Source organism: Marinomonas balearica (genome assembly GCF_004362145.1).
GTDB classification, from domain to species: domain Bacteria; phylum Pseudomonadota; class Gammaproteobacteria; order Pseudomonadales; family Marinomonadaceae; genus Marinomonas; species Marinomonas balearica.
In genome coordinates, this window is sequence record NZ_SNXC01000014.1 from 115,344 (window position 1) to 173,014 (window position 57,671).

Here is a 57,671-nt window from a genome sequence, read left to right on the forward strand (position 1 = left end):
AAATACGCAACCAGTCTCTTGATGAAATCGCTGTAATAACAACACAGAATTTGATAAGAACCTTACCTAATTGGTAGAAGGTAAGAACACTTGAGTAGTTTGGATAATATGGTAATTAATAAGCCAATTAGAATTTTGCTGCTGGGCTCTGATACAGAGTTAGGCGAAGCGATTCGTGATTATAAGCAAGTTGAAAATGAGTTTCAGTGGTTTGAGTGCGCTACTAAAGATGTGGTTCGTTTGTTAGCGAATGATGATCTAGAGAGTAACGTTGATTTTGTGGTAGATGCATACAGTCTGCGCCATGCTCCAGAGAATACATATGAAGAATTTACGCAGCTTGTTCAGGATAAGTTAGTAAATTTAAATGTTCCAATCTTTATGATGAGCAGTGTTCGTGTTTTTTCTGGTGAGCAGAATGCTGCATATACTGAAAATGACATTCCTGATTCTGATTCGCATTATGAAAATGCGCTGATGTCTATGGAAAACATATTGCTGAATAATGAGCGAAATGTCGTTCTACGAACAGGTTGGTTATTCAGTGGTATGCATGATGATTTTGTGTCGAGTACGATAGGGTTGGTGCAAAGTGGCGTAAACCTTGCTTACCAAGATAATGTGATAGGCTGCCCTACGCCCGTAACCGACGTTGCTCGAGTTACCCATTCGATGATTAAGCAAAGCTACAATGGTGCTGAAAATTGGGGAGTATATCATTACTGCTGTGCTGAAGAGGTCAGTTGGCTGGGCCTTGTTGAGGCTATTTTGGCAACGGCAAGTCAGTTTGATCCAAAGGCTCAAAGCGAAATGGACAGCATTAATGATTCTTTGGCAAATGAAGAAGGTGGGCTCTCTATTCAGCGCCAGTCACTCTCATGTCGGAAAATATTTAATCATTATGGTATAAAGCAAAGGTCTTGGCGACCAACATTACGGAAGCTTATCAAAGACCTGTATCAAAGGTAGACTACTTTAGTTTGTCAGAAAAGGGACGGAAGCGTCAGCATGCAAAAAATTAATCATAAAGCTGTATTTTTAATTTTTATTTTGGAAATGGTGTTTGGTTTTCTTTGGTATTCTGCCGCACCTGCCTCTCTGTTAAATGCTACACATTCGTCTCTTGCCTTATCGGATATGGGATACTTTTTATTAGTAAGTTTCACATTGGCGTGTTTACTTCTCACTTACTTTTCAGCTTGGTTGCTAAACAAGTTTTCGGTTGCCAGTTGGTCTGATCGTTTTCTTGCTCTTGTTGGTATTTGGATGTTTTGTGTCCTACCAAACTTTATATTTATCAGTGTTTATTTTGATATTGAAAAAGTAAATATTGTTTATATGTTGGCATTCGGATTTTTCTGTACGTCGTTAAATGCATTGATTCTGCCGCTATGGCGCTCTTCTCGTTCGATTTTTAAGAGTTGAGGAATTTGATATTCAAAAAAAGCAGCCATTAAATGGCTGCTTTTTTGTTTGCGTTCTTGGACTGAACTCTTATCTTAACCGCCTTGTTTGTACTTAAAAAGTATCGTTACTTTTTGGGTGCAAGGCTAGGTTGATAATGATTAGTACAAAGAGCTTTCCGGCCATACTTGCCACAGACACACCCCTGCGACAACGCCTGCACAAATCACGTTCGGTAGAGCCCCGATAATCAATGATTTAATGCTGCTGTCTTGCTCGCAAATGCGCGAACCTATTAGAGACGCTATCGGTGTAAGCCCCAATGCAACAATGACCCAAAGAGGCAGATCTGCTAATACGTGAGACTGAGTTAACAGCCCTCCGAGAACAAATAGTGATGGAATCACCCCTTTAGAGCTATCTGTTTTTGTGAAAAAGCAAATGGCTAAATAGCCAAAGCCTGCAGCAGCAACAGCACCGAGAAGTTGGCCAATTAATAGGCTTCCCCCAATGGACATCACAGGTGAAGATGCAGCGGATGCTATTACGATAGAAAGCATAGGCAAGTGATTGGTTTTGCCGTAATTCTTATGCGTAATCAGCGTGCAAATAACAACGGTTGCGAAGCCAGACAAGATTGCCCATGCAATGCTGGTTGTTGTTCCTTGATGCTTTAATACAGGGTTTAGAAGTAAGTAATAACTTACTATCAATAAAGCAAATGTCGCTATTATTTTAAGTTTATCGGTTTCTAATTTATAGGCCGCTACAATAGCAACGAGTCCTAATAACGCCGATATAACAAGAAAATCCATTGCTCTTTCAGGCGGGAAGTGCAATCCAGTATGGATTACGATTAACCCTGCTAAGAAACCGACAACAAAACCAAGCGGTGTCACGCAAGGTTTCCACTTTGTGGTTAACCAGGTAGCCACTAAAGCAGCGAGGATGGGGTAAACTGCAGTGTGTAGCAGCATAATTAAATTTGCATTGCCGGTTTCTTCGTACATATCTTTGCCTTACTTACGGATGCCTTCGATGAACACTTCTAGGTCGGTTTCGTCAGTAACACCTGGAATAAAGTAAGTTACACCAAAGTCACTGCGTTTGATGGTTGTTTTAGCTTCGAATCCTGCACGGTAACCGCCCCATGGATCTTTACCTTCACCCACTTTTTCAACATCAAATTCAACGGTTTTTGTTACACCGTGAAGTGTGATTTCACCCTTAAGTTCCTCGCCATCAAAGCTTGTGCTTTTAAATGTAATGGTTGGGAATTGTTTTACGTCTAGGAAATCTGGGCTGCGTAAATGCTTATCGCGCGCTTCGTGGTTTGTATCAACGCTCGCTGCTTGAATTGTAAGTTCAGCAGAACCAGAGTTGTCGTCGTTATATGTGAAGTTACCCGCAATATCATTAAAACGACCAGCCGTTTTACTTACACCAAGGTGGCCAATTTCAAAGGTTACAAAAGAATGGCCTGGATCGATTTTGTACTCAGCAGCATTTGCTGCGCCTGCAGCTAGAACAAGAGAGGCAATTACAAGGTGTTTCATAGGGTGTCTCCGATTATGTGAATAAGTTGTGCTCATAGTATAGATTTATTATTATTTATTCATAATCCTTTAATTTACAATTCAATATTTCATTATATGAAATAAAAATAATGAAACTTTTTGCAATAAGTGAGAATGAACAGTGGATAAATTTCAGGCGATGAAGGTGTTTTGTCGCGTATATGAAGCAGAGAGTTTTAAGAGCGCCAGTGAGACATTAGGGATATCGAGACCTATGGTGACTCGATATATTAATACGCTGGAAGAAGCGTTGGGGGTAAAGTTACTTCAGCGCAATACGCGTAATATCAGTATTACACATGCGGGAACTTTATACTATAAACACGGCATAGCAATTTTAGAAGCGTTAGAAGAAGCGGAAAACGAGTTAAATGACTTATCTAACTCTCCAAAAGGGCGCCTTAAGGTAAGTGTCCCAATGGATTTTGGCTTGTCTTATATGGTTCCAATATTTAATGAATTTCAAAAGCTTTACCCTGATATCAAAATTGATGTGGATTTTAATGACAGGCGGGTGGATCTAACGGAATCGGGTGTCGATATAGCGGTACGAGGCGGTGCTTTAGGTGGAGATCAGTTTGTTGCCCGTCCGTTAACGGAATTTAAAGGTTATGTGTGCGCCTCACCAGAATATTTAAGTACATTTGGTGAGCCTAAAACACCACATGATCTTATAGATCACAATTGTTTACGGTATAGTTTGGCGCCTTCTCCAAATCAATGGTCTTTTATGGATGGAAAGCATGGGGAAATGAATGTACCAGTATCCGGTTCTTTTGAAGCAAATAACGGCGGAGCTCTGACAAGAATGGCTGTTGAAGGCGTTGGAATTATCTATCAACCAGGTTTTTTAGTTGATCGATATGTGCAATCAGGACAGTTGGTTCCGATTTTGACCAACTTTTGCGGGTATGTTGGGAAGTTTCATGCGGTTTACACGCAAAGGCGATTGCTGCCTAAACCAACGAGATTATTGCTGGAATTTATGATTGAAAAGTTGAGAGCGGTGTAGGCTCTCAACTTTTCAAAAAGAGTGTTTTGATGGCGAGTTCGTTAGAAATGTTTAAGACAGGTCGCCATATTCGCTTTCAACATTGAGATCCACTTCCATTTTGTAACCGGGTAAACGGATGTGAGAATCACTTATTTCAAGTTGATCGCCTCCTAATACATCGAGACCAAATCGATAAATAGGTTTGGTCTCCCCTCTAATCGCGGATTGGTTGTACTCTTCCGCTACGTTTTTGTTCTTTTCCAATTGCTTAGTATAGCGCTCAAGTACTTCATTACCGTAGCGATTCTTAAGCAATGCGTATGCTTTGTGGGGCGAGATCAATACTGCAGTCGAGTTATTACCTCCAAACCCTTTCGAATTCAAAAGCGCTGCTTCGAAATGCTCTACACCGTAATGTTGATGCTCTAACTGAAAATGCAAGCCTTTGGTATACACATCATCTGCAATGGCTTCAGATGTGGTTATTCCGGGTAAAATACCGTCTTTCCAGACGCCTAAAGAAAGATGCAACTGATCTCCACCTGCAGTACCTTGTGAATGTCCAAGGAATGCTTTCATGGCAGTTACTGGGATGCCAGAAGCGCCAAAGCTGGTTGCAGCTTCGCTTAATACATGGCTTTCAGTTACGCGGTTTTGAGGTGTACTGGTGCCGTGGGCTTGTATAAATGTTTTGTTTTTCAGTGATTCTTCACCAAGCAAGGATCTTAAGTAGGCCATTGCTTTGTTCATGGTTAAGTAATTACCAATGCCTGGAGCGGAAATCGATTTTTTGTGTCCATCAGCATAGGAAAATACCGCAGGAAGAGCGCCGTGGATTTCTGCCCCAAGTTCGATGGCCAACTCGTCATCCATTATGAGCGTCCATTGACTGGATTCGCCAATAGTAAAACCACAGTTTTGAGCAAAAGGTCTACATGTGCGAGTGTGATCCGGCTCTTTTTGATTTGCTAACTGATCCAGTGCCAAGAGAGCAGAGTCTTCTGCCAGTGCGCCCATCGTACGGAAGCCTTCTATAATCTCGGGTGTTATTGGTGCATCACTGCCGCCAACCATCGCTACACGAAATTTTCCAGATTTGATGCCATCAACCGCTTTTTCTAAATTGAAAAAGTAAGTTGCGCAGGCGCCGATGGAAGTACCAACGGTTCCGGTTGAACCCATTATATAAGCGTTAACAAAGTCTGCTGGCATTTGAGCATAGCCAAGAGGTAGATGCTTAGACGTGGTTCTTTTACCCAGCAATGCAGACTTTAACATGCCTCCAAAACCGAGGTCGTCCATTTGGCCAATAGAGTTCGCAGCAAAGACAGCCACTTGATCAGGGCGCACACTATCACGAATGGTTTCCCAATCGATTCCGGTGCTGCGAATAGCGTCGGACGCGCCATAAACGGTCATTTGTAAACCACGGGGATGGTTGCGACTTTGATAGAGTTTTGATGGATCAAAGCCAGTAGGGAGCTGACCCGCAGCTTTAACTGAAAGTTCTTTTGTGTCCTTAAAAAACGTGTCTAATCCGCCGTCAACCGTTACCTTTACTAGGTTGGAATCGATTTCCTGAATTTGCCAGTTTGCGGGCGTATTGTTAGGCAATGATTTTGCTTTTATGGAAAAACTGAGTTTCTCGTTTTTGTCTGCAGAGTCTAGAGAAGTCGCTTTATGGACGGTTACGTTGTCAACATCAAAAAGGTTCGGGTGTATTCTTCTGATAAGTGTTTTTGCTAGCAGTTCTTCGCCGATGGATTCGATCAGCGTATTGGCATCCAATTGTTCGCCATCTTGCGTAAGCCACATACCATTTTTGTGTTCTGCCATATTGGTCAGTGTAGCGAGATCTAATAGTACTTCCTGCTGGGTGTCACTTGGTAATAAGTCGAAAACAATACGACGGTAAGCGTGATGAAATGATGTACGTCCAGCTGAATTGATTCCGCCAAAGCCAACGATAACAGGTAAACGGGTCAATGGAACCTTCCTCGTTTTGTCAAAATAAATAAATTCGCGTCATTGTAAATGATGAGGTTGCATGACTGCCACCCCGAAGATAAGGAAATCCTGAGCAAGTTGTCAAAACTGCTGCTTTTATTAGTGTGATATAACAATATTGAGCTTATAGATTCTGAATGTTGTCTCTAGTGATATATCAGTTGTTTGACGCAGTACTTACGTAGCCGTCAATTTCTCTGTTGAAGCGCCATAGGCGATTGTATTGAATTAAACCTTCTATCTCGTCAACATAGGCTTGTCCTCGTTGAGAGTAGCGTATTAGTCCAGCGGCGAGCGTTTTTCCGGATATATTTTGATGGGTCGATCTTAAATTTGCTCGAATAGCTCTTAATTCTTTATAAGCGGCATTTGAATTCAAGTTATCGATATAAGCGAAAACAGACTGACGAGCATCCGTGAATTTTCGAACTTCATGCGCTGCGTCATCAGCTCTTGAGCTGGGTACAAGACCGCATCCTTTTCTAAAGCACCATTGTCCGAAGTAGTTGTTTCCTTTTAGCGCGAATCTTGATGTGCCCCATGCAGATTCGTTGGCGGCTTGAGCCAAAACAAGGGATGCTGGAATAATATCGAGCTTAATTAAAAGCGTCTCAATATGATGCTTTTCAAGTTTGTCAGTGGAAACAAGCCTGTGTAATTTTCGTTGTTTGTTGATCCAACTAATATCTGTAGATGATAGGTTGTTTAAGTCGTCAAGTAAGTGCTTTAAATGGCTTCGGTCCGCTAGCAATAAAGTATTCTTTTCTCTAATGAAGGGAGTAAGGTAATCGAAAAACGCTTCTTTGCGCGTTTTTACGTCGCTTATTGCCGCAAAGTCAGGCTTATCTTGATTAATTGGGTGAGTATCAAAGTAGGCTTTTTCGTCGTCACTGCTTCCAGGAAGAGGCGCGTCACTTAGTTCGCCTGCATTTGGTTTTGATGTATTTTTGCTATCGTCTTTTTTTGATATAACGGTGTCCTTCGTTTCTGAAGGTGTATTGGTTACTTCTCCGGTGGATTTTTCTGCCAAGGTTTTTGTTTGCACGTTTTCTGCACGCGGTTCGTTTTTTCGAGCTTCAGTGTCAGAAGGTTGAGGTGCATTTTCAGACAAAGTTTTTGTCTTTGAGGATTCTGTGGCTGACGGATCGATTTTTACCCAAAGTACGAAAATAAGGGCAAAGGAGATGATCCAAAGAATTTTTCTTTCCATAAGGACTGCAAAGTATAATATCGTTAAAAATGATGGCAGAGAAGTGCTTAGTCTGCACAGAACGTTTTTTGATTATCTCAAAAAAAAATGTATTTTTACAGTTTTTGCGTAATTGGAAAAGCCATCCAGCTAAATAACGAGTATAAGCTTGCTCTTTAGTAATTGATTTTAATAGAGAATGTGTAAAAGCATTCTCTATTAAAAGTAGAGGTTTATAATTGTTGAAAATAGCAGTTTGGTGTTAATAATTATAAATAAACGCCTTTAAATAGCTGAGTAGGGCCTAAAGGGACAACTCTGCTTGGGTTAATCATATCGTGGCTATAATAATAATGGCGCTTAATGTGAGACAGGTTTACAGTGCCGCTTATTCCATTTATATCATAAAGGCGTTGTAGATAATTATTGATATTTGGATAGTCGATGATTCGTTTTAGATTGCATTTAAAATGTCCGTGGTAAACCGCGTCGAATCGAATCAATGTCGTGAACAGACGCCAGTCAGCTTCTGTTAAAGAGTCATTTACTAAATATTTTTGCTGGCTTAATAATGTTTCGATACCTTCTAAGGCGTCGAACAAAGGCATTACAGCCTCTTCATAAGCTTCTTGAGTTGTTGCAAACCCGGATTTATAAACACCATTGTTAACCGTATGGTAAATCTTCTCATTTATTTGATCTATATCGGTTTGCAGTGCTTCGGGATAAAAATCAAGGGTGTTGCCTGTCAGTGTGTTAAAGGCGCCATTCAGCATGCGTATAATTTCGGATGATTCGTTTGATACGATTGTTTGTGCCTTTTTATCCCATAGAATGGGAACCGTTACTCGACCACTGTATTGAGAATCCGCTCTGGTGTAGATTTCATATGCAAATTTGGATTGATAAAGAGGGTCTCCTGCTTCCACCTCGCTGTCTAAGAAATGTGAATCTTTTTTGAACTCCCATCCATTTGATAGCATATCTGGGTGAACGCACGATACACTAATAACGTCTTCAAGAGATTTTAATTTGCGAAAAATTAGCGTCCTATGCGCCCATGGACATGCCAGCGAAACATACAGATGGTAGCGATCGGCTTCTGCGGGAAAATACTTAGGGTTGTTTTTGTCATATAATGAATTTGGTACAATCCAATTGCGAAACTGAGCTTCACTTCGAACAAATTTGCCCTTGTTTGCTTTTGTGTCATACCACTGATCGTGCCATTTTCCGTCGATGAGTAAACCCATAGTGACCTCTGAACTAATTTGAATAGCGATAATGTTAATGAAATTTAAATGTTTTGGGGGCAATATATTGGCTGTATATCATCGAAGTTCTCGATCTATTGAATAAATATCTTGGATAATCATGCCCGACGTGATCAAAGTATTACTCCTTCCTTTTGTGTTTCTTCTCATCGGCGTGTTGGCGAGCGCGCAAATGAATATCATTCCTCCTGTTTGGCAGCAAACCTTGCCAGTTGTATTGCTGTCTACTTTTTTAGTTCTATTTGGATTGGCGTGGCGCTTTAATAAAGGACGACTGATCCTCGTTGTATTTGCGTTATGTTATCCGTTGCTTATGGTAAAACAGTTCCCTAATCACAGTATTTCTGATTTTGTGACTGTCTCACTTATTGCTCTGTTTATTGCTGGATTAGTAAGTGAAAAAGGGTTCGCCAACCGCTTTTCATTTAACCGTTTGTTATTTATTGGCATGCTCGTGTTGTGGAATATGGCTGAAATTCGGGAATGGGTTTCGTTTGATAAATTGGATCAAATGGATGTGCCTATTGTTGAAAAATCAATTCGATCAAGCCTGCTAATGGTTATTGAGGTTGTTGTACTAGGAGTCATATGCACACGGGCGATACTGCAAAATGATCGATTTTCAGCAAGCGTTCTAGTCAGTGCTGTTGCATTGATTGTTATGCATTACCTACCTCTCGATGTAAATCAAATACAGCTTATCCTTGTGACTCAGGGCGCTCTTTGGTGTTGGTTTTTACTTGTTGAAAGTCATCGAATGGCGTATCGCGATGAGCTTACTGGGCTTCCATCTCGTAGATCGTTAAATGAAGACTTTATGGCGCTGCCGAAATCTTACGCAATAGCGATGGTGGATGTAGATCATTTTAAAAAGTTCAACGATACCTACGGTCATGATATGGGCGATGAAGTGTTAAGACGCGTCTCCAGTATTTTGGCTGATGAATGTCATTACGGATCTGTTTACCGATACGGTGGTGAAGAATTTACTGTGTTATATCGAGGAAAAAAGGTAGAAAAAGCCGAAGAAGAGTTAGATCACATTCGAAGCTGGATTGAAGATGAGCAAATTGAAGTTGTTCATCGTGATAGTAAGAAGCGTGTTTCTGTTACGGCAAGCTTTGGACTTGCCTTGGGAGGCGGTCAAGATGAAGGGTATGAAACTTTAAAGAAAGCAGATGAGTCGCTTTATCAGGCAAAAAAGAAAGGAAGAAACCGTCTGGTTGTATACGGAAAACGTGGAAAAAGCGCAACAAAAGAAAAAACCTGAACGATCGGTCAGAAAAATGTTGCGTTCAAACATTGATCGTTATAGTCTTTATTGTGCCAATGTGGTGCAGCGGTTTGTAATTTAGCGATTGCCTACGCTAAATTTACTGCTGTGAGGGGAATGGGGGAGCAAAAAGCTCCCCTTTTTTTATTTTGGCGTTAAAATACCTACCTTACTAGTAGAGTGATTCTGAATGAAACCTATCGAATCATCATCTATCCTTGCAGGATGCTTCTTCCCATTAATAAAATAACTTAGTGAGTGGCTATTTTGTCTGAAGAAAAACGTGCGAAAGATCAGCTTAAAGCTCATATTAGAGCTCAAAATGAAAAACTAATTTTAGAGGCTGCTGAACGAGTATTTGCTCGTCAGGGACTGACAAAAACAACAACGCAAATGATTGCAGATGAAGCAGGCTTACCGAAAGCAAATATTCATTATTACTTCCGATCAAAGAAAGACCTTTTAGAAGCCGTTTTAGGGCGGATTCTTGCGCTTTGGCTCAATTCTGTAAGTCAGTTTAAATACGAAGATGGCCCTAAGGCATGTCTGACTCGTTATATTAGCGAAAAAATCGAACAATCACAGAATCACGTCAATGCTTCGAAAGTCTTTGCAATGGCATTGATTGGCGAAGAGCCTTATGTTCTTGAATACTTGCGAGAATATTTTGTCGGAGAGCTTAAAAAAGAAAGTGAGACGATAGAGCGTTGGGTTGAAGATGGTTTAATGAAGCCGGTACCTGTCGAACATTTGTTTATTAGTCTTTGGGCTATGACGCAGACGTATGCAGATTTTGATGCTCAGGTGAAAATTCTTTTACGTACTCCAGAGCTTGACGATGAAATGTACGATGATGCAAAAAGTTTCATTAAACGAATGGTTTTTGCCGTCTGTGGAATCGACGATTAAGCAATAGAAAAAACTTGGAGTAAGAATGACCCTTGAAAGCGCCATTACCTTTAGCATCGCGGTATTTATCTTTAGCATAACGCCAGGGCCTGGTGTGTTTGCTATTATTGCGCGAAGCATGATGTCTGGCGCTAAAAGTGCTTTGCCTCTGTCAGCAGGTATGGCGCTGGGTGACATCGTTTATTTGGTTATGGCATGCTTTGGTTTGGCAACCATAGCAACGCGTTGGGAAGAAGTGTTTTTAGCCATTCGTTTTATCGGTGCCGCTTATCTGGTCTATCTCGGCTGGAAAATGTGGGTGTCGCCACTTCAAGTCGTCGATGATGAGGCTGGTGCTTCTGCACCCCGCGAGTCTGCACTAAAAGGGCTTCTCCAAGGTTTTGCTATTTCCTCATCTAATCCGAAAGTTGTTCTTTTTTATATTGCGTTTTTACCGACGTTCTTAGATGTGACTTTATTAAACTCGCAAGACATCGTTATAACGTCATTGCTGGCTTATGTGGCTTTGATGCTTGGCTTGTCTTTGATTGCATACAGTGCATCACAAGCTCGCCGTGTCATGAAAACACAAAGGGCACAACGTCGCCTGAATCAGGGAGCGGGTTCTGTCATGATTGGTGCGGGAGCATTTTTAGCGCTGAAAAATTGAAGCGAGTGCTTTTGTCGTTGAGACGATTAAAGTTAAAGGGACGATTAAAGTTAAAGGGACGATAGATGTTTTAATATCGCCACTTTAACTTTGCAAGCTATCCTAAATAATAATGCGCTCTGGTTATTGTGTACCGTAGATTCGGTCTCCCGCATCTCCTACGCCAGGGCGAATATAGGCTTTTTCGTCTAATTCTCTGTCGATAGAGCCTACGTATATTGGCACATCTTTATGCGCTGTTTTAAATGCTTCAATTCCTTCTGGTGCGGCAAATAAGCAAATAAAACGTATGTCTTTTGCTCCCATGGCCTTCATTTTATCAATCGCAGCGATAGCAGAATTTCCTGTGGCGAGCATAGGGTCGACCACTATGATAGTGCGCTCTTCGACCGAGTGAGGCATTTTCAAATAGTATTCTACTGGGCGTTTTGTTTCTGGGTCGCGGTACATTCCAACATGCCCTACACGAGCCGAGGGAGAAAGCTTTAAAACACCTTCCGCTAGGCCATTACCTGCGCGCATTATGGTTACAATACAGAGTTTTTTCCCTTTTAAAACAGGGCTCAGAGCTGTTTCTAGTGGTGTTTCGACTTCAATATCGATGGTCTCTAAATCACGAGTTGCTTCATAACCTATGAGCGTACCCAGTTCTTCTACAAGCATCCGAAACTCGCGAGTGCTGGTGTTTTTATCTCGTAAACTGGTCAGTTTATGTTTAACAAATGGGTGTTCAACAAGGTAAACATCAGTGTAACTTGTTAGAATTTCGTCTCGTGTCATGATTTTTCCCTCTATAACTATGAGCTAATCATATCATAGGCTTTTCAAGCAGATGCAATTTTCCTGTCTGCTAAGTCAGTTTTGAGAAATGTTTGCAGAAGGTTGTAATTTCTGTCTTCGACACTACATATTTTCCATCGATTAATATTTTGCTACTTAAAACGTTTTTTAGTCTCGTTTCTAATAAGTGGCGTTTTTGTATAAGGCGAAAAGTGAATGAGTGATGACAATGTATATGAGCAACCAGAGAGTGAAATCATTGACTCAGATGCAGATGAGGTTGTGATTAGCGACCCTAAAGCGCTTGCTTTGCCTGACGATGTGTTACCTGAAACCTTGTTTATCTTGCCTGTATCGAGTCGACCATTTTTTCCTGCTCAAGTACAGCCTGTTATGGTTGATGCCGCACCTTGGGAAGATACGCTGGAGCGGATCGCGGAGTTTCCGCAAGCCGCAGTCGGGCTGATTTATGCTGAAAAAACGTCAAGTGGCGCGCCAAACGTTGAAAATTTTAAACAAATCGGGTGTGTAGCAAGAGTTCATAAGGCAGAAAAGCAAGACGAAAAAATTACTTTTTTAGCGCAAGGGCTAAAGCGTATTGAAATAGTTGAATGGTTAGATAAAGAAGCGCCGTATTTAGCAAGAGTGCGCTACATTAATGATTCGACCGTGGCCGATGAAGAGGCCAAAGCTTATTCGATTGCAATACTTGATGCTATTAAAGAGCTTATCCGCATAAATCCGTTGTTTAGTGAAGATTTGCGTCAATATTTGGGACGTTTTTCTTTCAACGAGCCTGGATTGCTAGCGGACTTTGCTGCGTCAATTACTTCAGCAGAGCCAAATGAGCTGTATGGTGCGCTGAGTACGCTACCTGTAATAGATAGAATGAAGCAGTCCTTACTTTTACTTAAAAAGGAGTTGGAAATTGCCCACCTGCAGAAAGAAATTTCTGCTGAAGTAAATGACAAAATTAGTAAGCATCAGCGAGAGTTCTTTCTTAAAGAACAGCTTAAAGTGATCCAAAAAGAGTTGGGTATTTCTAAAGATGATCGAACTTCTGATGTGGATACCTTTCAAGAGAGATTGGATGGAAAGGAAGTGCCCGATGCGGTGTCTGAGAAAATTCAGGAAGAATTGAACAAGCTCAGCATTCTTGAAACAGGATCTCCGGAATATGGCGTTACTCGCAATTATTTAGATTGGGCTACTTCATTGCCTTGGGGTGTTCATTCAAATGACAATTTAGATATATCCAAAGCACGAGATGTTTTGAATGCACATCATTCAGGCCTAGATGATGTTAAAGATCGAATCATCGAATTTTTGGCATTAGGGGCTCATCGTAAAGAAATGGGTGGATCCATCATGTTGCTGGTCGGTCCACCTGGTGTCGGTAAAACGTCGATTGGTAAATCCGTCGCTGCGGCATTGGATAGAAAGTTCTTCCGTTTTAGTTTAGGGGGGATGCGCGATGAATCTGAAATTAAAGGACACCGCCGAACTTATGTTGGCTCGTTACCGGGTAAGTTTGTTCAAGCTCTTAAAGATGTTCAGGTTGAGAACCCAGTCATTATGCTCGATGAAATCGATAAAATCGGTTCTTCTTTTCAAGGCGACCCTGCCTCTGCGCTATTAGAGGCACTTGATCCAGAACAAAATAGTGAGTTTTTGGATCATTACTTGGATATGCGCATTAATTTATCTAAGACGTTGTTTGTTTGTACCGCGAACCAATTAGACACGATTCCTGCTCCTTTGTTAGATCGGATGGATGTTATTCGTCTATCCGGTTATATTGGTGAAGAAAAGCTGGCAATTGCCAAGCAGCATTTATGGCCAAAACTGCTCAAAAAAAATAAATTGCTGAAGAAACAACTGAACATAACAGATGCAGCGCTAAAGCATGTGATTGAGTTTTATGCTCGCGAGGCGGGTGTACGTGGGCTAGACAAGCTCTTGCAAAAGATCTTAAGAAAATCTGTAGTGCAACTGCTGACAACTGAAACGGACAGCATTAACGTCGGGGTAAAAGACATCGAAGAGCTATTAGGCATGCCATATTTTCGCCCTGATAAAACATTGAAAGGCGTTGGGGTTGTAACAGGCTTAGCCTGGACTTCGATGGGAGGTGCAACGTTGCCTGTTGAAGCGAACAAAGTTCATGAACTCACACGAGGTCTGAAATTGACGGGTAAATTGGGCGATGTTATGAAAGAGTCTGCTGAGATCGCTTACTCGTATGTTTTGTCGCATACGAAAAGTTATCAAAGTACTCCAGAGTTTTTTGACAAATGTTTGATTCATTTGCATGTTCCAGAAGGTGCAACGCCAAAGGATGGACCTAGCGCTGGTGTCACGATTGCAACGGCATTAATGTCTTTGGCAAAAGGTCAAACGGTAAACCGCCCATTAGCGATGACAGGGGAATTAACTCTGACAGGTCAAGTTTTGGCTGTTGGCGGAATACGAGAAAAGATCATTGCAGCGAAGCGAAGTAAGATAAATGAAGTCATTCTTCCAGAAGCAAATCGTCGAGACTTTGAAGAATTGCCGGAGTCAGTAAAAGAGGGGATTTCAGTCCATTTTGCAGAGAGGTTCACAGATGTTGAAAAAATCGTTTTCGGCAAACAGAGTAATGATGTGCACTAATTGATCAAAAAATATTTAAAAAGTGATTAAAAATATGAAAAGCCGAGCGATATGTTCGGCTTTTTTGTTTGGTCTTAGGTAGAATGTCGCGAATTGTTTTTACTCAGCATAACCGCAAGATTCAGAGGCTCTGGCATGCCTAAACAGGCAACTTTTACGCAAGGTTCAACGTTAAAACACATTGTTACTATGTCGTTCACTGGGGCATTGGGGCTGATGATTATGTTCCTAGTTGACCTTGTCGATATGCTATTCCTTTCTATGCTGGATGAAAAGGAAGCCGTTGCTGCGGTCGGTTTCGCCAGCACCATTATGTTTTTTACCATTTCTATATGCATTGCGGTTTCCATAGCTGCTGCTGCAATGGTGTCACGCGCGATAGGCAGTGGCGACATCGAGCTTGCAAAAAGGCGCGCGGTGAATGTACTGGCCTATGGTATTGTTTTTTCGACCGTGCTGGTTTACTTGGTGTGGCCAAAAATCCCTCATATTCTGCTTTATATCGGCGCTTACGGAAGAACGCTTGATCTGGCGACAGATTATTTACAGATTGTGATGTTGGGGTTGCCCGCGGTCATGATCGGTATGATTGGTTCAGGCATTATGCGCGCGCTTGGTGATGCACGACGTGCTATGTACGCCACTTTGGTAGGAGGGATTGTTAATGCGGTATTGGACCCAATTTTAATCTTTCTATTCCGCCTTGACGTTCAAGGAGCGGCACTTGCATCTCTGATTGCTCGCTTTTCTATGGTTGCGGTGAGTTATTATGGTGTTGTGCAGATCCACAAAATGCTGGGCGAGTTTGACCTAATGGATTTTATAAAAGACATTCGCCCTATTTCCTTTATCGCATTGCCAGCGATGTTAACCAATATTTGTTCTCCTTTAGCAAACGTGATTGTAATGGAATATGCTTCTAGCTACGGTGATGATGTGGTTGCGGCGGTTGCCATTGTAGGGCGCGTCATTCCGGTTGTATTTGGTGGTTTGTTTGCTTTGACTGGTGCTGTTGGGCCGATTTTAGGTCAAAATTATGGTGCACGGCGCTTCGATCGAATGCATAACACGATATCGAGTGCGGTGACTTATTCTTTTTCATATACTGCGATTGTGTGTTTATGCTTATTTTGGTCGAAAGAGTGGCTAATTTCGGCGTTTAGTGCTTCGAATGAAACTGCTGAAATGATTCGCTTTTTTGCGACATATGTTTCATTTAGTTTTTTATTCCAAAGTCTTATGTTTATTGCTATTGCTGCTTTTAATAGTTTAGGTAGACCCTTTAGCGGAACTGCTTTGAACTTTTGTCGTGCTACATTGGGAACTTGGCCACTGATTTCTTTTTTTACTTTGTTTATGGATGAAAAAGGTGTGTGGATGGGACAGGCAGTAGGTTCGGTTATCTTCGGCTGTATTGCTTTAGTTATGGTGCGCCGCTATATCAATGAACTAGAATCTAACGCAGCAAACGAAATCGCACTTAAAGAATCGCTTCCATATGAGGATGTCGCTTAACTATCGTTAGATGTCGTGTTTTTTATTTGGTCTTAGTCTTTTAGCATGGCGATCATCAGGTATTCTTGATTACCGTCACCGCCTTTTATTACGCTTTTTTCGTATGCAAGAATATCAAAGCCTAGATGTTGAGCAAATAAGGTCATTTCTTCTTTTAAGAGATGAACGCGTTTTTGATTTTTCACAATACCTCCTTTACTTACAAACTCTTGCCCGACTTCAAATTGAGGTTTAACAAGCGTAATCAATTTTCCCGACCGAGACAAAAGAGAAGGAAGCTGAGGAAGGATTTTTGTTTGTGAAATAAAGGAAACGTCCATAACAATGGCATCAAACCCTTCTTTTGGGCAGTGAGGTGCAAGATCTTCTTTAACTAGAGTACGCGCATTCATACCCTCAAAACAGATTACCTTGTGATTACTTCGCAAGGAGGAATCCAGTTGATCATGTCCTACCTCTACGCCTACTACTTTTTGAGCGCCATGCTGTAATGAACAGTCTGTAAACCCTCCGGTTGATTGACCGACATCTAGGATCGTTAAGTTACTAAAGTCAATTTTATGCTGCGTTAAGGCGCCTTCTAATTTCAATGCTCCACGGGATACATACTTGTCTGATTCATCCTTCTTAATGTCTAGTGGCGTGTCATCATCCAGTTTAAGGCTTGGCTTATTGACGGGCTGCCATGACCCATTAATCAGTGCGAATACTTTTTTTTGATTAATAAAAGATTGCGCTTGTGAGCGGGATTTTGCTAGACCGGATTCCGTGAGAAGGATGTCAATTCGTTTCATGAATACGCTAAAAGAGTGGAATTTAGAGAGCGAATCATAGCAAAAACATCGAAAGCTAAGTAGTCTGTCTATAAAATTCTTTTGCGCTAATTGAATATCGAGGATGTGGGATATGACAATAAAAACACTAATATCGGTGGATGAGCTGGCTTCAATGCAAGGACAGAGGCATTTGGTCGTACTGGATTGTAGGTTTTATCTAACAGATTTGGAAAAAGGTGCTCGTGTTTACAATGAATCCCATATACCGGATGCAATTTTTGTTGATCTGCATAGTCAATTGGCTGGAGAGGAGTCAGAGCTGACAGGCAGGCACCCATTGCCTTCTGCGGCGCGGTTCAGTGAGCAAATATCAAACTGGGGCATTGATCTAAACAGTGAAGTGGTAGTTTACGACGATATGGGTGGCGCATTTGCTGCGCGTGCGTGGTGGATGCTGGCCCAGCAAGGTATCTCGGTGCGGGTTTTAAATGGGGGTTTTCCAGAGTGGCTTCGATCTGGAAATAAAGTAACTCAAAACCTACCTGAAAATATTGTAACGCGTGTACCTATTGAGGTCTCATTTCCATGGCTCATTCACGAAGAACAAATAGTGACGAGCTTTGAATCCAATCAGTATATTTTGCTTGATGCGCGTATGAAGGACAGGTTTAACGGTGAAAACGAAAACATGGATCCGGTTGCTGGCCATATTCCAGGCGCACTAAATCGACCTTTTTTTGATAATTTAGATGAAAAGCAGACTTTTAAAGCTGCAAATCTAATTAATACAGAGTTTAGCGCGCTTCTCGGAGGAGGGGGTAGCGACTTAAAAATGAAAACTACAAATCTTCCAGTTGTTCATTACTGCGGATCGGGTGTGACGGCTTGTCATAATATATTAGCAATGAATTATGCAGGCTTTGAAGCCAAATACGTATATGTTGGTTCTTGGAGTCAATGGGCGAAGCGAATGGTGAGAATGCTGAGACTGTAGCATTTGATATTTAGCGCTCACCATTTTCGCTGTCGCGCTAGAGGGGTTTTAGTGAGGGCGTTCACCGGCAATCATCATTTGTACTTCTTCGTGCTTTGTGCCCCAGATGTGTTCTTTGATTGTTGCAAGGAATCGGTTCGCTTCGTTTAGAGTGACAATACCATCGACTAGTTCGACGCCGATTCCTTCCCCCGTAAAGTAAAAATGCCAGACATGGTTATCAATCGACACTTTGCCTATGCCGTTATCGAAGTCCATTTGCTTAAAATCATAGTGGTTTGGAACAAAGGCGGACATCTCTGAGCCTCCTGTACCGTACGTTAACTCTGGAATATAGCCCTGACGATCAACGAGTTCAAACTTCATATAGTTGTCCTATTTTTTGTTTTAGTAGCTATAGTTTTAGAAAAACAGTTTTAACGTAAGTGTAGTAGACGTCCCGTAAGCTAGGAAGTTAAATATATCCATTGTTAAAGGTAGGCACTATGAAGATAGCAGTAGTCGGAACCGGGTATGTCGGGCTTTCTAACGCGTTGTTGTTAGCGAAAAATAACGAAGTTATTGCGTTAGATATACTTCCTGAAAAGGTTGAAATGCTTAATAACGGAGAGTCGCCAATTGTAGATGATGATATTGAGCGCTATCTAATGGAAGAAAAATTAAATTTTAAGGCGACATTGGTTCATGAGGAAGCACTTTTTGGCGCCGATTACATCATTATTGCAACACCAACAGATTATGATCCAGAGACGAATTACTTTAATACTAAGAATGTAGAAAGTGTTATTCAACTTGCTGTTGAGATTAATCCAGATGCTGTTATGGTGATAAAATCTACTATTCCCGTAGGTTTTACAAAGCAAGCTAAGGCTCACTTTAATACTGAGAACCTCATTTTTTCACCCGAATTTTTAAGAGAGGGTAAAGCACTCTATGATAACCTGAACCCTTCACGCATCATCGTTGGGGAGCGATCTGAAAGAGCAGCTGCATTTGCTAATCTCTTAGAACAAGGGGCAGATAAAACCGACATCGATGTGCTGTTGACGGACTCCAGTGAGGCTGAAGCGATAAAACTATTTGCGAACACTTATTTGGCGATGCGTGTTGCGTATTTCAATGAGTTAGATTCTTACGCCGAAACATTAGGTTTGGATACACGACAAATTATCGAAGGCGTAGGGTTAGACCCTCGAATTGGATCACACTACAATAACCCTTCTTTTGGATATGGTGGTTATTGTCTACCGAAAGACACAAAGCAACTTTTAGCGAACTACGATGCGGTCCCAAACAATTTGATCAGAGCAATTGTCGATGCAAATGTCACTCGTAAAGACTTTATAGCTAGTGAAATATTGAAACAAAAACCCAGGGTTGTCGGCATTTATCGTCTAGTGATGAAGGCCCAATCTGATAATTTTCGGTCTTCTGCAATACAAGGAATAATGAAGCGAATAAAAGCGAAAGGAGTTGAGGTTGTTGTCTATGAGCCTGCGTTAGATCAAGAAAGCTTCTTTAATTCCAAAGTGACTAATGATCTAGCGACATTCAAAGAGGTGGCAGATGTGATTGTAGCAAACCGCGTTACGGATGATATTCGCGATACGATAGAAAAAGTGTATACCCGTGATTTATTTGGGGGTGATTTGTAGAGGACGAGAAGGCACTTCTGCTGTTAAAATGTCTTTAAAATTTTAGTTAGGCTTTTTAATGAAAATTAGTGCTTTTACCTTTATCAAGAATGGCGTGTTACTCGGTTATCCGTTTGTTCAGAGCATTCAATCTGTATTGTCTCTTGTTGACGAGTTTGTGATCGCGGTTGGTGAGTCCGAGGACAATACTCTTGACGTACTTAGAAGTATAGAGAGCGATAAGATACGAATTATCGAAACCGTGTGGAATGATAAAATGCAAGCGCGCGGTTATGTTTATGGGCAGCAAAAAATGATCGCCCAATTCAGTTGTACCGGCGACTGGGCATTCTATATCGAAGCGGACGAAGTTGTACATGAGACGGATCTTCCCAAAATTCGACAAGTATGTGAACAGTATTTAGAAGATGATGAAGTTGAAGCAATTGCATTTGATTATTATCACTTTTATGGAAATCAAAATACCTATATTGATTCATCTCATTGGTATCGTTCTGAAGCTCGAATCATAAAAAACTCAATACGGACATATGCTCCTGATGGCTTATATTGGATTGTTTTAGATGGTCGGAAAACCCGACGTTATCCTAAAGCAGTGCGACCTGGAGTGAAGATGTATCACTATGGATGGACTAGAACAACGGCTCAGTTACAGGCGAAAGATGATCGTGTTAGTGTCTATTGGGGGCGCAATGCGGACAAGGTTTCTTATGATGAAATTGATCCTGATATTATGCGTAAATTTATTGGAACCCATCCTTCGGTTATGCTTAATTCCTTCGAAAATACCGATTCAGAGGTGTTCGTACCACGACCTAAAAATGGAATACCAAAGCAATATAAGAAATATCGGTTGAAAGATAAATTGGAATCTTTATTTGGTGTGGATCTTAGTAAGAAACATTATCTCCTCGTAACAAGGTAGCGTATAACTATGTCAACGGTCGGGGCTCTGCTCATCGTTAAAAATGAAGAAAGTAAGCTAGAGGCGTGTCTAGACTCTTTGTGTCAATGGGTTGATCAGATAGTTATTGTTGACTCTGGGAGTTCTGATAGTACATTAGATATCGCGAAGAAGTATACGAATGATGTCTATTCTCATTGTGATTGGAAAGGCTTTGGAAAACAGCGGCAGATCGCCCAAAATTACCTTAAAACTGATTGGGTATTTGCAATTGATGCAGATGAGGTCGTTACTGAGAAGTTGCAAGAAAGTATATTAAAAGCAATTGATACTAGTGAACCTGCTTTATTTAAATGTAATCGATTAAGTAGCGCATTTGGAAAACAAATTCATTATTCCGGTTGGAACCCCGATTGGATTGTGCGTTTGTTTCCGAGAGATATAGCATCTTATAATGATGCATTAGTACATGAAAAAGTTATTTCCTCTAAGGATATTCCTCAACGAAAATTATCCGGCTATTTGCTCCATGATACTTATGAAAGCCTTCACCATTATTCGCTAAAAACGACTTCGTATTTGAAAGCATGGGCAGATGATAGAGAAGGCAAGTCTTCTTCTTTATCAAAGGCTTTATTACATGCGTTTGCATGTTTCTTCAAAATGTACATTATCAAAAGAGGCTTCTTAGATGGCGCTCATGGTTTTATTCTAGCTTGGCTTGCTGCACATTCAACGTTCTATAAATATATAGATCTTTGGCTTAGAGGAAAAAAATAGAAATGAAAGTTTCTTTAATTGTCACGACATATAATTGGAAGGATGCTCTTTCTGTTACTCTAAATAGTATACTTTCTCAGAAAATAATGCCTTTTGAGGTCATCGTAGCGGATGATGGTTCTCGTGAAGATACTAAAGAAGTGGTTGATTCTTTTATCTTAAAATTTACCATTCCTTTAATTCACTCATGGCAAGAAGACTGTGGCTTTCGACTTGCTGCGAGCCGAAATAAAGCAATTGCAAAAGCGTCAGGAGACTATATCGTCATTGTAGATGGCGATATGTATTTACCCCCCAAATTCATAGAATCTCATATAAAAAATGCTAAGAAAGGTCATTTTGTTCAAGGAGGGAGAGTTCTACTCGGCGAAGAAGTGAGTGAGAACCTTTTATTAAAAGGTGTTCGTCCTTGTATTTTTTCAAAGGGAATTAGAAATCGACATAATATGATTGATTCTCTCATTTTAAGTCGCATATTTACGACAATTAGAAACAATGATAGGTCCACAAGAGGCTGTAATTTTGCTCTTTGGAGAGAAGATGCGATACGTGTAAATGGATACAATGAAGCTTTTGAAGGTTGGGGAAGGGAGGACAGTGAAATGGTTGTGAGACTTCTAAATGCAGGGTTGTCTCGGCTTTATCTAAAATTTAAAGCTGTGGGATATCATATTTACCATAGTGAAAATAGCAGGGCTCAGCTTCAAATAAATAATGATATTTATTTGAAGACAGTTTCAGAGAATCTTTCTTTTTGTAAGAAGGGGGTATCTGAATATTTATGAGCGATACTATTATTTTCTCAAATGATTTTGACGTATCTAAGTATGTTTTATCAGACTTAGATGATGTTAATCATAAAGTTATCTGTGAGAGTGATTTAAAATATATAAAAGGAAAAGGAACCTTTGCTAAAATAACTTCTTTGCTTTCACGCACTCAGTATAAGAAATTTGATAAAATTGTGGTTTCATTTTCTATTGAAAATATTGTCACACTTGATTATATAGGAGTGAATTTTGGTAAGCCTATAGTGTGGCTATGGAACCCTTTGTCTTCTATGACTGTTAAGAATAAATTTTTTTTTCTTCAGTATATTAAGAAACGGAATATCGAAGTATGGACGTTTGATAGGCATGATGCAGTTAAATATAGGTTTAAATTTCATAATCAAATTCATAGCGAAAAGCTAATATCTAAAGAACTAGGTGGAAAAGGTGCTTTTTTTTCGGGTGTAGATAAAAATCGCCTACCTATTTTAATGAAAATTATGTCAGATTTATCGTGCAATAACGTGGAAACGAACTTTCATATAGTAAGGGATCGCCGTAAAAAATATAGCCCAGAATTTTTAGATTTAACGACTGATAAATATATTGATTTTAAGGAGTATCTAAAGCGAGCTAACGATTGTGAGGTTCTAGTAGATGTAGTTCAAGGGAGTCAAGGTGGCTTTACTTTGAGGGTGATTGAGGCTTTATTTTTAAATAAAAAACTAATTACAACAGACTTTAGAATCAAGGAATATGATTTTTATCATAGAAACAATGTATATGTATATGGTCAAGAAGATAGGGCTTTGTCTGATTTTTTAGAAGCTCCGTATCAAGAAGTTTTATCATCACTTAAAGAACGCTATACATTAACTCATTTTATGAATTCGGTAAAACCGACTTTTTATACTTAATTAAATGATTGCTTTATAATAGCGGTTTTTTATTTAACAATTGCTCTTATATGAACGGAAAAAAACAGCCAGTTAATAAATGCTATCAGTCGGCTGCTTTTGTTCTAATTAAGTAAAGTGATGTGTTGACTCACTTCACTAGGAGGAAGTTGATTCTGACAATTGGTATGCCCTAATGGACATTGCCTTTTAAAACATGGTGAGCACTCAAGGTGTAAATTATGGATCACCTTGTTGTCTGTTAGAGGAGGTGTAAACAGTTCGCTGGTGGAGCCGTATATCCCGTGAACTTTGGTGCCTACTGCCGCAGCCACATGCATCAGTCCTGAATCATTACTGACGGCAAGTTCTGCTGAACCGAGTAAATCGATCGCGTCAACGAGTTTGGTTTTGCCACATAGATTTTTTGCGTCATCTCCAAGACCTTCAATTATTCTGTCCCCATCCTCCGAATCTTTTGGTCCTCCAAGTGTCCAAACTTGATAGCCTTTTTGAAGTGAGGCTTTAGCAACTTCTCTGAAATGGGATATTGGCCATTGTTTAGAAGGTCCAAATTCCGCACCGGCCATTAGGGCAATCGCAGGTTTACTCGAAAGGTCCAGTGTTTTGTAGAGGTTTGACTGATTCTCGGAATCTACGAGTAATTTAGGCTCTGGCAATACGCTAGGAGGGTAAGCATTGTGTTGCTCTTCTCCAAGTGAGACAAAGCGCTTTACTGTTTGATTTAAGATGCTTTTATCAAGTTTACGGCGCTCGTTCAAAAGAACGTAGCGCTGCTCGCCATGAAATCCAATTCTATGCGGTATAGAAGCAAAAAACGGCACAAGTGCAGATTTCCACGATCTTGGAAGCGTTATCGATTTGTCGTACTTCTCGCTTTTAAGCGATTTTCCTAAATTGCGTCGAGTGGATATGCCCCATTCACCGTGCCCTGTTGGCAAACTTATCGCGTTTCGAACTTCTGGCATACGGGCTAAAATGGGAACAGACCAATTTGGTCCAATGACATCGATGATGCAGTTGGGCTCAAGCTCTTTCAAGCGAATAAATAGGCTTTGAGCCATTACCATATCGCCCACCCAAGAAGGGCCAACAATTAAATACTTAATCACGAGAATCTAACCAAATCATATAATCTTTCACGCCTTGAGCAAGGCTTCTAAAGTGCCCTGTGTATCCAGCGTCTCTTAGTTTTCCTATGTCTGCTTGTGTAAAGCTCTGATAGGCGCCTTTCAAATGTTCGGGAAATGGAATGTATTCGATTTCGCCTTTCTTATAGTGCTCTATTACCGTTTCAGCAATGGTTCTGAAAGGTTCTGCATTACCTGTTCCGAGGTTGAAAATACCCGATTTATCGCGGTTTTCAAGGAACCAGAGCTTGGTTTTTACTAAGTCTTCTACGTAGATGAAATCGCGACTTTGACCGCCCGCTTCATAGCCGTCGTATGCTCCAAACAGTTTAGGGTTTTCACCTGCAAGGACTTGATTACGCAAATGAAAGGCTACGCTTGCCATTGAGCCTTTGTGATTTTCACGCGGACCATACACATTGAAGTAACGAAAACCAACAATTTGTGACTTTGCTTCAGGTAGTATATTTCGAACGTATTGATCAAACTGAAATTTAGAGAACGCATACATATTCAGCGGCTTTTCGTGTTCTCGTGTTTCTTTAAATATCGGTCCTGCACCGTAAACGGAAGCAGAAGATGCATAAGAGAACGCCACTTTGTTTTTTAGACACCAGTGTAAAACTGCTTTTGAATATTGGTAGTTAACGTCCATTACGTATTTTCCATTCCATTCGGTCGTCGCCGAACAGGCTCCTTCATGGAAGATGGCATCTACTTTCATATTCAAAGCGTTGGCTTTAATTAGCTCCAGAAAGTCGTACATGTCCATATAATCAGCAATATTTAGATCGGACAAATTAAGGCACTTCTTCCCGTCCGTCAGGTCATCAACTAAAAGTATATTCGTAATCCCTTGCTCATTAAGCGCTTTAATGATGTTGCTGCCGATAAATCCGGCTCCGCCGGTTACTATGTACATGATGCGAAATCCTATTTGGTAAATTCAGTTTGTGACCAGTTTATCACTTCGTGTAGACCTAAGAAAATGTGGTAGGTAGTCGTGCCGGGCAGAGGAAAGTCTTTTGGTATATCTCGTTTATCTAAATACTCATTCCATCTACCGTCGTTGGTAAAGTAGTGGTTTTTTAAAAACGCTAAGGCTTTTTCGAAACGCTTCACTTTTTCATCGTTCTTTAACTCAATGACGCATAGTGCTTTTAAATATTCTGTTATCGGCCAGATACGTTTTTCGGCATCCAGTATTTCATAAGTTTCTGCATGAATTTGATTAAACACGCCACTAGAATCTGATACGCCATATTTCGATGCGACTGACCACAGCGATTTTGAAATGTTCAGGTTCATAGGATTAGGTGAGACTTTATTGGCTTCGTGAAGTAGCCATATCCATTCAAAGTGGTGACCCGGTTCAATAAGATGACCGTCTGAAGGGTGGATGCTCCAATCACTCTGGAAAAATTCTCTTAGGGTCGAGGTTTCTGGATCGAAAAAAGTGTCGCGCGCAAGCTCTAAAAGTGTATCTATTTGATCTTTATATTCTGGTTCCTCAGTTGCTTTGTAGGCTGCTAGGTAGCCTTCTAACAAATGCATATGAGGATTTTGGCGTCGTACTAACTGTCTATCTAAAGGGTAGCATTCATCAAAGCCACCGAACTCAGAGCGCATGTGATTTTGTAAAAAATCGTGAGTAGCTTTGATGTACTGTGTTGCTCGCTTGTCCTCTGTCGCCAGATAGTAGTGGCTAAACGATAGAAGAACAAACGCCATTGCATAGGCGTCGGTTTTTGTATCTAAAACATCAAGGTCATCGTTTAATGAGAATATCCATCGTTGATCTTGCCAGTAATGACAAATTATAAATTCGAATAGCGGCGCTAAGAGTGAAGTATTGACGGTATCTTGATGACATAACGAAGCATGACTTAATGTGTACAATTGGCGGCATTGGGTCAACAAGCGAACACGACCAACTTCATTTCTTTCCCAGTTGTGTTTCATACTTTCGAAGCTAAATCCTTTTGCCGGATCGAAAGCGTGTACCTGCCAATTTCCTAAAATGTCATTGAAAAACGCATTTTGGCAAGAATTAAGAAGATTTTGAAACATATTTTTGCAAGCTCAGATTTAGATGATTTCAGTGAGTCCAACTTAGGGCGCGTCTATGATAAGATGTCGGCCTTTAAAAATCGATGATTAAAGCATTTATGAACTCTTCTTACTTAAATTTTAAAGATAAAAACATACTTGTTGTTGGCGATGTCATGCTGGATCGCTATTGGCATGGCGGAACTTCCCGGATCTCTCCTGAAGCGCCCGTTCAAGTTGTTAAAGTCTCTAACATTGAAGATCGTCCTGGTGGAGCAGCGAACGTAGCCTTAGGCTTAGCTAAACTCGGGGTTTCCGTCACTCTGATCGGTGTCGTAGGTGAAGATGAGAATGCAGACATCCTTAAACGGTCGCTGGAAGAAGAAGGGGTAAACTGCCATTTTGTATATTCTCCATCGCTTCCGACCATTACCAAGCTTCGTGTGATTAGTCGCCATCAGCAGCTAATTCGTCTTGACTTTGAAGAGCGTGACGACACGCTAGAACAAAACGAACAAGTTTTAGCCGCGGTGACAGAGTGTTTGCCGAATGCGAACGCCGTTATTTTTTCCGATTATGCCAAAGGGTGTCTTGCCGACGTCCCTCGATTGATTGACCAAGCTAATAAGCAAGGCGTTCCTAGCTTTGTTGATCCTAAAGGCAATGATTTCTCCATATACAAGGGAGCAACTCTGGTCAAACCGAATCTCAGTGAATTTGAAGCAATTGTAGGTAAGTGCAGTGGTTCACAGGAAATCGTCGAAAAAGGTAATCAGCTTCGTTCACAAAATGGTTGGGATGCGCTACTTGTTACCCGCGGTGAAGATGGATTGATTTTACTGCAGGATAATCATAACCCGTTTTCATTGGCGACGGCGGCAAAAGAAGTGTTTGATGTGACTGGCGCGGGGGATACTGTAATTGCAGCTTTAACCGCGATATATGTAACCAGTCAGCGTTTTGTTGATGCAGTGGAGTATGCGAACCAAGCGGCTGGTTTTGTGGTAGGAAAGTTAGGTACCGCCTCGATTACTGCTGAACAATTAGAAGCAATTATGTTTGCGCGTTCTCGCTCCACAAATTTTGGCGTGTTGTCTCCTGAGCTCGTTTCGGAGCAAATTAAGCTTGCTCAACTCAACGGTGAGAAAGTTGTGTTTACCAATGGCTGTTTTGACATTTTACACCCTGGGCATGTCGCTTATATGAGGCAAGCAAAAGCCCTAGGGGATCGATTAATCGTCGCCGTGAATACGGATGCATCGGTAAAACGTTTAAAAGGCGATAAACGCCCGATTAATGATTTAACGCACAGAATGGCGGTATTGGAAGGCATTGGGGCGATTGATTGGGTCACTTGGTTTGATGAAGACACACCAAAGGAGTTGATAGAAGCACTGTCGCCTGATGTTCTTGTTAAAGGTGGTGATTATACTGTTGACAGTATTGTCGGCGCAGATCATGTCATAAGTAGCGGTGGAGAAGTTAAAGTGCTTACTTTTGTTGATGGTTACTCCACAACGTCCATTATCGAAAAGGCGAATGGGTAAATGCAAACCGAAGCTCAAGTCTCTTCGAAAGACGCTCAAAACGAAGTAAACGCAGATTCCGGATTTAATATTTATTTACGACTATTGGGTTACGTGCGTGCCTCTTGGTTTTATTTTACATTAAGCATTATTGGCTTTATTTTGTATTCGGCGATGGAGCCTGCTCAAGCGTGGATTCTAAAACACATTGTTGACGTCGTTTCTAATAACGAAATTGCCGAAAATAGGTTGCTAATTCCGATGGCGATTCTGGGAATCTTTGTAATTCGAGGGCTTGGGACGTTTTTAGGCAGCTATTTTATGGCGTTGATTGCCAATAAAGTGGTGTACGATCTTCGAACAAGCATGTTTGATAAAATGCTTTTGTTACCGTCTAACTATTTTCACAGTATGCCAACAGGGCGTTTGCTTTCGAAAATCACTTACGATACGGAGCAGGTGACTGGGTCTGTAACGTCTGCGATAAAAGTCATTCTTCGCGAAGGGTTTACAGTCGTTGGTTTGTTCTCTTATATGGTGTATATCAACTGGAAGCTGTCGCTATTGTTTCTCGTTGTTCTTCCCGTTATTGGGCTTGTTGTATCGTATGCTTCTAAACGTTTTAGGAAACTCAGTAAACGTATACAGGGTGCTATGGGTGGCGTCACTGATGTCGCATCGGAAGCCATTAAAGGTCAAGAAGTCGTCAAAATTTTTGGCGGTATCGATTACGAAACCACGCGTTTTCGAGATGCTGCTTATGAGAACCGTCGCTCGCAATTAAAGATGGAGCTGACAAAAGCGTTAAACACGCCCATTGTTCAATTTTTAGTTGCGATCTCTCTTTCCGCTTTAATTTGGTTAGCGCTTGACCCTACTTTTAGTGACAACATGTCATCTGGAGATTTCGTGTCTTTCATCACGGCAGCGGGGATGTTGAGTAAACCGATGCGACAGTTAACGGAAGTGAATAGTATTCTTCAAAAAGGTATCGCTGCGGCTCAAAGTATTTTTGAGTTCATCGATATGGATGTGGAAGTCGATCAAGGCAAGCGAAAAGTTCAGTCGCTGAAAGGTGAAATCCGTTGGGATAATGTGAGTTTTCAATATCCTACAGCGGACAAACTTGCACTTGATGGTGTCAGCTTGAGCCTAGAAGCAGGTAAAACATTGGCGTTGGTTGGACGTTCGGGTGGTGGTAAGTCCACCATTGCTAGTTTGATACCGCGCTTCTACGATATTACAGGGGGAGACCTCTTAATAGATGGCCACGCCATTCAAGACTACGTTTTAACCGAGCTTCGTGATCAAATCGCACTCGTTAACCAAAACGTCGTGTTATTTAATGGAACCATTCACGAAAATATCGCTTACGGCAGATTACGAAACGCACCCGAGGAAGATGTGATTGCCGCTGCGAAAGCCGCAAATGCGTTAGGTTTCATAGAAGAGTTAGAGAATGGGTTCGATACCGTCGTGGGTGAAGACGGCGTGTTGCTTTCGGGCGGTCAACGCCAACGTATCGCCATTGCTCGTGCCATTTTAAAAAATGCGCCTATTCTTATTTTGGACGAAGCCACATCTGCATTAGACAGTGAGTCAGAGCGATCAATACAGCAGGCTTTGGATACGCTTATGGAAGATAGAACAACCATAGCAATTGCCCATCGTCTGTCGACAATTGAAAAAGCAGACATGATTGCAGTGATTGATCACGGTGAAATTGTCGAAGTAGGGAGTCACAGCGAACTTCTTGAAAAAGACGGGGCTTACGCATTACTTCATAAACAGCAGTTCGCAGAGTAAGTAAGGTCAGACGTTCTTTATGTGGTTGTATCAATTGTTACTAACCTGCTTAAAGCCTTTGTTAATGAAAAAGGTTCGGCGCTATCAAAAAAATTATGTGAACTATCGAATTGATGAAGCGCTTGGGCATTGGCCAGAAACCCATGTTGGCTTTTGGTTGCATTGTGCGTCGGTCGGCGAAGTTTTGGCGGCGAAGGCGTTGCTGAAAAGTTGGATTGTCACTCACCCCGAGCAAAAAATATTGGTGACGACGGTGACGCCTACGGGTGCTGAACAGGTCGTGAAACAATTCGGTGATGCCGTAATCCATCGATATTTACCGATGGATTACCCTGCATACGTAAACAAGGCGCTGGATAAGTTAAGCTGTTCGAAGATGGCAATTATTGAAACGGAATTGTGGCCTAATTTATTAAAGCGGTTAAAAGAAGAGAATATCCCGACGTGTGTTATTAATGCGCGAATGAGTGAGAAATCTGCGAATAATTACAAACGATTTTCGTCATTTTCAAATCAACTTTTTTCATTACCGGATTTATTTCTCGCTCATCATCCAAGTGATGCGGCTCGGTTTAAAGAGCTTGGCGCTAGCAATGTAGAAGTATCGGGCAATATAAAATTTGATATCACGCCAACAAACGATGTCCTCGAATGTCATTGGCGCAAAACAATTGGCAAAGAACGCTTTGTGTGGGTTGGTGCGAGTACACATGAAGGGGAAGATGAAATTCTGCTGTCGGTACATAAGAAGATAAAAGAGCAGTTCCCTACGGCGTTACTCATTTTGGTTCCCAGGCATCCAGAGCGCTTTGAAGCGGTCGCAGAGCTTGCGAAGCAGCGCTTTGATAGTGTCGAAATGCGGTCTAGAAATGCGATTGAACATTGGTGCGAAGTTGATGTTTTAATCGGTGATAGCATGGGTGAACTCATGCATTATTATCAAACTTCAGATGCGGCATTTGTCGGGGGCAGCCTTATAGAACGGGGAGGCCATAATCCTATTGAACCCGCAGTCTTAGGAAAACCGATATTAATTGGTCCACACACCTTCAACTTCTTAGAAATCAGCCAATCTTTAGTCGAAGAAGGTGGGGCAATACGGGTTTCAAGTACAGAAAGCTTGGTTGATGCTCTTCTCTCTTTAAATAAACGCGATAAATGTATCGATGTTGGTCGCAGAGCATTGGCCTACGCTGAGAAGAATCAAGGTGCCTTAGAGCGTACTTTAGATGCTCTAAATCGGATGTAGTCAGGGAGATACGAGGCACTGTTTTCTTAGTTTTAGACAGCGTGCTTCGTATTTCTCAGTTTATCTATCAGTTTTACAATGGCGGAAGACAGTTGTTCATCAGCGCTCAGTTTGTGGTCAGCGATCTTGATGGACAAAGGAACCCGTTCTCCCGATAAAATGAAGTCCTGCTTGTTAATGGTTGAAGAGATATTCCTACAAAACGTGTCAATCGTATTGAGCTCTCTAGAGCGGACAAGCGCCAAGAATTCATCGCCACTCCAACGACATAATATGTCTTCTTTGGGCAGATAATGTCGGATACTGGCCGCAACTTGACGAATTAACGTATCGCCAGCGTCTAGCCCATACTGTGTATTCATCCCGTGTAGATTGTTTATGTTTGCAACCACCAGATATAGACCTTTGCTTCGTTGCTCTGGACAAGACAATACTTGTTTAGAGAGTAGCTCGAACCCCCTTCTGTTAGGCAGTGAGGTAAGAGGATCAATAATGGATTGAGCTAGGCTTTGTCTACGCCAAAGTCGCGAGTTTTTTTGGATAACATAACGAACTACAATCGCGCCAATTGTCCCTATGATTAATGTAATGAAGAACGAGTAGGAAAAAGCCGTATACCACGCTGGTAGTTGAGCATCGCCTATTAGCGTTGCCCTAGGTGACAGTGGCAATGATGATATCAGATGGGTACCAGAAGATTCTTTGTAGGTGGCTGTTCCTCCATTAATAATGACACTTTCAATGGCATTTCTTAGCGCCGGAATCAGAGTCAACTGCTGTCCGTTATCACTGCCAAAAGGCCCTAGTAAACTGTCTTTAAACAATAAAGTGCTGTTCTCGTCGACAATGTACAGGCGGCAATTCAATTCAGTTCGGATATGGTCCATCACGTTGATGATATGCTGCTTGTCTTTAGAGAAAATAGGGCGCCATGCTTCATCGTGTTGAAGATCTGAAATGTGGTCTTGAAGCAAGCGAATTGTGATGGAGACGTCTCTTTTAGCATCGTTAATTTGATGCTGTCGTTCAGACAAAACAGCAATACAGCTGAGAACGAGGGTAAGTAAGAAGACTATAGTAAACAAATAATCAGGTAGTTTGCGACTTACATCTCCTGAGTCCTTGGTTTGCGTATGTGCACTGTGAATTTCATTGTTATGGTTAGCCATCTAAAGATATGTGTCCTAAAACATTCACATGAGAAGTGGATTGCAGCTCCGTAAATGATAACACTGGAATATGGTTAAACTCATCTTGTAATAAATTTCTGAGAATTCGGCGTAGATCCTGAGCGACTAACAATACAGGAACGGGCGCCGCTAAAATGGGAAAAGCGTTTCGAAGTTGTTCTACTAAGCTCTGGTTTGCTTCTCGAGAAAGGGCAAAAAACGAGTCTGTTTGTGTTTGCCTTAAAGAGTCGCGTAGCGTTTCTTCTGCTTCAGGTGTCAGTAGCCACACATGCATTCCCAAGTCAGATGTATACTGATGACATATTTGTGCCTTTAAGCCAATCCGAACAAAATCTGTTAAGGCTCCAGTGTCTCGTTCATATTGACCGTGCTCGATTAATGCCTCAGCGATAGGTCGTATCGCTCTCAAGGGAACACTTTCTGCTGCCAAACGTTTTAGAACAGATGCAAACCGAGAAGTCGGAACGACCCGCTGTAACTCTTGAGCTAGTTCAGGTTGCTCCATTTCAATCCAACTCACGAAGGTTTTCGCTTCTTGTAGACCGATAAATTGAGGACCTGTCGCAAAAAAAGCCCGTTCCATTCGTTCCAAAATAAGGCGAATAGGGAGTGTTCGGGTGTACGATTCGTCTTGTGCCAGTGCGGTATTTGCTTGCACCCAAAGCCAGCGCTCCTCATCGCGCTCCGGTGTACCAGCGGTGCCGTGATTTATCTCATCTTCGGAAAGGGTCGATGCGTCTAATGCGACCAAGTCCGGAGAGTAGGTCGCACGTATATAAGGGACTTCATATACGCAAAAGCAAAATTCGTCTTCGGCAAGTGACGGATCATAATCAATATCAAACGACGGAAGAGTAATGCCATAGGTGTCAACAATGCGGTTTCGGCAGCGCCGAGCTTCACGTATTAATTGTACGGTAAAAGGGTCGTTAGGCGTGCTTCTAATGGGGTTGAAAAGTAATAAGTAAGGTCGTGAAGGGTTAAAACGTCTTAAATCTTCGTCTCCATTTTCAGCAGGCGTTGTTGCTTGAGCCGATACTTGCTCTTGGTACTGTTTGATTTTCATTGCTTTATAAAGCTGAAAACCACCGCATAACATAAAAACAAAAGCGAGAGAGATAAAGCTAAGAGTGGGCATTCCCGGTAAAATCGCAAACCCTAATAGACCGCAGGCTGCGATAATCCAAGCTTTTGGTTGGCTGCTGATTTGTTGTGCCATCTCACGGCCAATGTTTGCGTCTATTTCCTGATTATCTGGTGCCACACGTGTAATGATCATGCCAGCTGTTAAGGAAATTAACAGCGCAGGTATTTGAGCAATCAGCCCGTCACCGATCGTAAGAACAGAATATAAATGCATCGAGTCTGAAGCGCTCATATCGTGCTGCAATGTGCCAATAGAAAAGCCACCTATCAAGTTGATAAAGACGATAACCAGACCGGCGATGGCATCGCCTTTTACGAATTTCATCGCGCCATCCATTGCACCAAATAACTGACTTTCTTTGCCGAGCTGCTCTCGTTTATAGCGGGCTTCTTGAGGTGCAATTAAACCTGCACGTAGGTCACTGTCGATCGACATTTGTTTGCCGGGCATGGCATCTAAAGAGAATCTGGCCGCGACCTCCGCGACTCGTTCAGAGCCTTTTGTAATAACTAGAAAATTGACTACCGTTAGGATCAAGAAAATTACCAGCCCGACAGCAAGGTTGCCTCCCACCACAAAATTACCAAACGCTTCGACGATTTCACCGGCATCTTGTTCAAGTAGAATCAAACGCGTTGTCGAAATTGAAAGAGCTAACCGGAACATGGTTGTGATAAGCAGTACCGCCGGAAACGAAGAAAACGCCAAAGGGCTTGGCAAGTACATCGCAAGGGCAATCAATAGAGACGACAAACTAATGTTTAGCGCGATTAGGAAATCTACTAAAGCGGTTGGCATCGGAATGATCATCATAAAAACAATCGCCAATACGAATACAGCACCGACAATTTCGGAGCGTTTCATCGTTGCTATGGCAATTTTATTGAGTACGATAAAGAGTTGATTCATAAAACGTTTCCGTCAGTGAAAAGGTCGACTTCTGATAAAAAATGAAGCTGAAAAGCCAGCGCCTTCGTCACTTAATGTGGGGGCGTCGCGATACCATTATTGAGTGGCGAAAGTGCGTATTAAGTTTCATATTAAGTCGCATAGAAACGTTGCAAAATCGCATCGCAAATTTATCGAGTAACCGTGATGGTATGTTCTTGTGTCGATTGATAATGTTGCCGCTCTTTCTCGGTGTATTCCGTCATGGTTCTTAGAATTAGGTTTAGAGTGTTTTGATGTGCTCGGTCGTCTTGCCACAAGGGAGCTGGCATTTTTTTGATCAAGGGAAAGATGGCATTTAGGAAGGTTGCAATGTTAACGGGGTTGTCACCTACAGAGTCGACACTCATATTCTTAATTTCTCTTGGATAAACATTGTTTTGAGTTAGATCAATCAGGCGGCGAGTGAGTCGTGGAGCGGTCATCTCTTTAGCCAATTCTTTTTGTTTAAATTTTTGTAAGAGTGCTTTGCAGGAATTGTGAGTCGTAATCAACTGCTGACCGGATCTTAAATCACTTAAAACCGATTTGAGTTGGCTTTGAGGAAGAGAGGGAAACTTTGATGAAAGGTCATCCGTCATCGCTCTAAGCAAGGTATGCAATCCCTGCTCAAAATGGTCTTCTTCGAATTGGCTTAATAGCGCATCAAAAATCGTCGCTAGAGATCCTGCGCCTGAAATGCTTTTGTAGTAAAGCTTGCGCAGCCGAGATCTTTGAATTGTGTTTTTACTGAATAGGGCAAGTGCTGCCGCGGTATTTATTCCTGCTTTAACTTCTTTTCCGTGGGCTTGATGCAATTGGGAAAGGGCGGAATTAATATTCTTTTCTACATTTGGGTTATTAAGCGCTTTGTTTTTTAGAAGTGCATGTTGAGCGAGAATGTCTGCCTTTGCCGGGTCGCCATTCGCTAAAGACAATAGCTGTTTTAGCGAAAACGATTGCTGGCTCATAGAGAGGAGCTTTTTTACCTCCTCGTTTTGTTTGTGATCATCCTGCCCTGTCAGTAATTGATACATCTTTTCGAGCTTTTCGATACGCATCTTCGGCCGAGCAGACACGGAACGCTCTTCGAGTGATTTACTGGAGCGTTCGACGCTTTCGCTAAACTTAGTCGCAATCTCTTCCATATTTGAAGATGGATCAGGCGCTAACGCTGCGGCCACTGATTTTGTTGTATTTAGTGGTGAAGCCGTAGTTTGCGGGAGATTCAGGGCGTGGTGATTTGGGCTATTTTGAATGTTCATAAACACACTCTGGACTTGTATTCTAAGCGCGATAAAAGACTGAATCAGGAGGGCGTTATTTTAGGCCTGCTGGTTGGTATTTTAGAATAATTTGAGCAACCGTTTCGGCAAATCGGGCAGCGGTGAGAGCGACCTCTTGCTCCATATCACCTAAATGACTTGTCTCATCCAAAAAACGGTCTTCAAGTTTATCTATGTAGTCAGCAAGGTTGAATTCTGCTTCCGGCTCATCAAATGCCGACTTTTTATTCAGTGTTTTATCTAGACGATTTTTAACAAGTGTTATTGCATGTTCGAACGCTTCTCTTTGATAGGGAGTAAGGTATCCGTCGCCATGACGGGTTAACATAGACCAACTTTCTGAGTGGGTTTCTAGAGAAGACGTATGAGTAAAAGAATCATGGGCCATCACTAATGTGACTCCTTAACAATCTTAGATTAAAGCTGAACACCGAGTGCAATCAGTTAAAGTATCAGCTCTCCAAGCATTAAGTGACCCAATTCAAGAATGGGTTCCCTAATTACTCAATGAGTTCGTAATTTAGTGCATAGCGCACTATTTCTGAGTGGCTGCTGAAATCCATTTTTTGCATCAGTCTGAATTTGTGAGTACTCACTGTTTTTTTGCTAATACTCAACTCATCAGCGATGTCTGTGATACTGAATCCCTTTGCCAGTTGGCAAAATACATGGAATTCTCGTTTCGAAAGGTTTGTGTGTTTTGGCGCTTCCTCAGGCTCCATTTCAAACGCCAATTTTTCCGCGACATCTGAGTGAATGTATCTGCCGCCTTTTGAAAGCTTGCGAACCGCTTCTATTAGAGTTGATGCGTCGCAATCTTTACTGAGGTAGCCTTGAGCACCTGCACGCAATGATCCTCGCGTTACTTGTGCTTCATTGTGCATACTTAATATGAGTAAGGGGAGTGTTGGGTGTTTTTGTGATACCTCTTCAATAAGGTCAATGCCGCATTTCCCCGGCATAACCATATCCAGAGTAACAACATCTGGTTTAAGGTATTTAAGTTTCATTAACAAGTCATCGCCACTGTCGGCTTCGTCAATAACTTCAATGTCGTCATAGAGGCAAAACAATTGTTTTAGCCCTTCTCGTACAATTGAGTGGTCGTCGGTAATCAGTAACTTTATACTCATGGATGTCTCTACTTTCTAATTGGAATATTAATCTCTATTTGAGTCCCTTTTCCTTCCTGGCTTATTATCTGAAGTTCCGCATTGATCATTATGGCTCTTTCCCTAATCCCCATAAGACCAAAAGTATCCTCGCGGTGGTTGGCGGTGTTAAATCCTCTTCCATTGTCGTATATCGACAAATTTAAATAGTTTTTTTCTTCTTTGAGTTTAATTTCAACAGCGTGTGCATTAGCGTGTTTGATGATGTTTGTCAGTGATTCTTGGACGATTCGAAAGATCGCGGTTGCAATATCGTCACTTAAATCAACCGTATTGGCAGGCAGCGAGAGTGCGCATTTGCAGCTTGGCGTTCTTTGCTGAAAGTCATCAATTAACCATTCAACGGCCGGTATGATTCCCATGTCTAAAACGCCCGGACGCAGTCGATAGACAAGGTTCCGTGTAAAGGAAATGGTATTTTGCAGCTGATCTTTGATTCGGTCTAATTGCTTTTTAAAATTGCCATCAAGATTGCCATACCTCATCTCTAAAATCTGAGTTTCAATTTTTAATGCCGTGAGCTGTTGTCCTAACTCGTCATGAACTTCTCGTGCTATGTACTTTCGCTCGTGTTCTCGGGTCAGCTCTCTATACGCCGACAGCTCTCTAAGTTGGCGTCGTGATTCTTCCAGCTCGCTTTTAATTTTGCTTAATAACGTAATGTCTCGCCCAATGGCCAGCACACTTACAATAGCGCCAGATTCATCATGCTCAGGCACTAGACTAATTAGGGAGCATTTGTCTCCTTTACTGGATTTCCAGCGAATCTGAAACTCTGTCTTTTCTCCTGACTTTATGACCTCCATTATCTTGCGTTGATAATTTTCGCCCTCGATTCCACCTGGGTATTCTGCGGGTGTAGAGAACATCACGTATTTATACATTTGACCCGATAAAATCGCACTTTGGGGGTTTAAATAGATTCGACGGCCGTTTAAGTCATGCCGGCTAATGGTGTCTGGAGCGTTCTCGACTAAGGTGCGAAACTTTTCTTCACTTTTTTGCAGGGCTTTCTCTATGCGTTTTCGTTCTGTGTAATCGCGACCAATCGTAAGGATCGAGATTAGCCGATTATGTTCATCGAACTCAGGCAAAATATGTACTTCATAGCAGGCCTCTTTTTTACCGTTTTCACAAGAAATATCGACTATTTTGCAGCATTCGTGTTTTATCGCAGATTGTACGTATTTGTACATTTGTAGGCTGACGTTGTCTGCCAGTGGATCTTCAAGAGGTGTTTTGCCGAAAATCTCTTGTTGTTTATCGACTTCAACAGCCTGAAGAAAAGCAGGGTTCGCGTAAATTCGTTTACACTCTTTATTATATCTAACGACGATGTCTCTTGAGTGTTCGACCAACGCTCTAAATTCTTGCTCACGATGTCTCAGCAAGTTCTCTTTATGTTTTTGCTGAGTAATATCCCGTGAAACAAGAACGATACGCTCTATTTTTCCATGCGCATTCTTAATAGGGGTCATGGAAATATCTAAATGTATGGGGGTCTCACCCTCAAATGATTCTTGATAAAAGCAAGCTTCTCCCGTTTCTAAACAGACCGTTTTATATTTGTTGAAATTATCCGCTTTTGATTCTGGCAAAAGGTTTTCAATGTAGCTTCCGAGGTATGAGTAAGGGCTGCGATTAGACGCTTTTATAGTAGCGCCATTCACGTCCGAGATAATGGCGTTATTGTTGTCGTCAATTTCAAATATGCAGACACTGTCAGCCAAATTTTCAAACACCTTGTGGTATTGCTTTTCCAGCTCTTGGCGATGCGTGTCACTCGCATTAGGCGCGGTGTGATCTGTTTTTGGCTGCAATTCGGGGCTTTTAAAATAACCGATAACATACTCATGTCCTTCATATCCAAATGTATTGGCAATGATTTCGACGGGCACACGTTTGCCTGTCGGGAGTATGTGTTCGCTTTCAAAGCGAATGCTTTTATGGGTCGCCATATAAGTCGCAAGTTTGTCGATGTCTTTGGCTTTAAAGTTAGGATCAAAATCAGAAGGAGTGCAGCGTAATAATTGTTCGCGAGATAAACCAAAATGTTGGCAGACTGCATCATTAAACATAACAAGTCGAAAGTTATCCGCAGGGTTTACTACAAAAATAGCGGGTTCTTTGGCGTATTCGAGCAACCATTTTAACAAGCTATTTTGCTGAATGGTGTTGTTGGCATCTGAATTCTCAAATGAAAACAATTCGTTATGAAGAATCATCTTATGATGTGCCTACTTCCTGAAATTTATTTTGCTTATAAAGCGACGACCACTTTATTCATATTCTTACTAGGTTACTGGATTAGACCAGACGTATCCACTATTCGAAGTGTAGGTTAGTGCGATTACAATATTGTGTTTATATCACTTTATCGATCATTTTCACCTTGGTTATTTCACGTTTCTTAGAGTGGTGTTTTCCGGCAATTTTTCTCACTGAACCAATGTCTAAAAAGATTAAAGGGAGTGGACCTCCACTTTTTGGGAACTACTCCGTTGTCGGCACCACTCACTTTAGCGAGATTCAAAACGGTCTCTGTATTTAAACATTCATTAATGAGGTGATTATTATGTTAGGAACTTTAACTAGTGGCTTGAGTTCAGTTGTTTCTGGTGGTGTTGCGAGCGGTTTATCTGGCATGTCTGGCGGAGAGTCGTTAACAGCATCGATGGAATCTATGCAGGCACTAGATCAAACAACTGCATTGACAACACGTATGAACGCGCAGGCACAGCAATCTAAAATGATGTCGGATATGGTGAATAACATCGCTAGCTCTTATCAAGACTCTGCTACAAAAGCGAGTAATGCGATGACTAATACGGGTAAAGCGCTTCAGTACTAATTGTCGCTGAACTCGTTTGATTAAGAGGTTAGCGTATTATTTCTGACCTCTTTTCTTTTTCATTGTTTACTCGCAGGGGCTGCTAAGTGGGTAGTCAGGAGAAAAATATAATGGATATAAATATCAATATAGGTAACGGTGCAAGAGGTCTTGATTCCTCAATGTCGCAAGGGGGCGGGCTTCAAAGCGGCATTAGCTCCGGCATTCAAAGCATCAATAGCATTTCACAATCCATGACAGACTCTATCGTCGAGCTAATGACAGATATGCTTGTGAAGGCATTATTTGAAAAGGAAGGCGATGGTGCGACATTTGGGCAAGGCACGAAAAAATCTGACGATAACAGCAACTTCTTAGAGCAGATTGCTAAGTTTATGGATCAAAATAGCAGCTCTTACAGCGGTCCTCATGACGCGACAGGGGATGTGCGGAATTGGCAAGATGAATTAAAAGAAGATAATTACCTAGATAAGAACGAATTGTCTGATTTTAAATCCGGATTAAAAGACGCGCTTATGCAGCTTATGTCAGGCGGAAGCATGGGGAACTCTACCGGCGCATCGACTTCTTCACCGCTGAGTTCACAGAGCTTTTCACCTACAAATGGAAGCATAGGAAGTGGTTCTCAGTCTATGAGCCCAATGCAGCAGCAAGGCTTTGGAATGGGCGGAGATTTTGGCAAGCATATGCTGACCAGCTCTATTGATGGTCTTGGCGTAGACAAGTTTGTCAGTGATGACACTAAAATGCGTTCAGCGACAGATGGCGCCGTTGGGGCGGGTCGATTCGAATTTTCTGATGAAGATAAAGATACGGCTAGAACCATTGGGAAGATGATGGACATGAACCCTGAAGTTTTCGGCAAAGCGCCTCGTGGTGGTTGGGTAAGCCGCATCGAAAATGGAAAGGACTTCAATGAGAAGGAAATGGGACGCTTCCAGGCAGCTACCGACATGCTAAAAGACAGCATTGCGGGCAAAAGCACTGGGGACTCAGAACTCGACATGGATTTACGCCTGACAACAGGTGCTCTTATGAACGATGCAATGAATAAAGTGGCTGCTTAATCGCCTTCCCACATCTGATTATTTATAAGCGAATGCCAACACGGACGTTGAGTAAAATAAAGGTCGGTGGGCCGACCTTTATGCTTTTTGGTTGTTAAATGGTCATTCTTTATACCATCTGTTTATCTTTTTTGAACTCAATGAGGTACTGCTATGTCGGTCAACAGCACGCAATCTATTTCTAGTACTCTCTCTCATTCTGGCGGTTCTGTACATACGTCAGATACAAGCTCAAATTCAAACGAATTTGTGAATCAGTCTGATTCCAATTGGTTTTCCTCTGCAATTCAACCATCAGATAATAAAAGCCAACCTGAAAATGTAGCAGACAAAATTGTAAGTCAATTATCAAGCTCTTCTGAACACCTACAAAAACTAGAAGATAAAGCGAATAAAGCGCTAAAAAAAGCGGGTGTTACTGGAGATCCGATGGACGTTACAGATGCGAACAGGTCGCTGTCGTCTTTTTATCTCGAAAGCTTACTAACCACTAAATTAGTGAGTAAAGGTGCGCAGACAATCGAGAAGTTAACTAGCTTACAATAGAGCTTGAAGCCAAATGGTCTTATCAATTAAACGTCTATTATGCCTTTTTCTACTACTCCTAATGACTGGGTGCCAACAAGATATTGAACTGCACAAAAAGTTGGCGGAAGAAGATGCCAATGATGTGATTGCGGAGCTCGCATCCAAACACATTGAGGCGGAAAAAAAAGCAACCAAAGAAGGTGTGACCGTTTTAGTGGAAGCCTCGGATATGGCGCGTGCAGTTAGAATATTGGAAGCAGCTGGTTTGCCTAGAAAAGCCCGTGCGAATCTGGGCGAGGTCTTTAAAAAAGACGGTGTTATCTCTTCTCCTCTTGAAGAACGTGCTCGCTATATTTATGCATTATCCCAAGAGTTGGAATCTACAATATCACAGATAGACGGTGTCCTTATCGCACGAGTGCACGTTGTTTTGCCTGAACGTGTTGCTCCCGGAGAAGCCGTTCAACCTGCTTCCTCAGCCGTATTTATCAAGCATCGCCCTGATTTAGATCCTGATGTTATTCGACCGCGAATTGAGCGGCTGGTTAGAACCAGCATCCCCGGTCTTACAGCGAAACCAGATAAATTAAGCGTAGTCTTTGTTGAGACTAAGGCTTACCAAGAGCAACAGCAACTTGTAAAAGTGGGTCCATTTTTAATGGATAAATCTGATTTATGGATTTGGCGAAGCGCCATCATTAGCGTGTCAGTTATGTTTGTGTTGTTACTTTTTGCTTTAGCCTTTGCGATAAAACCTGAATTAAAGTATTTGATACTTCAACGACATGCTAGAAATAATGCGCGAGAAACTGAGGATGTTTCCCCGTGACTCAAACGCATTCTAGAGAATCAGAAGAACAACATCAGCGTTTGGAGTCATGGCTAATTTTCTGGAATCAGACTTGGCTTTATGCTGATGTGAGTTGGATTGATAGCTTGTTTAACGTCGAATGGGATGAACAAGGCGCTCAAACTGACATGACTAAACGACAGGCTATTTATACAGAATTAATGAATTTCCCGCTGTTCGAAACCAGAGCTAGGTTGGGGATTGAAATGTCTGCCCCGCCTAAGCCCGGTGATGCATTACTGCAATGGCTCTCGTTAGATGAAGAGAGCTGTCACTATTGTTTGTTGCTAGCGTGTGATGTGGTGCTTAAGCAACGCACAGAACATGCACTAGCTGAAGAGGGCGGGGATCACGGTATAGATCAGATTGAAAGCGACACTCATGCGCTTGACACGGAGCAGGCGCATGAGTGTTTAGCCAACGCTCAAAATCAAAAAACAGACGATCAGACGTTACGTTTATCGTTAGAAGCGCGAAGTTGGGCTCGGCATATAGCAAAAGCGCTTATGCCAGGTACATGGGAGATAGAAGTACTTAAATCGCTAAGCCCAACTCAAATTGGTTTGGCGTTGCTTAGAGCTTGGCTGTCTCCTCCTACTTGGAATCGAGTTCGGTTGAGATATCAGAAATCAATGGTGTTGTCGGTCGAAAATATTGACGTTTCAGGCATTCCAAATCATCGACTAAATCAACTGTGGTATGGCGTTATTTGGCGAGTGCAAGTCGATGCGTTGGCTAAAGGTAATCCGAATAAAACAGAAAACCGCTCAGTAATCATTGAACAATGATTGCTACAGAGTAAAGAGAGAGGGATAAAATGTCTTCTTTTGTTAGACGCAGTGTGTCACTTCCATCCTATTCGACGAATCGAAACATCATTACCCGTGAAGAAACTGAGAGCGTATTAAAATCTATTGATATTATTGCTGAGGCGGAAGCGAAGGCACACAATCAGGCCGCGTTAATAATCGAGTCGGCTCAACTTGAAGCACAAACGATTATGGATCACGCTGAGCAGAATGCGCACATTCAGGCAAATAATATTAAAGAAACGCTAGAAGCTGATGCGTTTGAAAACATCCAGCGCTTCTTGGAAGAAACGAAAACGGCAAACGATAAAATCTGGGATGAGATTGAACACCATGCCAATACGGTTGTTAATGAGGTTATTCAAACGTTTTTAGGCAAGGTGTCTTCTATTGATAAAGTCTCTATCTTGGTTGATAAAGTTGTGTCGATGCACCGTGATAAAAGTCTGGCCACTCTGTATTGTTCTCCAACTCTGGTTGGAGAAGTAGAATCCACCCTCGGCAATGGGGCAAACGACCATCTTTGTGTTCGACCCGACGACAATTTGTCTGAAGAAGAGGTTAAGCTCGTCAGTGGAATGGGAGAATTTTATGTGACATGGAGGAACATTCAAGCAGCTCTATTGGGAGGAGCTGACGAAACTTCATGTGACTCGTACTCACCTGCAATACAACTGAATGACGGTTAAGGTGCTGTTAACCAACGTTCGACAAGCATAGGAACAGCCGTCCCTGCTTTATCTGCATAATGGTCATAATTATGCGGCACATGATCAATATCAGGCGCAACTAGGGTTTTAATAGTGGCGTTGTCGGCATAGTGTACTAAATTGGCCGCAGGGTAAACCGACAGTGAGGTTCCCACAATTAATATAGCATCGGCCTCTGAAACGAGATCAATTGCGCGATCAAAATGATGTGGAATCTCTCCAAACCAAACAATGTTAGGCCGTAGCTGATTACCATCACTCGCATAATCTCCTAATTTTATAGGGTTATCGTTGATGGTTTGTATAAGAGTATCATTTACGTCGCTGCGTGCTTCTTTTAGCAATCCGTGCAAGTGAATCACATTAGACGACCCTGCTCGTTCATGCAGATCGTCAACATTTTGTGTAATGATCGACACCTCATATTTTGATTCTAACTTTGCTAATGCGATGTGAGCAGAGTTTGGTTTAGCTGCAAAGGCCTCTTTTCGTCTCATATTGTAGAAATCCAGAACGAGTGTTGGATTCTTTTGCCAAGCTTCTGGCGTCGCGACTTCTTCAATTGAGTGATTGTTCCACAATCCACCACTGTCGCGAAATGTCGAAAGACCACTTTCTGCACTGATTCCAGCGCCGCTGACAATCACAAATTTTTTCTTTTTCATGATGTTCTCCTTTCAATAAATTCTACCAATTAGGCGATGATTTGGAATAACTATCGTCGTGTTTGATATTCTCAACTGGCTTGTAACTGCCCGCCGGCGCTATAACTTCTGTTACTAAAGCAAACAAAGCGACAACACGCTGGTCAGGAGAGAAGTTATGTCTAAATGTCCTTTTAATCACAGTGCTGGTGGTGGCACAAACAACGCAGATTGGTGGCCAAATCAATTGAAGCTCGACATTCTGCACCAACACACCGCTATCTCAAACCCAATGGGGAATGCTTTCAACTATTGTGATGCGTTCAATAGCTTGAATTTGGATCAGCTCAAAGACGACTTGTTCAAATTAATGACAGACTCTCAGGATTGGTGGCCTGCCGACTATGGACATTATGGGCCATTTTTTATTCGCATGGCATGGCACAGTGCAGGAACGTATCGTACGGCAGACGGTCGAGGTGGCGCGCGATCTGGTACGCAGCGTTTTGCGCCGCTGAACAGCTGGCCTGATAACGGCAACCTTGATAAAGCGCGTCGTCTATTATGGCCAATTAAACAAAAGTACGGCAGTAAAATTTCATGGGCTGATTTAATGATACTGGCTGGGAACTGTGCGTTAGAGTCGATGGGGTTAAAACCGTTTGGTTTTGCTGGCGGGCGTGAAGATCTATGGGAGCCAGAAAAAGACATCTATTGGGGAGCGGAAACAGACTGGTTGGGAGATGAGCGTTACGCAGGGACGGAAAAAGCGGAGCGTAATCTTGAGAACCCTTTAGCAGCGGTTCAGATGGGGCTTATTTATGTTAATCCAGAAGGGCCAAATGGCAAACCAGATCCTCTTGCTTCGGCACAAGATATTCTTGAAACGTTTGCTCGTATGGCGATGAATGATGAAGAAACCGTCGCACTTGTTGCGGGTGGACATACTTTTGGTAAAGCGCATGGTGCAGGCGACGCCGCACTGGTAGGCCCTGAACCTGAAGCGGCTCTGATAGAGGAGATGGGTCTTGGATGGCAAAATAAACACGGAAGCGGTAAAGGCGTTGATACGATAACAAGCGGTGTTGAAGGTGCATGGACTCCAACGCCAATACAATGGGACATGAGCTATTTTGACGTTCTATTTGGTTATGAATGGACGTTGTCAAAAAGCCCTGCAGGCGCGTTGCAATGGGCTCCCGTCGAATTACGAGATGAAGATCACGCGCCTCAAGTAGACGGTTCCGATCACAAAGTTTCTATTATGATGACCACGGCAGATATGGCATTGCGGGTAGATCCAACCTATGAGGCGATTGCTCGACGCTTTCATCAGAATCCTGATGCCTTTGCGGATGCATTTGCTAGAGCGTGGTTCAAGCTAACACACCGTGATATGGGGCCAAGCATTCGATACCTTGGGAAAGATGCGCCAGCAGAAGAGTTGATTTGGCAAGATCCTATTCCGAGCGTTGATCATGAGCTTGTAAATAGTGATGATATTGAATTGCTTAAAGGCCGTATTATGGATTCAGGTTTGACGATATCTGAATGCGTATCAGTCGCGTGGGCATCTGCATCAACGTTTAGAGGGTCAGACCTGCGAGGAGGGGCGAACGGAGCGCGCATTCGTTTGCAGCCACAAAAAGGTTGGCAAGCGAATCAGCCGGAGCAGCTTAGTAAAGTGTTGGCTGTTTTGGATTCGATTCAGTCGACATTTAACAATTCTCAATCAGATAATAAAGCTATTTCTCTTGCGGATTTGATTGTATTAGCGGGAAGTGCTGGGATAGAGCAAGCCGCAAAGGCTGGCGGGCTTGAACTGAGTGTTCCATTTACGCCGGGTCGAATGGATGCCTCACAGGCACAAACGGACGTTGAATCGTTTAGTGTTTTAGAACCTGTGGCAGACGGTTTTCGAAACTATTTAAAACAACCTTACAGTGTCGCAACAGAATCTTTGCTGGTGGATAAAGCTCAGTTACTTACCTTGTCTGCACCTGAAATGACGGTATTAGTTGGGGGACTTAGGGTATTGAATACGAATTCAGACGGCTCTCGTCATGGCGTATTGACGGATCAACCGGGCGTGTTATCAAACGATTTCTTCGTGAATCTAATGGACATCAATACGGTGTGGATACCGCAATCGAAAGAAGCAGAAGTTTTTGATGGTCGTGATCGGAATACGGGGAAAATAAAATGGACAGGAACACGTGCGGATTTAGTGTTTGGTTCTAATTCTCAATTACGGGCATTGGCCGAAGTATATGCGACTGACGAAGGTGGCGAACGCTTTATGCAGGATTTTGTTAAAGCTTGGATTAAAGTCATGAATCTAGATCGGTTTGATTTAGGGTAATACGGTGTTTAATTTGTCTTCTGGAAACTAATACAATAAAGCCCGCAATTGAGCGGGCTTTATTGCTGGTTACTGTTAAGAGCTTTGTATTCAGATCTAAGCATTCAGATCTAAGCATTCAGAACAAAATGTTAGAATGAATACCCTGCAGATAACATGACGGTAATTGGGTCAATGTCTGCGTCGAAATTGCCAACGGCTGTTTTGACCGTGGTATTAATATCCATATACCAAATAGAGGCGTTGGCAAACCAATTCTCATTAATGCTCACGTCTACGCCGGCTTGAGCAGCCAATCCTAAAGAGTTATCTAGCTCGATTTTTGTTCCATCTAATGCGCCATAGCCTTTTTCATCAAAGAATACGGTGTAGTTTAAGCCAGCTCCAACATATGGACGAATGTCGCTGTTTGCTTTACCAAAGTAGTATTGAGCCATAAATGACGGTGGTAGGTGGGAGACTTCCGCTATTTTTCCGAGACCGTCTGTTTTGACTTCATGTGTAAAAGGCGTCGCGGCAAGTACCTCAAATCCAATATTATCAGTAAACATGTAGGTCAGTGTTGCGGCTACTTGTGTATTGTCATCGATTTCAAGTTCACCCGTGTTTAAAACATTGTCGCTGCTTTCTTGTGGCATAACATCGGCTACACCTCCGCGAATTAGCCACGATCCCGCTTCGTGAGCAAATATATTGGTAGACGCTAATGTGGCGCTGGTGAATAGAGAGACAAGTGTGAGAGTTTTTGTGAAATTCATGATGCGCTCCTATGATGCAACGTATTAAGTTCTGTCAAAGTACGCTTCTTGAAAATTAATTTATTAATCTAGATCAATAAATTACCGCCGATTAGAGGGCGTTGTTTTTAGGCTGGAATATAAATCATGATATCGATTGACTGCTAAGATTTTCCTTAATTTCAAGTAAATCGAACTTTTTCTAAAAGGAGATATAAGCCGACAAAGGGCGACTTCCATCAATTTACAAAGATAGACATGATTGTTAGGGCTTAGATTGATTCGATCTCGCTGCGTCTCTATACTGCATTGCCATGACAAAACGAAACGCTTCTCCCCGCCCCAAAAAAAGTCGATCAACACCAACAACTCGTAAAACGCAAGGCAATCGACGTCGTACCGCAAAAAGAAAGTCCGTTAAGAAATCGTTAATAAGGCGTTCTTTTGATTTTTTGTTTAAATGGTCGCTGATACTCGGTTGCATTGCATCGATTCCGTTTATGGGGTGGTTATGGATACTGGATCAGGATGTTACAAACCGATTTGAGGGGCAAAAATGGCAAGTCCCTTCTGAAGTGTACAGTGCGCCAGTTGTTTTAAAATCAGGTACGAAATGGACTAAAAAAGAGCTTGAGGATTTACTCAATGATGCAGGGTATCGTTTTGGCAAGAACAGTCAACAAGTAGGCTGGGCAGCAAAAAGTCGTACAAAAGTAAGTGCTAACTTACGTTCATTTGATAATGCTGACGGTCATCACAAAGGTCGGCGTCTTATTTTTTCGTTTCCTAATGGTGAGCTTCGTATTCAGACCTTGGCAGGTGATCTGGTAAAAGCGGCTTATTTAGAGCCTCAGGTCATTGGCCACCTGTACGGAGGAAACTCGGAACAACGAGAGATCTTGACCTATGATCAAATTCCTTCGACGCTGATCGAAATATTGACAACCACGGAGGATCGAGACTTCTTTAGTCATCATGGTATTAGTCTTATGGGGATACTTCGTGCTGCGTGGGTTAACTTGAATCACGGCAGTCGAATTCAAGGTGGTTCTACGTTAACGCAGCAGTTGGTTAAGAATATGTTTCTTACCTCGGAGCGTACTTATACCCGAAAAATTAAAGAAGTGTTTATGAGTCTTTTGCTTGAGTATCGCTATAGTAAGCAAGAGATATTAACCGCCTATATGAACGAAGTGTACCTTGCGCAACTAGGAAGCCGAGAACTTCGTGGGTTTGCCGCTGCCAGTCGATATTTCTTCGGCAGACCTTTGAACGAACTTAATATAAGTGAATACGCGTTGCTTGTTGGAATGGTAAAAGGACCGTCACTGTATAACCCAAAAAGAAATCCTGACCGAGCGAAACAACGTCGTAATGTCATTATTAATTTGCTGCATGATCAAAGTAAATTAAGCGCATCAGACGCAAGAATATTAAAGCATGAACCGATTAAATTGAATGAAGCCAATAAGCAACGTTCGATGTTTGGAGACTATCTAGATGTTGTACAAATGCAGCTCGAACGTGATTTTGATCGCTCCGTGTTAGCCACTGAAAATTTAAAGATTTATACAGGGGTTGATGTAAGAGCGCAAAGAGCTGCGACAAGGGCGCTTCAGGGAAGTACACAACAGCTGGCGAAAAGAGATAAAAAATTAAACCACCTGCAAGGCGCAATGGTGGTAACGGATCGCGAATCAGGTTACGTAAAGGCGATTGTAGGCTCGACCAAGCAGCTTTACACAGGATTTAATCGAGCATTGGGCGCGGTAAGGCCAATAGGCTCTTTGGTAAAGCCGCCGATCTATTTAAGCGCGATAGCAAGCGGCCGCTATACATGGTGGAGCAGAGTGGAAGACAAGCGACAGCCTATCAAAATGAGTGGGAATGTTTGGCAACCTGAAAACTACGATCGAAAAGAACACGGAGAAGTGCCTCTTTATATAGCACTGGCTAAATCTTATAACCTTGCTACGATTGATTTAGTAACTCAACTTGGATTTTCTAGGGTCGATCAAGTTTTAAAAGAGTTAGGCGTAAAACGTCCCTTTAGGATGTTACCGTCGGTCGCTTTGGGGGCGATTGAGTTATCGCCGTTTGAAGTTGCTCGATTGTATCAACCGATTGCTTCAATTGGGAAAAGCAGTGAATTGGGTATCGTTCTTGCTGTAGCAAACCACGATGGCCAAATATTGAAACGGTTTAACCATAAAGGGCGTGTGCCGTTTACATCCAGTTCTTTGGCGGTTGCTAGAGAGGGGATGGTTTTGGTTCCGCAACTAGGAACAGCCAAGGCGGCACAAAAGGCATTTCCGGATTTACGATTTGCGGCCAAAACAGGAACTACGAATAACCAACGTGACAGTTGGTATGTTTCGATTACAGAAGATACCGTATCTACAATATGGCTGGGTTTGGATAATAATAATCCGATGTCTATAACAGGGAGTTCCGGCGCTCAAAGAGTGTGGATCGATTTTGCCCATCGTTATACCCAGAATTCTTTATCGAAAAAACTTCCAAAAGGCGCGCTGCGTTTGAATATTTTGGAGGACGAATTTAAGATTGCGGCTGATCGATGCCAACAAAAAATCTCGCTTACCTTTATTGACGGGACGCAGCCAAATGACAGCAGCAGTTGTATTTGGCCGTTTTAGAAGATTTGAGTTTTAATTTCCTTAACATATTGTTTTTCTTCGTGAAATGGTCTGTAATGGAAGTGGACTTATGGTTCATTAACTCGAAAATGGAAGCTTCGTATCATTGAGGTCGTCAGGAGGACAGCTTAAAAGCGTGGAGTTCCTTTTGAAACCAGGACCAAAAATAAAACTATGAGACTGTTAGCCTATTTCTTTATCGCCCTCTGTGCTTCGTTTTCGTCTTTTATTATGGCGAGCTCTTCTAAGGTTGAAACCAAGAGCAGCTGTACATCACTCACAGCGACAGGTAACTCTGAATACCCACCCTTTTTATGGCGTGAAAGCGAAGACAATAATCGTCTCTTAGGAGCAAACGTCGCGATATTAGAAGAAATCGGGCGTCGAACAAACCTTGATATTCAAGTCATCCATGTTGGACCGTGGTCGCGTGCTCAGTCTGAAGTGAAGGCGGGTCGAGTGGATCTAATGGCAGGGGCGTTTTATACCAATGAACGTTCTGAATACATGGATTATTTTTCCCCAACGATGCTGCATACCACGAGTGTTGTTTGGCAAAATGTAAATCAAACATTTAAGTTTGATAAAAAAGAAGATTTGCTTGGTCATTGGGGTGTGACAGTAATCAATAATAGCTTCGGGCAGAGTTTTGATACATTTGCTCGAGAAAACCTGAACATTTTGTCGGTCGCGAGTTTGTCTCAAGCGATTAAAATGCTGGAAGCGGGTCGTGTTGATTATGCTCTTTATGAGCAAAGCCCCGGTTTGGCTTACGCGGCTATGATGGGTGTACAAGATAAAATTATGGTGCGTCATCCTGCAATCAGTAGTGAAGGTTTATTCTTAACCCTTTCTAAAAAATCCCGCTGTAACACACCTGAAATACGACATAAAATAGCACTGGCTCTGAGAAATATGAAACGAGAAGGTTTTAACTATCGAGCTTTGTCTGAGGGCATGGAGCTGTGGGAAGGCAATCCGGGAAATCAAAATAAATAACAAAATACAGTAAATACAAAACTCGCACACACTCCCAGGTGTTTATTGAGAGTCATTTGAACGAGTTTTATTCAGCGTTGTTATTATGTCTTACTCATACCTTTTTCTGAACGCGCAACCTTTTAACGTAAAAGGCTGCTGTAAAGCTCTTCCCATTTTTTGGTGGTCTTTTCCCAACTAAAATCGTAGGACATCGCTGAGTGCTGCAGCTTACGCCAGTGGTTCAGATCCGAAAATGCGTGCATACACCTGTCCAAACATGCCTGTAGCGATTGAACTGTCGCATCATTAAACGAAAATCCGTTCGCTTGTTCACCTTCTTCAAAAACCGTATCAGCCAACCCACCCGTTTTTCGAACAAGTGGAAGCGTGCCATATTTCAAAGCATATAGCTGGGTTAAGCCGCATGGCTCAAAGCGAGACGGGATAAGAAATACGTCACTTCCTGCTTGGATTCGATGAGAGTAAGCTTCATCATAGCCAATTCGAACATGTACTTGATCTGGGTATTGAGTTGAAAGGTCGATGTAAGATTGCTCAAGTGCTTTGTCGCCAGAACCAAGAACGACCAATACCGCGCCTTTATTTAGCGCTTCAGGGATAGCCTCTAGAATAAGGTCTAAGCCTTTTTGTTCTGTGAGTCGAGACACGACACCAAAAACGGGTTTTGTAGGATCTTCCGGTAGACCGCATTCGCGAAGCAACGCCAGCTTGTTGTCTAACTTATCCTCGATAGAATGGATATCGTAGTTTTTCGAAATATGTGTGTCTTTTTGTGGCGACCATTGATCATAGTCCACGCCATTTAATACGCCATGTAGTTTGTGCTTCATTGAGCGAAGTGTGCCGTCTAGGCCATCACCGTATTCCGGCGTTAAAATTTCTTTTGCATATGTTGGGCTTACTGTTGTGATTGCATCTGCAAAAACAAGGCCTGCCTTCAATCCAGAAAAATTGCCGTAGAACTCCATTCCGTGCAAAGACAACAGGTCAGAAGAGAGACGCATAGCGGACCACTTTTCCATGTTGAAACTGCCGTTATAGCGTAGGTTATGAACGGTCGTGATTACAGGAATATGATTGGTTTTCCAACTTGCTAGATAAGCCGCCGCAAACCCTGTTTGCCAGTCGTTTAAATGCAATATATCAGGCTGCCAGCCAAATAATGCTCCGTATTGAGACAACATTGCACTGACCCAAGACAAAATGCCGAATCGAAGGTGGTTATCGTCAAAATCGTTTCCGTTTGCATCTAAATAAGGACCGTATTCACGCTCGTACATAGTCTGACATTGAACCAAATAAATTGGAGTGTCGGAACTCTGGATGCAGGATTCCAACAAAATTATGTCGCCAACACCAAACGGATTTCCAAGATTGGTGCTATTATGAATAGGAGCAACTTTTTCAAGTATGCTGTTATAGGCGGGCATGATCATTCTGGCATCATGCCCTTGTTTGCGTAAAGCAACAGGAAGTGAGCCTGCTACATCGGCAAGTCCGCCAGTTTTTATCAGTGGGTATATTTCCGAAGCTGCGAATAGTATCTTCATATTAGAGGTATCTTATTGATTCAGCGATAAGATAAGAGTATACCTAATTAGGAAAGATTGTAGAGTTAGCCGAACGCATTTAAGGGTTAAATATGGATTTAAATACTGCTCGAATGAAAACTCTCTCGCTCATTTTAGCCGGAGGGCGTGGTTCCCGTCTTAAACAACTTACCGATAACCGCTCGAAACCTGCCGTTCCCATTGCAGGCAAGTACAAAATTATCGACTTCCCTCTTTCAAACTGCATCAACTCAGGAATGCGCAAAATCGCAGTCCTAACACAATACCGTTCTCATACTCTGAATCAGCACGTTCAACGTGGTTGGAACTTCTTGCGTTCTGATTTCAACGAGTTTATCGAGCTGTGGCCTGCTCAACAGCAGACTGGCAGTGATTGGTATCGTGGCACAGCGGATGCGGTGTATCAAAACCTCAAGATGATTAATGACTCAAAGAGCGAATACGTTCTTATTTTGGCGGGTGATCATGTTTATAAACAAGATTACAGCATCATGTTGAAGGAACACATTGAAAGTGGTGCCGATGTTTCGGTCGCTTGCATTGAAGTTCCGATTAAAGAGGCCGATCAATTTGGAATCATGCACGTTGATGAAGAGGATAACATCATCGCGTTTGAGGAAAAGCCTTCTGACCCACCAACGATGCCAGGAAACCCAAATGTTTCTTTGGCAAGTATGGGGATCTATGTATTTAATGCAAAATTTTTACAAAGTCACCTTCAAGTGGATGCCGTGAGCACGACTTCAAGTCACGATTTTGGGAAAGATCTAATCCCGTATTTTGTGGGTTCATGCAAGATAAAGGCTCATCACTTTAGCCGAAGCTCCATTCCAAACGACAACTACCCAGAACGTGCTTATTGGCGTGATGTTGGTACGTTGACGGCCTATTGGGAATCCAATATGGACTTAACGAAACTGGTGCCTGAGTTAGATTTATACGATGAAAGTTGGCCTATCAGAACCGCTCAATATCAGCGACCCGCGGCTAAATTTAACTACAATTATGAAGAGCGAATTGGTACTGCGCTTAATTCGGTTGTATCAGCGGGCTGTATTGTTTCTGGTTCAACGGTAGAACAATCAATCTTGTTTAATAATGTACGAGTTAACTCGTATTCTCATGTGAAGAAGAGCGTTATTCTTCCGAGTTGTGATATTGGACGTTATTGTCGTTTAGACCGTGTCGTCGTCGATGTGGATACTAAGATTCCCGAAGGAATCGTTATCGGTGAAGACGCAGAATTAGATGCAAAACGTTTCTACCGCAATAGTGATGGAATTGTACTGGTGACTCAGGACATGATTAACGCTCTATTGTAGTGTTCTGTATTTTCTACGCTAAGCCATGGTAAAAAATTGGCGCTTCTGATGTCTCAACTCAGAAGGTTTTTTGAGGTTTTGCCGTTTATCTGAGCAACATTGGTGGCGGCAAGGCCTATCGTGTACTCCTAGATCCATTTTTCTATTCCTAACTTCTGTTTTCTTTCCGCCATTCTAGCGAATTTTCCTAATACTCTCTTTCCAAAACGCTCTCTTTGATGCTTCTTTTTGAAAAGGTAAATCTATGCAATAGGCTTCTATCAAGGCGTTATACGGGATTTATTTTGACTTATATAAGTAACATCTAAATAAATTTAAATTTTTGATTTGAGCCTTTGTGATTCTGGGTCTACGTTTAAATTAGCCTAACGGATCATGCATCGATGTATTCGACTAAAGTATTACGAAAGTATGTGTAGTGGATTCAAAGGATACGTAGTGCTCGTCTCGTAGTGGGCGAGCCGTAAGAGCTTGGTGGTGAATAGGTTGGTTGTTTCTCAAGCCTTAGGAAGCGGTAAGCCTAAGGACACCCACAGAGCTCTTAAACGTGATGATGTTTAAATGGAATCTGAAGGATGTTCACATGTTTCCTCATGCTCTCGTATTTGTTAGTGGGTGCATTGTTGCACTGTTTTTAAATTTTTTTGGTTACAGTTGGTATGCCATCGTGCTTATCACGGTATCCGGATTATTGACACTCTATCTTGTGAGCAAGAAGGGCGACTCCTATCATTATGTTTCGACAAACGGCGCTGCGACCGCTGACGCTTCAGAAAAACGGAAGTCTTTTGGCGCTGGCAACGAAGCAGAAAGCGACCTTGATCGTGATGCGAGAAAACGTCGTGACCAGCTCGTGCATGACGAAATCCTTCCTATTCTGACATTGTGCTCAGATGATTTAGAAAAAGTCCTAAGTACGCAAGAAAGTGCGGTGCAACTGTTGGCGAAATCATTCGATGAAGTGAATGGATTGATGTCGACACAATCAGAGTGTATTCAATCGCTTATTGACGACAATCGCAGTGAAGGCGACAAAATGTACAGTGATGTTATGAGAGAGTTTGCGGCTCATACATCGTCTACTCTCGATAAATTTATAAACTCAACCGTTGAAATGTCAGCTTCGTCGATGGAGTTATTAGCGAAAACCTCTCAGATAAACAATCAAATGCCCGAGATCGTTAAGGCGCTTAAAGACATTGATGATATAGCAGAGCGAACAAATTTGCTTGCGCTCAATGCTGCGATCGAAGCGGCTAGAGCGGGTGAAGCGGGTCGTGGGTTTGCGGTTGTCGCTGATGAGGTTCGTACTCTATCGAACCGGTCGGCAGGGTTCAGTGTCGATATCCAGTCTCGTTTAAACAATATGCAAAATCAAATTGCCGACCTGACGAAATCAATGGAAAAACTGGCAGCACATGATGTGACATACATTATGGAAGCTAAAAAAAGCATGCGTACGGCGTTGGATCATATTATTGAAAAAGCAGAGTCTGATGCAGATGTTTCAATGAGGCTAGGAGGGTTATCTGGCCAATTAGAAACGGCGTTTTTTGGTGCAACGAGAGGCCTGCAGTTTGATGATATTAACTCACAGAATGTGAGATACGTTGTGGAAACCTTAGGGTTTATTGTTGATAGCCTAAAAGGATTTCACGAAATCACTTCGGTCGATGAACTTGAAACTTCGTTGAAGGAACGACTTACCGCGATTAAAGAGCAAACGAGCAAACAATATAACCCAGTCTCTCAAGAGAACATAGAAAGCGGTGAAATCGACTTATTTTAAATAATTAGGAGAAGGAAATGAGTGATTTTGTAATAAGAATACCTGAGCGCTTTGATTTTAGTACCCATAAATGGTTTACAGCAGAATATGAAAACGCTGTCGATTCTGGATCAACTATTATATTGGACTTCTCAAATGTTCTTTATGTCGATTCCTCAGCGTTGGGGATGATGGTTTTACTCTACAGAAAATTGCATGAAAGCTCGAAAAAAGGGGTGATTAAAAATATAGATGGTACCGCAAAGGACATCTTAGATATGGCAAACTTTAAAAATCTATATCAATATGAATAGACAGTATACCGCTCTAGTTTTAGAGGAATCCAGAACAACGAGGCGATTAATAAGCGGCGCGTTGGAATCTGTTGATATTGATGTTTACTCAGAAGGAAGTATCGAAGAGATTTATCGTGTGATTGAATCAAACTATTTTGATATATATATATTTGATGCAGATCTAAAATACGATTTACTTTTCGAGTTGACCTCTTATCTTCTTGATATTAACTTAGACTCCGTTGTTATAGTTGTATCGGAGGAATACAACGCGAAAGAAGTAAAACGATTTTTCAAAAAGGGAATTTCAGATTTTATTATCAAACCAATTGACTACGATATATTTACAAACAAAGTTATAAGCCTCATAAAAAATGTAAAAAACAAATCTGACTTGGTTAAAGCAAACTCAAATTATGCCAGATTAATGGATGAAAAGTCGCAAGAAGAAATACTTGCTTTTTATGTATATGATCACATTTTATCAACCCAGTTAACCAATATAGACAGTGTTGATGGCGCTCATTATTCCCATGGTCGATTTTGTGGTGATATTTTAGTATCCGCACTTTCTCCAACTGGCTCTCTTTATATTATTCTCGCTGATGCGACCGGCCACGGTATGGCGGCTGCATTGACGATTTACCCCTTGGTTTCTACGTTTAATGCGGTTGTATCTAAAGGGTTAAATATGGCCGCCATCATCAACGAAATCAGCGAGAAGCACATTCAACTCATTCCAGGAAATCGGTTTGTTGCTGCGATATTGATTGAAGTGAGGCCTACTCAAAACGACATTCGTATTTGGAATGCGGGAATGCCGGATGTGCTGATTATGGAAGGAAAAGAAGTTCGCCGACGGGTGAAGTCTTCTAATATGGCAATTGGCGTCTTACCCACTGATATTTTAGATAAAAATATTGAAGTCGTACCCATGCTCGGTGTGACTCATTTAATGGCCATGAGTGATGGTGTTATTGAAAATAAAGAAAACGATGGTCATGTAATGGATTTTTCAGAAGCCTATTCTTATATTGCAACGTTGCCATATGAATCGGAAACGATTATTTCGCATATGAAAATGCTCGACCGTGGAAAAAACGAAGAGCTTGATGATATGACGGTTTGTGTAATTGATGTCTGTGAATTGAAAAACGAATTGGAATTCTCTATTGATAAAAGGCCTCCATTATATGGAGATTTTAAAACTCAATTTTCATTACTTGGAGATTCCATTAGAAACGAATCTTTACCGATGAGGATCACTGACTTTATTGAATTCCAAGGTTTAGTTAAGCCATTTTGTCAGCGTGTTTTTACGGTTGTCAGTGAACTTTATAGTAATTCCGTTGAACATGGTGTTCTAGGTTTCGATGCAAAAAATAAAATAAGTGACTATGCTTCATTTATTGAACAAAAAGAAGAAAAACTCGCCTCTCTAAATAGAGATGATCGAGTAGAGATTTCTTTTGAATGGAGTGAAATGAATCAAGCATTGACGGTTGAGGTTTTTGATACCGGAGAGGGGTACAAAATGTTAGATCTAAGCTCTTCCTCCGATGATTCATTAAATGGACGAGGACTTAAACTTTGTCAAAAACTCAGTGATCAATTTTCATATGATGAAAAAAATAATACGACGAAAGTAATGTTTAAATACAGAGAGGGATTATGAATAAAAATCTATTAGTAGTTGATGACTCTCCATCCGTTCGTCAAATGGTTGAAGCCACGTTAAGAGGTGGTGGATATCAGGTCAAAACAGCAAAAGACGGTAGAGAGGCGCTGGATTTTTGTAGGACGACTAAGTTTGATTTCGTTTTGACGGATCAAAATATGCCTAACATGGATGGATTAACGTTAATTCGGTCATTGCGAGCAATGTCAGCTTATACACGTGTACCACTGATTGTATTAACGACTGAAGCGAGTGATGCCATGAAAGCAAAAGGTAAGGCCGCAGGTGCAACTGGCTGGATGGTTAAACCATTTGATC

The 57,671-nt window shown here is 41.8% G+C and carries 52 protein-coding genes (2 of these 52 cut by a window edge); 32 read left to right on the top strand and 20 right to left on the bottom strand.

Translation table 11 applies throughout. The features are described from left to right. The 3 genes in view from DFP79_RS14105 to DFP79_RS14115 are tightly spaced (at most 39 nt apart) and all read left to right on the top strand, a layout consistent with a single transcriptional unit that may run on beyond the window. Window positions 1-77 carry the end of a TatD family hydrolase gene (locus DFP79_RS14105; protein ID WP_133504590.1) on the top strand. The gene continues 691 nt to the left of window position 1, outside the view, so only the last 77 of its 768 coding nucleotides appear in the window; the start codon falls outside the window, past its left edge; its stop codon occupies window positions 75-77. A gap of 13 nt (window positions 78-90) precedes the next feature. Next, window positions 91-969 carry a sugar nucleotide-binding protein gene (locus tag DFP79_RS14110; protein WP_243730278.1) on the top strand — a complete coding sequence of 293 codons (879 nt, stop codon included), beginning with the start codon at window positions 91-93 and terminating at the stop codon, window positions 967-969. A 39-nt stretch (window positions 970-1,008) separates the two neighbouring features. Continuing rightward, window positions 1,009-1,425, top strand: a complete 417-nt coding sequence (locus tag DFP79_RS14115; RefSeq protein WP_133504591.1) for a hypothetical protein — start codon at window positions 1,009-1,011, stop codon at window positions 1,423-1,425. Between the two features lie 140 nt (window positions 1,426-1,565). Here the strand turns inward: DFP79_RS14115 and DFP79_RS14120 are convergent, their stop codons facing one another. Together DFP79_RS14120 and DFP79_RS14125 are read right to left on the bottom strand one after the other, a co-directional pair. After that, window positions 1,566-2,414: a hypothetical protein gene (locus DFP79_RS14120; RefSeq protein ID WP_133504592.1), complete on the bottom strand. Its 849-nt coding sequence runs from the start codon at window positions 2,412-2,414 to the stop codon at window positions 1,566-1,568. Between the two features lie 9 nt (window positions 2,415-2,423). After that, entirely contained in the window at window positions 2,424-2,960 is a 537-nt protein-coding gene (locus tag DFP79_RS14125; RefSeq protein WP_133504593.1) for a YceI family protein, read from the bottom strand. Between the two features lie 142 nt (window positions 2,961-3,102). Here DFP79_RS14125 and DFP79_RS14130 point away from each other — a divergent pair, with 142 nt between their 5' ends. Next, window positions 3,103-3,993, top strand: a complete 891-nt coding sequence (locus DFP79_RS14130) for a LysR family transcriptional regulator (RefSeq protein ID WP_133504594.1) — start codon at window positions 3,103-3,105, stop codon at window positions 3,991-3,993. Window positions 3,994-4,044: 51 nt separating this feature from the next. On the opposite strand, the gene DFP79_RS14135 is transcribed toward DFP79_RS14130, so the two are convergent. The 3 genes from DFP79_RS14135 to DFP79_RS14145 form a co-directional block, all read right to left on the bottom strand. After that, entirely contained in the window at window positions 4,045-5,961 is a 1,917-nt protein-coding gene (locus tag DFP79_RS14135) for a beta-ketoacyl synthase (protein WP_133504595.1), read from the bottom strand. 178 nt (window positions 5,962-6,139) lie between these two features. Then, window positions 6,140-7,192 carry a glucosaminidase domain-containing protein gene (locus tag DFP79_RS14140; RefSeq protein WP_133504596.1) on the bottom strand — a complete coding sequence of 351 codons (1,053 nt, stop codon included), beginning with the start codon at window positions 7,190-7,192 and terminating at the stop codon, window positions 6,140-6,142. A gap of 248 nt (window positions 7,193-7,440) precedes the next feature. Beyond that, the gene (locus DFP79_RS14145) at window positions 7,441-8,424 is read right to left on the bottom strand and encodes a glutathione S-transferase family protein (RefSeq protein ID WP_133504597.1); all 984 of its coding nucleotides are present in this window, start codon (window positions 8,422-8,424) and stop codon (window positions 7,441-7,443) included. Window positions 8,425-8,545: 121 nt separating this feature from the next. On the opposite strand from DFP79_RS14145, the gene DFP79_RS14150 reads away from it, so the two are divergent. From DFP79_RS14150 to DFP79_RS14160, 3 genes are all read left to right on the top strand, one after another. Next, a complete protein-coding gene (locus DFP79_RS14150) occupies window positions 8,546-9,715 on the top strand; it encodes a GGDEF domain-containing protein (protein WP_133504598.1) in 1,170 nt (389 codons plus the stop codon). A gap of 261 nt (window positions 9,716-9,976) precedes the next feature. Beyond that, the gene (locus DFP79_RS14155) at window positions 9,977-10,627 is read left to right on the top strand and encodes a TetR/AcrR family transcriptional regulator (RefSeq protein ID WP_243730279.1); all 651 of its coding nucleotides are present in this window, start codon (window positions 9,977-9,979) and stop codon (window positions 10,625-10,627) included. Between the two features lie 25 nt (window positions 10,628-10,652). Next, complete coding sequence (locus DFP79_RS14160) at window positions 10,653-11,276, top strand: LysE family translocator (RefSeq protein ID WP_133504600.1); 624 nt, start codon at window positions 10,653-10,655, stop codon at window positions 11,274-11,276. A gap of 123 nt (window positions 11,277-11,399) precedes the next feature. Here DFP79_RS14160 and upp read toward each other — a convergent pair whose 3' ends face one another. After that, a complete protein-coding gene (gene upp, locus DFP79_RS14165; protein WP_133504601.1) occupies window positions 11,400-12,056 on the bottom strand; it encodes a uracil phosphoribosyltransferase in 657 nt (218 codons plus the stop codon). Between the two features lie 216 nt (window positions 12,057-12,272). Between upp and lon the strand changes: the two genes are divergently transcribed. Together lon and DFP79_RS14175 are read left to right on the top strand one after the other, a co-directional pair. Further along, entirely contained in the window at window positions 12,273-14,708 is a 2,436-nt protein-coding gene (gene lon / locus DFP79_RS14170; protein WP_133504602.1) for an endopeptidase La, read from the top strand. A 135-nt stretch (window positions 14,709-14,843) separates the two neighbouring features. Then, on the top strand, window positions 14,844-16,223 hold the full coding sequence (locus tag DFP79_RS14175) for an MATE family efflux transporter (RefSeq protein ID WP_133504603.1): 1,380 nt from the start codon (window positions 14,844-14,846) through the stop codon (window positions 16,221-16,223). Window positions 16,224-16,255: 32 nt separating this feature from the next. Here the strand turns inward: DFP79_RS14175 and DFP79_RS14180 are convergent, their stop codons facing one another. After that, window positions 16,256-17,017, bottom strand: coding sequence for a TlyA family RNA methyltransferase (locus tag DFP79_RS14180; RefSeq protein WP_133504604.1), 762 nt, complete (start codon window positions 17,015-17,017; stop codon window positions 16,256-16,258). A 112-nt stretch (window positions 17,018-17,129) separates the two neighbouring features. On the opposite strand from DFP79_RS14180, the gene DFP79_RS14185 reads away from it, so the two are divergent. Next, a complete protein-coding gene (locus DFP79_RS14185) occupies window positions 17,130-17,993 on the top strand; it encodes a sulfurtransferase (protein WP_133504605.1) in 864 nt (287 codons plus the stop codon). 48 nt (window positions 17,994-18,041) lie between these two features. Here DFP79_RS14185 and DFP79_RS14190 read toward each other — a convergent pair whose 3' ends face one another. Beyond that, window positions 18,042-18,359, bottom strand: coding sequence for a hypothetical protein (locus DFP79_RS14190; protein ID WP_133504606.1), 318 nt, complete (start codon window positions 18,357-18,359; stop codon window positions 18,042-18,044). Between the two features lie 119 nt (window positions 18,360-18,478). Between DFP79_RS14190 and DFP79_RS14195 the strand changes: the two genes are divergently transcribed. Genes DFP79_RS14195 through DFP79_RS14215 form a run of 5 tightly spaced genes read left to right on the top strand, consistent with a single transcriptional unit; the run spans window position 18,479 to window position 23,019 of the window. Then, the gene (locus tag DFP79_RS14195) at window positions 18,479-19,648 is read left to right on the top strand and encodes a nucleotide sugar dehydrogenase (RefSeq protein WP_133504607.1); all 1,170 of its coding nucleotides are present in this window, start codon (window positions 18,479-18,481) and stop codon (window positions 19,646-19,648) included. A 58-nt stretch (window positions 19,649-19,706) separates the two neighbouring features. Next, window positions 19,707-20,573 carry a glycosyltransferase gene (locus tag DFP79_RS14200; RefSeq protein WP_133504608.1) on the top strand — a complete coding sequence of 289 codons (867 nt, stop codon included), beginning with the start codon at window positions 19,707-19,709 and terminating at the stop codon, window positions 20,571-20,573. Between the two features lie 9 nt (window positions 20,574-20,582). After that, window positions 20,583-21,332 (top strand): glycosyltransferase family 2 protein, encoded by a 750-nt coding sequence (locus DFP79_RS14205; RefSeq protein ID WP_133504609.1) that lies wholly within the window; start codon window positions 20,583-20,585, stop codon window positions 21,330-21,332. 2 nt (window positions 21,333-21,334) lie between these two features. Next, entirely contained in the window at window positions 21,335-22,117 is a 783-nt protein-coding gene (locus tag DFP79_RS14210) for a glycosyltransferase family 2 protein (protein WP_133504610.1), read from the top strand. Then, window positions 22,114-23,019: a WaaS/CpsH family glycosyltransferase gene (locus DFP79_RS14215; RefSeq protein WP_133504611.1), complete on the top strand. Its 906-nt coding sequence runs from the start codon at window positions 22,114-22,116 to the stop codon at window positions 23,017-23,019. The genes DFP79_RS14210 and DFP79_RS14215 overlap by 4 nt, the downstream gene beginning before the upstream one ends. Before the next feature lie 104 nt (window positions 23,020-23,123). Here DFP79_RS14215 and waaF read toward each other — a convergent pair whose 3' ends face one another. From waaF to DFP79_RS14230, 3 genes are read right to left on the bottom strand one after another with little or no spacing between them, the layout of a single operon-like run. After that, entirely contained in the window at window positions 23,124-24,131 is a 1,008-nt protein-coding gene (waaF, locus tag DFP79_RS14220; protein WP_133504612.1) for a lipopolysaccharide heptosyltransferase II, read from the bottom strand. Then, entirely contained in the window at window positions 24,124-25,071 is a 948-nt protein-coding gene (gene rfaD, locus DFP79_RS14225; RefSeq protein ID WP_133504613.1) for an ADP-glyceromanno-heptose 6-epimerase, read from the bottom strand. The genes waaF and rfaD overlap by 8 nt, the downstream gene beginning before the upstream one ends. A gap of 11 nt (window positions 25,072-25,082) precedes the next feature. Then, window positions 25,083-26,219, bottom strand: coding sequence for an AGE family epimerase/isomerase (locus DFP79_RS14230; RefSeq protein WP_133504614.1), 1,137 nt, complete (start codon window positions 26,217-26,219; stop codon window positions 25,083-25,085). A 98-nt stretch (window positions 26,220-26,317) separates the two neighbouring features. On the opposite strand from DFP79_RS14230, the gene hldE reads away from it, so the two are divergent. From hldE to DFP79_RS14245, 3 genes are all read left to right on the top strand, one after another. Continuing rightward, a complete protein-coding gene (hldE, locus tag DFP79_RS14235) occupies window positions 26,318-27,745 on the top strand; it encodes a bifunctional D-glycero-beta-D-manno-heptose-7-phosphate kinase/D-glycero-beta-D-manno-heptose 1-phosphate adenylyltransferase HldE (protein ID WP_133504615.1) in 1,428 nt (475 codons plus the stop codon). Beyond that, window positions 27,746-29,530, top strand: coding sequence for a lipid A export permease/ATP-binding protein MsbA (gene msbA, locus DFP79_RS14240; RefSeq protein ID WP_133504616.1), 1,785 nt, complete (start codon window positions 27,746-27,748; stop codon window positions 29,528-29,530). A 64-nt stretch (window positions 29,531-29,594) separates the two neighbouring features. Beyond that, complete coding sequence (locus tag DFP79_RS14245) at window positions 29,595-30,779, top strand: 3-deoxy-D-manno-octulosonic acid transferase (protein ID WP_243730280.1); 1,185 nt, start codon at window positions 29,595-29,597, stop codon at window positions 30,777-30,779. 32 nt (window positions 30,780-30,811) lie between these two features. Here DFP79_RS14245 and DFP79_RS14250 read toward each other — a convergent pair whose 3' ends face one another. The 6 genes from DFP79_RS14250 to DFP79_RS14275 all read right to left on the bottom strand — a co-directional run bounded on the left by DFP79_RS14250 (window position 30,812) and on the right by DFP79_RS14275 (window position 38,726). Continuing rightward, complete coding sequence (locus tag DFP79_RS14250) at window positions 30,812-31,948, bottom strand: GGDEF domain-containing protein (protein ID WP_133504618.1); 1,137 nt, start codon at window positions 31,946-31,948, stop codon at window positions 30,812-30,814. Continuing rightward, complete coding sequence (sctV, locus tag DFP79_RS14255; RefSeq protein ID WP_133504619.1) at window positions 31,941-34,025, bottom strand: type III secretion system export apparatus subunit SctV; 2,085 nt, start codon at window positions 34,023-34,025, stop codon at window positions 31,941-31,943. Before sctV ends, DFP79_RS14250 begins: the two co-directional genes overlap by 8 nt. A 170-nt stretch (window positions 34,026-34,195) precedes the next feature. Beyond that, a complete protein-coding gene (gene sctW, locus DFP79_RS14260) occupies window positions 34,196-35,308 on the bottom strand; it encodes a type III secretion system gatekeeper subunit SctW (protein ID WP_133504620.1) in 1,113 nt (370 codons plus the stop codon). 55 nt (window positions 35,309-35,363) lie between these two features. Continuing rightward, a complete protein-coding gene (locus DFP79_RS14265) occupies window positions 35,364-35,717 on the bottom strand; it encodes a hypothetical protein (RefSeq protein ID WP_133504621.1) in 354 nt (117 codons plus the stop codon). A 112-nt stretch (window positions 35,718-35,829) separates the two neighbouring features. Next, window positions 35,830-36,462 carry a response regulator transcription factor gene (locus DFP79_RS14270; protein ID WP_133504622.1) on the bottom strand — a complete coding sequence of 211 codons (633 nt, stop codon included), beginning with the start codon at window positions 36,460-36,462 and terminating at the stop codon, window positions 35,830-35,832. Window positions 36,463-36,470: 8 nt separating this feature from the next. After that, entirely contained in the window at window positions 36,471-38,726 is a 2,256-nt protein-coding gene (locus DFP79_RS14275; protein WP_133504623.1) for a sensor histidine kinase, read from the bottom strand. Window positions 38,727-39,067: 341 nt separating this feature from the next. Between DFP79_RS14275 and DFP79_RS14280 the strand changes: the two genes are divergently transcribed. The 6 genes from DFP79_RS14280 to DFP79_RS14305 all read left to right on the top strand — a co-directional run bounded on the left by DFP79_RS14280 (window position 39,068) and on the right by DFP79_RS14305 (window position 43,295). After that, window positions 39,068-39,352, top strand: a complete 285-nt coding sequence (locus tag DFP79_RS14280) for a type III secretion system major pilin HrpA (RefSeq protein WP_481822765.1) — start codon at window positions 39,068-39,070, stop codon at window positions 39,350-39,352. 110 nt (window positions 39,353-39,462) lie between these two features. Continuing rightward, window positions 39,463-40,419, top strand: coding sequence for a hypothetical protein (locus DFP79_RS14285; RefSeq protein WP_133504624.1), 957 nt, complete (start codon window positions 39,463-39,465; stop codon window positions 40,417-40,419). 153 nt (window positions 40,420-40,572) lie between these two features. Further along, complete coding sequence (locus DFP79_RS14290; RefSeq protein ID WP_133504625.1) at window positions 40,573-40,965, top strand: EscI/YscI/HrpB family type III secretion system inner rod protein; 393 nt, start codon at window positions 40,573-40,575, stop codon at window positions 40,963-40,965. Between the two features lie 13 nt (window positions 40,966-40,978). After that, window positions 40,979-41,776, top strand: a complete 798-nt coding sequence (sctJ, locus tag DFP79_RS14295; protein WP_133504626.1) for a type III secretion system inner membrane ring lipoprotein SctJ — start codon at window positions 40,979-40,981, stop codon at window positions 41,774-41,776. After that, the gene (locus DFP79_RS14300; protein WP_133504627.1) at window positions 41,773-42,585 is read left to right on the top strand and encodes a hypothetical protein; all 813 of its coding nucleotides are present in this window, start codon (window positions 41,773-41,775) and stop codon (window positions 42,583-42,585) included. The genes sctJ and DFP79_RS14300 overlap by 4 nt, the downstream gene beginning before the upstream one ends. Before the next feature lie 29 nt (window positions 42,586-42,614). Beyond that, window positions 42,615-43,295: an HrpE/YscL family type III secretion apparatus protein gene (locus DFP79_RS14305; protein WP_133504628.1), complete on the top strand. Its 681-nt coding sequence runs from the start codon at window positions 42,615-42,617 to the stop codon at window positions 43,293-43,295. On the opposite strand, the gene DFP79_RS14310 is transcribed toward DFP79_RS14305, so the two are convergent. After that, the gene (locus DFP79_RS14310; protein ID WP_133504629.1) at window positions 43,292-43,981 is read right to left on the bottom strand and encodes an SIR2 family NAD-dependent protein deacylase; all 690 of its coding nucleotides are present in this window, start codon (window positions 43,979-43,981) and stop codon (window positions 43,292-43,294) included. The genes DFP79_RS14305 and DFP79_RS14310 overlap by 4 nt on opposite strands. A gap of 157 nt (window positions 43,982-44,138) precedes the next feature. Here DFP79_RS14310 and katG point away from each other — a divergent pair, with 157 nt between their 5' ends. Next, a complete protein-coding gene (katG, locus tag DFP79_RS14315) occupies window positions 44,139-46,322 on the top strand; it encodes a catalase/peroxidase HPI (RefSeq protein WP_133504630.1) in 2,184 nt (727 codons plus the stop codon). 131 nt (window positions 46,323-46,453) lie between these two features. On the opposite strand, the gene DFP79_RS14320 is transcribed toward katG, so the two are convergent. Next, on the bottom strand, window positions 46,454-47,080 hold the full coding sequence (locus tag DFP79_RS14320) for an OmpW family outer membrane protein (protein WP_133504631.1): 627 nt from the start codon (window positions 47,078-47,080) through the stop codon (window positions 46,454-46,456). 293 nt (window positions 47,081-47,373) lie between these two features. Here DFP79_RS14320 and DFP79_RS14325 point away from each other — a divergent pair, with 293 nt between their 5' ends. Both DFP79_RS14325 and DFP79_RS14330 read left to right on the top strand, forming a co-directional pair. Beyond that, window positions 47,374-49,716 carry a transglycosylase domain-containing protein gene (locus DFP79_RS14325; RefSeq protein WP_133504632.1) on the top strand — a complete coding sequence of 781 codons (2,343 nt, stop codon included), beginning with the start codon at window positions 47,374-47,376 and terminating at the stop codon, window positions 49,714-49,716. Between the two features lie 174 nt (window positions 49,717-49,890). Beyond that, window positions 49,891-50,715 carry a substrate-binding periplasmic protein gene (locus DFP79_RS14330; RefSeq protein WP_243730281.1) on the top strand — a complete coding sequence of 275 codons (825 nt, stop codon included), beginning with the start codon at window positions 49,891-49,893 and terminating at the stop codon, window positions 50,713-50,715. Between the two features lie 122 nt (window positions 50,716-50,837). Here the strand turns inward: DFP79_RS14330 and glgA are convergent, their stop codons facing one another. Continuing rightward, on the bottom strand, window positions 50,838-52,268 hold the full coding sequence (gene glgA / locus DFP79_RS14335; RefSeq protein WP_133504633.1) for a glycogen synthase GlgA: 1,431 nt from the start codon (window positions 52,266-52,268) through the stop codon (window positions 50,838-50,840). A 92-nt stretch (window positions 52,269-52,360) separates the two neighbouring features. On the opposite strand from glgA, the gene glgC reads away from it, so the two are divergent. The 5 genes from glgC to DFP79_RS14360 all read left to right on the top strand — a co-directional run. Continuing rightward, window positions 52,361-53,611 carry a glucose-1-phosphate adenylyltransferase gene (gene glgC / locus DFP79_RS14340; protein ID WP_133504634.1) on the top strand — a complete coding sequence of 417 codons (1,251 nt, stop codon included), beginning with the start codon at window positions 52,361-52,363 and terminating at the stop codon, window positions 53,609-53,611. 583 nt (window positions 53,612-54,194) lie between these two features. Beyond that, window positions 54,195-55,400 carry a methyl-accepting chemotaxis protein gene (locus DFP79_RS14345; protein ID WP_133504635.1) on the top strand — a complete coding sequence of 402 codons (1,206 nt, stop codon included), beginning with the start codon at window positions 54,195-54,197 and terminating at the stop codon, window positions 55,398-55,400. A gap of 17 nt (window positions 55,401-55,417) precedes the next feature. Continuing rightward, on the top strand, window positions 55,418-55,693 hold the full coding sequence (locus tag DFP79_RS14350; RefSeq protein ID WP_133504636.1) for an STAS domain-containing protein: 276 nt from the start codon (window positions 55,418-55,420) through the stop codon (window positions 55,691-55,693). Then, a complete protein-coding gene (locus DFP79_RS14355) occupies window positions 55,686-57,350 on the top strand; it encodes a fused response regulator/phosphatase (protein ID WP_133504637.1) in 1,665 nt (554 codons plus the stop codon). The genes DFP79_RS14350 and DFP79_RS14355 overlap by 8 nt, the downstream gene beginning before the upstream one ends. Next, window positions 57,347-57,671, top strand: the 5' portion of a protein-coding gene (locus tag DFP79_RS14360; RefSeq protein WP_133504638.1) for a response regulator. It continues 41 nt past the right edge of the window; only the first 325 of its 366 coding nucleotides appear in the window; it begins with the start codon at window positions 57,347-57,349; the stop codon falls past the right edge of the window. Before DFP79_RS14355 ends, DFP79_RS14360 begins: the two co-directional genes overlap by 4 nt.

Excerpts from the sequence above, each read along its gene's own strand:
- DFP79_RS14115 (WP_133504591.1), top strand. The coding sequence starts at position 1,009 with ATGCAAAAAATTAATCATAAAGCTGTATTTTTAATTTTTATTTTGGAA.
- DFP79_RS14120 (WP_133504592.1), bottom strand. The coding sequence starts at position 2,414 with ATGTACGAAGAAACCGGCAATGCAAATTTAATTATGCTGCTACACACT.
- DFP79_RS14125 (WP_133504593.1), bottom strand. The coding sequence starts at position 2,960 with ATGAAACACCTTGTAATTGCCTCTCTTGTTCTAGCTGCAGGCGCAGCA.
- DFP79_RS14140 (WP_133504596.1), bottom strand. The coding sequence starts at position 7,192 with ATGGAAAGAAAAATTCTTTGGATCATCTCCTTTGCCCTTATTTTCGTA.
- DFP79_RS14145 (WP_133504597.1), bottom strand. The coding sequence starts at position 8,424 with ATGGGTTTACTCATCGACGGAAAATGGCACGATCAGTGGTATGACACA.
- DFP79_RS14150 (WP_133504598.1), top strand. The coding sequence starts at position 8,546 with ATGCCCGACGTGATCAAAGTATTACTCCTTCCTTTTGTGTTTCTTCTC.
- DFP79_RS14160 (WP_133504600.1), top strand. The coding sequence starts at position 10,653 with ATGACCCTTGAAAGCGCCATTACCTTTAGCATCGCGGTATTTATCTTT.
- upp (WP_133504601.1), bottom strand. The coding sequence starts at position 12,056 with ATGACACGAGACGAAATTCTAACAAGTTACACTGATGTTTACCTTGTT.
- lon (WP_133504602.1), top strand. The coding sequence starts at position 12,273 with ATGAGTGATGACAATGTATATGAGCAACCAGAGAGTGAAATCATTGAC.
- DFP79_RS14175 (WP_133504603.1), top strand. The coding sequence starts at position 14,844 with ATGCCTAAACAGGCAACTTTTACGCAAGGTTCAACGTTAAAACACATT.
- DFP79_RS14180 (WP_133504604.1), bottom strand. The coding sequence starts at position 17,017 with ATGAAACGAATTGACATCCTTCTCACGGAATCCGGTCTAGCAAAATCC.
- DFP79_RS14185 (WP_133504605.1), top strand. The coding sequence starts at position 17,130 with ATGACAATAAAAACACTAATATCGGTGGATGAGCTGGCTTCAATGCAA.
- DFP79_RS14190 (WP_133504606.1), bottom strand. The coding sequence starts at position 18,359 with ATGAAGTTTGAACTCGTTGATCGTCAGGGCTATATTCCAGAGTTAACG.
- DFP79_RS14195 (WP_133504607.1), top strand. The coding sequence starts at position 18,479 with ATGAAGATAGCAGTAGTCGGAACCGGGTATGTCGGGCTTTCTAACGCG.
- DFP79_RS14200 (WP_133504608.1), top strand. The coding sequence starts at position 19,707 with ATGAAAATTAGTGCTTTTACCTTTATCAAGAATGGCGTGTTACTCGGT.
- DFP79_RS14205 (WP_133504609.1), top strand. The coding sequence starts at position 20,583 with ATGTCAACGGTCGGGGCTCTGCTCATCGTTAAAAATGAAGAAAGTAAG.
- DFP79_RS14210 (WP_133504610.1), top strand. The coding sequence starts at position 21,335 with ATGAAAGTTTCTTTAATTGTCACGACATATAATTGGAAGGATGCTCTT.
- DFP79_RS14215 (WP_133504611.1), top strand. The coding sequence starts at position 22,114 with ATGAGCGATACTATTATTTTCTCAAATGATTTTGACGTATCTAAGTAT.
- rfaD (WP_133504613.1), bottom strand. The coding sequence starts at position 25,071 with ATGTACATAGTAACCGGCGGAGCCGGATTTATCGGCAGCAACATCATT.
- DFP79_RS14230 (WP_133504614.1), bottom strand. The coding sequence starts at position 26,219 with ATGTTTCAAAATCTTCTTAATTCTTGCCAAAATGCGTTTTTCAATGAC.
- hldE (WP_133504615.1), top strand. The coding sequence starts at position 26,318 with ATGAACTCTTCTTACTTAAATTTTAAAGATAAAAACATACTTGTTGTT.
- msbA (WP_133504616.1), top strand. The coding sequence starts at position 27,746 with ATGCAAACCGAAGCTCAAGTCTCTTCGAAAGACGCTCAAAACGAAGTA.
- DFP79_RS14245 (WP_243730280.1), top strand. The coding sequence starts at position 29,595 with ATGAAAAAGGTTCGGCGCTATCAAAAAAATTATGTGAACTATCGAATT.
- DFP79_RS14250 (WP_133504618.1), bottom strand. The coding sequence starts at position 31,948 with ATGGCTAACCATAACAATGAAATTCACAGTGCACATACGCAAACCAAG.
- sctV (WP_133504619.1), bottom strand. The coding sequence starts at position 34,025 with ATGAATCAACTCTTTATCGTACTCAATAAAATTGCCATAGCAACGATG.
- sctW (WP_133504620.1), bottom strand. The coding sequence starts at position 35,308 with ATGAACATTCAAAATAGCCCAAATCACCACGCCCTGAATCTCCCGCAA.
- DFP79_RS14265 (WP_133504621.1), bottom strand. The coding sequence starts at position 35,717 with ATGGCCCATGATTCTTTTACTCATACGTCTTCTCTAGAAACCCACTCA.
- DFP79_RS14270 (WP_133504622.1), bottom strand. The coding sequence starts at position 36,462 with ATGAGTATAAAGTTACTGATTACCGACGACCACTCAATTGTACGAGAA.
- DFP79_RS14275 (WP_133504623.1), bottom strand. The coding sequence starts at position 38,726 with ATGATTCTTCATAACGAATTGTTTTCATTTGAGAATTCAGATGCCAAC.
- DFP79_RS14285 (WP_133504624.1), top strand. The coding sequence starts at position 39,463 with ATGGATATAAATATCAATATAGGTAACGGTGCAAGAGGTCTTGATTCC.
- DFP79_RS14290 (WP_133504625.1), top strand. The coding sequence starts at position 40,573 with ATGTCGGTCAACAGCACGCAATCTATTTCTAGTACTCTCTCTCATTCT.
- sctJ (WP_133504626.1), top strand. The coding sequence starts at position 40,979 with ATGGTCTTATCAATTAAACGTCTATTATGCCTTTTTCTACTACTCCTA.
- DFP79_RS14305 (WP_133504628.1), top strand. The coding sequence starts at position 42,615 with ATGTCTTCTTTTGTTAGACGCAGTGTGTCACTTCCATCCTATTCGACG.
- DFP79_RS14310 (WP_133504629.1), bottom strand. The coding sequence starts at position 43,981 with ATGAAAAAGAAAAAATTTGTGATTGTCAGCGGCGCTGGAATCAGTGCA.
- katG (WP_133504630.1), top strand. The coding sequence starts at position 44,139 with ATGTCTAAATGTCCTTTTAATCACAGTGCTGGTGGTGGCACAAACAAC.
- DFP79_RS14320 (WP_133504631.1), bottom strand. The coding sequence starts at position 47,080 with ATGAATTTCACAAAAACTCTCACACTTGTCTCTCTATTCACCAGCGCC.
- DFP79_RS14325 (WP_133504632.1), top strand. The coding sequence starts at position 47,374 with ATGACAAAACGAAACGCTTCTCCCCGCCCCAAAAAAAGTCGATCAACA.
- DFP79_RS14330 (WP_243730281.1), top strand. The coding sequence starts at position 49,891 with ATGAGACTGTTAGCCTATTTCTTTATCGCCCTCTGTGCTTCGTTTTCG.
- glgA (WP_133504633.1), bottom strand. The coding sequence starts at position 52,268 with ATGAAGATACTATTCGCAGCTTCGGAAATATACCCACTGATAAAAACT.
- glgC (WP_133504634.1), top strand. The coding sequence starts at position 52,361 with ATGGATTTAAATACTGCTCGAATGAAAACTCTCTCGCTCATTTTAGCC.
- DFP79_RS14345 (WP_133504635.1), top strand. The coding sequence starts at position 54,195 with ATGTTTCCTCATGCTCTCGTATTTGTTAGTGGGTGCATTGTTGCACTG.
- DFP79_RS14350 (WP_133504636.1), top strand. The coding sequence starts at position 55,418 with ATGAGTGATTTTGTAATAAGAATACCTGAGCGCTTTGATTTTAGTACC.
- DFP79_RS14355 (WP_133504637.1), top strand. The coding sequence starts at position 55,686 with ATGAATAGACAGTATACCGCTCTAGTTTTAGAGGAATCCAGAACAACG.